At 40.2% G+C, this 57,671-nt stretch carries 53 protein-coding genes (2 of these 53 only partly in view); 23 read left to right on the top strand and 30 right to left on the bottom strand.

The features are described 5' to 3' along the window. Both prmC and ACQQ5U_RS01505 read right to left on the bottom strand, forming a co-directional pair. On the bottom strand, positions 1-387 hold the start of the coding sequence (gene prmC / locus ACQQ5U_RS01510) for a peptide chain release factor N(5)-glutamine methyltransferase (protein ID WP_437395154.1). The gene continues 531 nt to the left of window position 1, outside the view; the window shows 387 of its 918 coding nt (coding positions 1-387); it begins with the start codon at positions 385-387; its stop codon lies off the left edge, out of view. Further along, a complete protein-coding gene (locus ACQQ5U_RS01505; RefSeq protein ID WP_437395153.1) occupies positions 387-872 on the bottom strand; it encodes a GNAT family N-acetyltransferase in 486 nt (161 codons plus the stop codon). Before ACQQ5U_RS01505 ends, prmC begins: the two co-directional genes overlap by 1 nt. A 30-nt stretch (positions 873-902) precedes the next feature. On the opposite strand from ACQQ5U_RS01505, the gene ribD reads away from it, so the two are divergent. From ribD to ACQQ5U_RS01485, 4 genes are read left to right on the top strand one after another with little or no spacing between them, the layout of a single operon-like run. Next, positions 903-1,955: a bifunctional diaminohydroxyphosphoribosylaminopyrimidine deaminase/5-amino-6-(5-phosphoribosylamino)uracil reductase RibD gene (gene ribD, locus ACQQ5U_RS01500; protein WP_437395152.1), complete on the top strand. Its 1,053-nt coding sequence runs from the start codon at positions 903-905 to the stop codon at positions 1,953-1,955. Then, positions 1,948-2,550, top strand: coding sequence for an HAD family hydrolase (locus ACQQ5U_RS01495; RefSeq protein ID WP_437395151.1), 603 nt, complete (start codon positions 1,948-1,950; stop codon positions 2,548-2,550). The genes ribD and ACQQ5U_RS01495 overlap by 8 nt, the downstream gene beginning before the upstream one ends. Beyond that, positions 2,551-3,414 carry an EamA family transporter gene (locus ACQQ5U_RS01490; protein WP_437395150.1) on the top strand — a complete coding sequence of 288 codons (864 nt, stop codon included), beginning with the start codon at positions 2,551-2,553 and terminating at the stop codon, positions 3,412-3,414. Continuing rightward, the gene (locus ACQQ5U_RS01485) at positions 3,414-4,028 is read left to right on the top strand and encodes an IMPACT family protein (protein WP_437395149.1); all 615 of its coding nucleotides are present in this window, start codon (positions 3,414-3,416) and stop codon (positions 4,026-4,028) included. Before ACQQ5U_RS01490 ends, ACQQ5U_RS01485 begins: the two co-directional genes overlap by 1 nt. A 2-nt stretch (positions 4,029-4,030) precedes the next feature. On the opposite strand, the gene ACQQ5U_RS01480 is transcribed toward ACQQ5U_RS01485, so the two are convergent. Continuing rightward, entirely contained in the window at positions 4,031-4,423 is a 393-nt protein-coding gene (locus ACQQ5U_RS01480) for an acyl-CoA thioesterase (protein ID WP_437395148.1), read from the bottom strand. Positions 4,424-4,625: 202 nt separating this feature from the next. On the opposite strand from ACQQ5U_RS01480, the gene dnaA reads away from it, so the two are divergent. Genes dnaA through ACQQ5U_RS01465 form a run of 3 tightly spaced genes read left to right on the top strand, consistent with a single transcriptional unit; the run spans position 4,626 to position 7,254 of the window. Continuing rightward, entirely contained in the window at positions 4,626-6,050 is a 1,425-nt protein-coding gene (gene dnaA / locus ACQQ5U_RS01475) for a chromosomal replication initiator protein DnaA (protein WP_437395147.1), read from the top strand. Between the two features lie 18 nt (positions 6,051-6,068). Continuing rightward, positions 6,069-6,521, top strand: coding sequence for a low molecular weight protein-tyrosine-phosphatase (locus tag ACQQ5U_RS01470; RefSeq protein WP_437395146.1), 453 nt, complete (start codon positions 6,069-6,071; stop codon positions 6,519-6,521). Between the two features lie 4 nt (positions 6,522-6,525). Further along, positions 6,526-7,254, top strand: a complete 729-nt coding sequence (locus tag ACQQ5U_RS01465; protein ID WP_437395145.1) for an SAM-dependent methyltransferase — start codon at positions 6,526-6,528, stop codon at positions 7,252-7,254. Positions 7,255-7,300: 46 nt separating this feature from the next. On the opposite strand, the gene ACQQ5U_RS01460 is transcribed toward ACQQ5U_RS01465, so the two are convergent. The 4 genes from ACQQ5U_RS01460 to dapF form a co-directional block, all read right to left on the bottom strand. Then, on the bottom strand, positions 7,301-7,945 hold the full coding sequence (locus ACQQ5U_RS01460; protein WP_437395144.1) for a hypothetical protein: 645 nt from the start codon (positions 7,943-7,945) through the stop codon (positions 7,301-7,303). A gap of 159 nt (positions 7,946-8,104) precedes the next feature. After that, positions 8,105-9,148, bottom strand: a complete 1,044-nt coding sequence (gene mltG, locus ACQQ5U_RS01455; RefSeq protein ID WP_437395143.1) for an endolytic transglycosylase MltG — start codon at positions 9,146-9,148, stop codon at positions 8,105-8,107. Next, the gene (locus ACQQ5U_RS01450; RefSeq protein WP_437395142.1) at positions 9,138-9,671 is read right to left on the bottom strand and encodes a GNAT family N-acetyltransferase; all 534 of its coding nucleotides are present in this window, start codon (positions 9,669-9,671) and stop codon (positions 9,138-9,140) included. Before ACQQ5U_RS01450 ends, mltG begins: the two co-directional genes overlap by 11 nt. Next, complete coding sequence (gene dapF / locus ACQQ5U_RS01445; RefSeq protein WP_437395141.1) at positions 9,659-10,441, bottom strand: diaminopimelate epimerase; 783 nt, start codon at positions 10,439-10,441, stop codon at positions 9,659-9,661. The genes ACQQ5U_RS01450 and dapF overlap by 13 nt, the downstream gene beginning before the upstream one ends. Before the next feature lie 134 nt (positions 10,442-10,575). Here dapF and ACQQ5U_RS01440 point away from each other — a divergent pair, with 134 nt between their 5' ends. The 9 genes from ACQQ5U_RS01440 to ACQQ5U_RS01400 all read left to right on the top strand — a co-directional run bounded on the left by ACQQ5U_RS01440 (position 10,576) and on the right by ACQQ5U_RS01400 (position 22,834). Continuing rightward, a complete protein-coding gene (locus tag ACQQ5U_RS01440) occupies positions 10,576-11,973 on the top strand; it encodes a S1C family serine protease (RefSeq protein WP_437395140.1) in 1,398 nt (465 codons plus the stop codon). A 126-nt stretch (positions 11,974-12,099) separates the two neighbouring features. Continuing rightward, positions 12,100-13,548 (top strand): glyceraldehyde-3-phosphate dehydrogenase, encoded by a 1,449-nt coding sequence (locus ACQQ5U_RS01435; protein ID WP_437395139.1) that lies wholly within the window; start codon positions 12,100-12,102, stop codon positions 13,546-13,548. Between the two features lie 107 nt (positions 13,549-13,655). Continuing rightward, positions 13,656-14,261, top strand: a complete 606-nt coding sequence (locus ACQQ5U_RS01430; protein ID WP_437395138.1) for a tRNA (guanine-N1)-methyltransferase — start codon at positions 13,656-13,658, stop codon at positions 14,259-14,261. A gap of 99 nt (positions 14,262-14,360) precedes the next feature. Beyond that, positions 14,361-15,038, top strand: a complete 678-nt coding sequence (gene trmD, locus ACQQ5U_RS01425) for a tRNA (guanosine(37)-N1)-methyltransferase TrmD (protein WP_437395137.1) — start codon at positions 14,361-14,363, stop codon at positions 15,036-15,038. Positions 15,039-15,163: 125 nt separating this feature from the next. Then, positions 15,164-15,514 carry a 50S ribosomal protein L19 gene (gene rplS, locus ACQQ5U_RS01420; RefSeq protein ID WP_014031354.1) on the top strand — a complete coding sequence of 117 codons (351 nt, stop codon included), beginning with the start codon at positions 15,164-15,166 and terminating at the stop codon, positions 15,512-15,514. 621 nt (positions 15,515-16,135) lie between these two features. Then, positions 16,136-18,355 (top strand): NADP-dependent isocitrate dehydrogenase, encoded by a 2,220-nt coding sequence (locus tag ACQQ5U_RS01415; protein WP_437395136.1) that lies wholly within the window; start codon positions 16,136-16,138, stop codon positions 18,353-18,355. 150 nt (positions 18,356-18,505) lie between these two features. Further along, on the top strand, positions 18,506-20,905 hold the full coding sequence (locus tag ACQQ5U_RS01410) for a TonB-dependent receptor (RefSeq protein ID WP_437395135.1): 2,400 nt from the start codon (positions 18,506-18,508) through the stop codon (positions 20,903-20,905). Positions 20,906-20,909: 4 nt separating this feature from the next. Further along, positions 20,910-21,806 carry a DUF4249 family protein gene (locus ACQQ5U_RS01405; protein ID WP_437395134.1) on the top strand — a complete coding sequence of 299 codons (897 nt, stop codon included), beginning with the start codon at positions 20,910-20,912 and terminating at the stop codon, positions 21,804-21,806. A 143-nt stretch (positions 21,807-21,949) separates the two neighbouring features. Continuing rightward, entirely contained in the window at positions 21,950-22,834 is an 885-nt protein-coding gene (locus tag ACQQ5U_RS01400; protein ID WP_437395133.1) for a DUF4249 family protein, read from the top strand. A gap of 7 nt (positions 22,835-22,841) precedes the next feature. Here ACQQ5U_RS01400 and ACQQ5U_RS01395 read toward each other — a convergent pair whose 3' ends face one another. Continuing rightward, the gene (locus ACQQ5U_RS01395; protein ID WP_437395132.1) at positions 22,842-24,161 is read right to left on the bottom strand and encodes a GntP family permease; all 1,320 of its coding nucleotides are present in this window, start codon (positions 24,159-24,161) and stop codon (positions 22,842-22,844) included. 57 nt (positions 24,162-24,218) lie between these two features. On the opposite strand from ACQQ5U_RS01395, the gene ACQQ5U_RS01390 reads away from it, so the two are divergent. Continuing rightward, positions 24,219-24,455, top strand: a complete 237-nt coding sequence (locus ACQQ5U_RS01390) for a DUF6095 family protein (RefSeq protein WP_437395131.1) — start codon at positions 24,219-24,221, stop codon at positions 24,453-24,455. On the opposite strand, the gene ACQQ5U_RS01385 is transcribed toward ACQQ5U_RS01390, so the two are convergent. Beyond that, complete coding sequence (locus ACQQ5U_RS01385) at positions 24,452-25,171, bottom strand: DUF4294 domain-containing protein (RefSeq protein ID WP_437395130.1); 720 nt, start codon at positions 25,169-25,171, stop codon at positions 24,452-24,454. The two genes, ACQQ5U_RS01390 and ACQQ5U_RS01385, sit on opposite strands and share 4 nt — an antisense overlap. A gap of 102 nt (positions 25,172-25,273) precedes the next feature. Between ACQQ5U_RS01385 and ACQQ5U_RS01380 the strand changes: the two genes are divergently transcribed. Next, the gene (locus ACQQ5U_RS01380; RefSeq protein WP_437395129.1) at positions 25,274-26,362 is read left to right on the top strand and encodes a M42 family metallopeptidase; all 1,089 of its coding nucleotides are present in this window, start codon (positions 25,274-25,276) and stop codon (positions 26,360-26,362) included. Between the two features lie 85 nt (positions 26,363-26,447). Then, on the top strand, positions 26,448-26,996 hold the full coding sequence (locus tag ACQQ5U_RS01375) for an NUDIX hydrolase (RefSeq protein WP_437395128.1): 549 nt from the start codon (positions 26,448-26,450) through the stop codon (positions 26,994-26,996). On the opposite strand, the gene hisS is transcribed toward ACQQ5U_RS01375, so the two are convergent. Next, complete coding sequence (hisS, locus tag ACQQ5U_RS01370) at positions 26,980-28,368, bottom strand: histidine--tRNA ligase (protein WP_437395127.1); 1,389 nt, start codon at positions 28,366-28,368, stop codon at positions 26,980-26,982. The genes ACQQ5U_RS01375 and hisS overlap by 17 nt on opposite strands. A 344-nt stretch (positions 28,369-28,712) precedes the next feature. Between hisS and ACQQ5U_RS01365 the strand changes: the two genes are divergently transcribed. Further along, positions 28,713-29,276, top strand: a complete 564-nt coding sequence (locus ACQQ5U_RS01365; protein ID WP_437395126.1) for a hypothetical protein — start codon at positions 28,713-28,715, stop codon at positions 29,274-29,276. A 179-nt stretch (positions 29,277-29,455) separates the two neighbouring features. Here ACQQ5U_RS01365 and ACQQ5U_RS01360 read toward each other — a convergent pair whose 3' ends face one another. Further along, positions 29,456-29,929: a DUF6495 family protein gene (locus ACQQ5U_RS01360; RefSeq protein WP_437395125.1), complete on the bottom strand. Its 474-nt coding sequence runs from the start codon at positions 29,927-29,929 to the stop codon at positions 29,456-29,458. Positions 29,930-30,112: 183 nt separating this feature from the next. Between ACQQ5U_RS01360 and ACQQ5U_RS01355 the strand changes: the two genes are divergently transcribed. Continuing rightward, the gene (locus ACQQ5U_RS01355; protein ID WP_437395124.1) at positions 30,113-30,580 is read left to right on the top strand and encodes a DUF4168 domain-containing protein; all 468 of its coding nucleotides are present in this window, start codon (positions 30,113-30,115) and stop codon (positions 30,578-30,580) included. 73 nt (positions 30,581-30,653) lie between these two features. Here the strand turns inward: ACQQ5U_RS01355 and ACQQ5U_RS01350 are convergent, their stop codons facing one another. From ACQQ5U_RS01350 to rpsF, 14 genes are all read right to left on the bottom strand, one after another. Further along, positions 30,654-33,989: a T9SS type A sorting domain-containing protein gene (locus tag ACQQ5U_RS01350; protein ID WP_437395123.1), complete on the bottom strand. Its 3,336-nt coding sequence runs from the start codon at positions 33,987-33,989 to the stop codon at positions 30,654-30,656. A 4-nt stretch (positions 33,990-33,993) separates the two neighbouring features. After that, the gene (locus tag ACQQ5U_RS01345) at positions 33,994-36,081 is read right to left on the bottom strand and encodes a fibronectin type III domain-containing protein (RefSeq protein ID WP_437395122.1); all 2,088 of its coding nucleotides are present in this window, start codon (positions 36,079-36,081) and stop codon (positions 33,994-33,996) included. A gap of 5 nt (positions 36,082-36,086) precedes the next feature. Beyond that, positions 36,087-40,928 carry a hypothetical protein gene (locus ACQQ5U_RS01340; protein ID WP_437395121.1) on the bottom strand — a complete coding sequence of 1,614 codons (4,842 nt, stop codon included), beginning with the start codon at positions 40,926-40,928 and terminating at the stop codon, positions 36,087-36,089. Between the two features lie 456 nt (positions 40,929-41,384). After that, on the bottom strand, positions 41,385-41,777 hold the full coding sequence (locus ACQQ5U_RS01335) for a hypothetical protein (protein ID WP_437395120.1): 393 nt from the start codon (positions 41,775-41,777) through the stop codon (positions 41,385-41,387). Further along, on the bottom strand, positions 41,777-42,328 hold the full coding sequence (locus ACQQ5U_RS01330) for a hypothetical protein (protein ID WP_437395119.1): 552 nt from the start codon (positions 42,326-42,328) through the stop codon (positions 41,777-41,779). The genes ACQQ5U_RS01335 and ACQQ5U_RS01330 overlap by 1 nt, the downstream gene beginning before the upstream one ends. Positions 42,329-42,355: 27 nt before the next feature. Continuing rightward, on the bottom strand, positions 42,356-42,781 hold the full coding sequence (locus tag ACQQ5U_RS01325; RefSeq protein ID WP_437395118.1) for a hypothetical protein: 426 nt from the start codon (positions 42,779-42,781) through the stop codon (positions 42,356-42,358). After that, positions 42,778-43,170 (bottom strand): scabin-related ADP-ribosyltransferase, encoded by a 393-nt coding sequence (locus ACQQ5U_RS01320; protein ID WP_437395887.1) that lies wholly within the window; start codon positions 43,168-43,170, stop codon positions 42,778-42,780. Before ACQQ5U_RS01320 ends, ACQQ5U_RS01325 begins: the two co-directional genes overlap by 4 nt. Before the next feature lie 582 nt (positions 43,171-43,752). After that, positions 43,753-44,115, bottom strand: a complete 363-nt coding sequence (locus tag ACQQ5U_RS01315) for an Imm3 family immunity protein (protein WP_437395117.1) — start codon at positions 44,113-44,115, stop codon at positions 43,753-43,755. A 28-nt stretch (positions 44,116-44,143) separates the two neighbouring features. Continuing rightward, positions 44,144-44,374 (bottom strand): hypothetical protein, encoded by a 231-nt coding sequence (locus ACQQ5U_RS01310; RefSeq protein WP_437395116.1) that lies wholly within the window; start codon positions 44,372-44,374, stop codon positions 44,144-44,146. Beyond that, positions 44,362-48,048, bottom strand: coding sequence for a hypothetical protein (locus ACQQ5U_RS01305; RefSeq protein WP_437395115.1), 3,687 nt, complete (start codon positions 48,046-48,048; stop codon positions 44,362-44,364). Before ACQQ5U_RS01305 ends, ACQQ5U_RS01310 begins: the two co-directional genes overlap by 13 nt. 46 nt (positions 48,049-48,094) lie before the next feature. Beyond that, positions 48,095-50,068 carry a hypothetical protein gene (locus ACQQ5U_RS01300; protein WP_437395114.1) on the bottom strand — a complete coding sequence of 658 codons (1,974 nt, stop codon included), beginning with the start codon at positions 50,066-50,068 and terminating at the stop codon, positions 48,095-48,097. 200 nt (positions 50,069-50,268) lie between these two features. Beyond that, complete coding sequence (gene rplI, locus ACQQ5U_RS01295) at positions 50,269-50,721, bottom strand: 50S ribosomal protein L9 (RefSeq protein WP_437395113.1); 453 nt, start codon at positions 50,719-50,721, stop codon at positions 50,269-50,271. 13 nt (positions 50,722-50,734) lie between these two features. Beyond that, entirely contained in the window at positions 50,735-51,031 is a 297-nt protein-coding gene (gene rpsR / locus ACQQ5U_RS01290; protein WP_014031368.1) for a 30S ribosomal protein S18, read from the bottom strand. A 4-nt stretch (positions 51,032-51,035) separates the two neighbouring features. Then, on the bottom strand, positions 51,036-51,374 hold the full coding sequence (gene rpsF / locus ACQQ5U_RS01285) for a 30S ribosomal protein S6 (protein WP_014031369.1): 339 nt from the start codon (positions 51,372-51,374) through the stop codon (positions 51,036-51,038). A 237-nt stretch (positions 51,375-51,611) separates the two neighbouring features. Between rpsF and ACQQ5U_RS01280 the strand changes: the two genes are divergently transcribed. Next, positions 51,612-52,304, top strand: coding sequence for a LytR/AlgR family response regulator transcription factor (locus ACQQ5U_RS01280; RefSeq protein ID WP_100818563.1), 693 nt, complete (start codon positions 51,612-51,614; stop codon positions 52,302-52,304). Here the strand turns inward: ACQQ5U_RS01280 and priA are convergent, their stop codons facing one another. From priA to nadC, 4 genes are read right to left on the bottom strand one after another with little or no spacing between them, the layout of a single operon-like run. After that, a complete protein-coding gene (gene priA / locus ACQQ5U_RS01275) occupies positions 52,305-54,761 on the bottom strand; it encodes a replication restart helicase PriA (RefSeq protein WP_437395112.1) in 2,457 nt (818 codons plus the stop codon). Between the two features lie 3 nt (positions 54,762-54,764). After that, positions 54,765-55,214 (bottom strand): DUF2147 domain-containing protein, encoded by a 450-nt coding sequence (locus ACQQ5U_RS01270; protein ID WP_437395111.1) that lies wholly within the window; start codon positions 55,212-55,214, stop codon positions 54,765-54,767. Beyond that, a complete protein-coding gene (locus ACQQ5U_RS01265) occupies positions 55,189-56,169 on the bottom strand; it encodes a YihY/virulence factor BrkB family protein (protein ID WP_437395110.1) in 981 nt (326 codons plus the stop codon). The genes ACQQ5U_RS01270 and ACQQ5U_RS01265 overlap by 26 nt, the downstream gene beginning before the upstream one ends. After that, entirely contained in the window at positions 56,170-57,027 is an 858-nt protein-coding gene (gene nadC / locus ACQQ5U_RS01260; protein ID WP_437395109.1) for a carboxylating nicotinate-nucleotide diphosphorylase, read from the bottom strand. A gap of 92 nt (positions 57,028-57,119) precedes the next feature. On the opposite strand from nadC, the gene rlmH reads away from it, so the two are divergent. Continuing rightward, positions 57,120-57,593, top strand: a complete 474-nt coding sequence (gene rlmH, locus ACQQ5U_RS01255) for a 23S rRNA (pseudouridine(1915)-N(3))-methyltransferase RlmH (protein ID WP_437395108.1) — start codon at positions 57,120-57,122, stop codon at positions 57,591-57,593. On the opposite strand, the gene serA is transcribed toward rlmH, so the two are convergent. Next, a protein-coding gene (gene serA, locus ACQQ5U_RS01250; protein ID WP_437395107.1) for a phosphoglycerate dehydrogenase crosses the window boundary here: on the bottom strand, positions 57,594-57,671 show its end. It continues 1,815 nt past the right edge of the window; the window shows 78 of its 1,893 coding nt (coding positions 1,816-1,893); the start codon falls outside the window, past its right edge — the gene reads right to left on this strand; the stop codon is at positions 57,594-57,596.

Below are 57,671 nucleotides of genomic sequence, written 5' to 3'. Positions count from 1 at the left end.
CGTAGTCGAAATGACGCTTCGACTACGCTCAGCGTCCAACTTAAATTGGCCTTCCTTCTGAAAGTCATCCAAAATCCATTGGACCAACTCCTCGGTTTCGGGTCGTGGAATAAGAACATTTTCGTTTACCTGAAGCTCTAAATCCATAAAATGGGCCGTTCCCAAAATATATTGAAGGGGTTTTTCTGTCTTCAATTCGGTCAACGCTTCAAAAAGGGGCTGTTCTTCTTCTTGGGTCAAGGTAATTCCAGGCTGAATGGCAAGAATAAATCGCTCCAATTGCAGGTAGTGTTCAATGCAGGAGTAGAAAAAGGAATCTATTTCCTCTTTGGGATAGAGTTCACCCAATTCTCTGTGGAAAATATCCTTGATTTCTTTGAGGAGCATTACAACTTTTTAAGCATCCAAACCGGACAAGAATAGTGCCCTGTGTTACCCATTGGGGCATCTATATAATCAAAACCGTTCTTTTTGTACAATTTTTGAGCGGCTTCCATATAGGGCATGGTCTCCAGATAACATGCTTCAAAACCGAATTCCTTGGCTTTGTCCAAACATATTGCTATCATTTTGGCACCAAGACCCTTGCCCCTCGCCTCTTCCAAAAAGTACATTTTTTGAAGTTCACATACATTTCCATCGTAGTTGTCCAATTGTGCCACACCTGCACAACCAATAATCCGCCCTTGATGCTCCACTACAAAGTAAGTGGCCTTTGGCACATTGTAATTGGAGTACATATCGTCCAACGCCTTATCTGCATAGGCGGTTCCCACTTTGGGCACACCCATATCCTCAAAAACCTTGCGTATTACTTGGGCCACCTGTGCGTTGTCTTCGGGGGTTATTTCTCGAATCACCGTATCTCCCATATTGTATTTTTATTGTTCTATTTTTGCGGGGTGAATATACATCAAAAATACATCCTCCGATGCATAGAATTGGGCAAAAAAGGACTGGGAACCACTGCACCCAATCCTATGGTGGGATGTGTAATTGTGCATAACGGAAAAATTATCGGCGAAGGTTTTACCTCTCCTTATGGAGGTCCACATGCCGAAGTGAATGCGATAAATTCTGTGAAGGACAAGAGTTTACTTCAGGAATCATCATTATATGTTACGTTAGAGCCCTGCTCCCATTACGGAAAAACACCACCTTGCGCAGATTTGATTGCCAAACACAAACTCAAGGAGGTTTTTATCGGATTACAGGACCCCCACGATAAGGTTGCAGGCAAAGGCATCAAAAAATTGGAGGATGCGGGTTGCAAAGTCACGGTGGGTATTCTTGAAGATGAATGCAGGGAACACCACAAACGTTTTTTGACCTTTCAGGAAAAGAATCGCCCCTACATTATATTAAAATGGGCGGAGTCCGATGATGACTTTTTGGCGCCCGATGCATCTTTGCGAAAAGAGAGTCCTGAACCTTTCTGGATTACCAATGCCCATTCCAAACAGTTGGTGCACCAATGGCGAAGCCAAGAACAGGCCATTCTGGTAGGAACCCGAACTGTTTTGGAGGACAATCCCAAATTGACCACCCGGAATTGGGCGGGCAAAGACCCCATTCGTGTTGTTTTGGACAAGGATTTGAAAATTGATTCGGGCTTTCACGTTTTGGATACTTCTGTCCAAACCATTGTTTTGACACAGATGAACGACAAATCAAAATACGTTAAAGGTATCGAGTATACTGTGATTGATTTTTCAAAACCTTTAGCCTCGCAAATCTGTGATGCGATATACCAACACAACATTACAAGCTTGATTGTTGAAGGAGGGGCAAAAACGCTTCAAACTTTTATAGATGAAAACCTGTGGGACGAGGCTCGGATTTTTAAAGGTTCCGTTCGTTTTAAAAAAGGGGTGCCTGCCCCAAAATTAAAAGGAACCCTATCGCATCAGCAACAGATTTTAACCGACACCTTATCCTTATATATAAATGATTAAGAACATAATCCTAGATTTTGGCGATGTGCTCATCAATTTGGACAAGCCTGCTACGGCAAAGGCAATGGTGCAGCACGGGTTTACCGAAGTGACCCCAAATTTGGAGGGTCTGTTTCAAAATTATGAGAAAGGATTAATTTCCTCTTCGGATTTTTTGGATGAAGTTTCAACTCATTTTCCCAAAGCCAGTAGGGAATATTTAACGCAGGCCTGGAACTCTATTTTATTGGATTTTCCGGAAGAACGATTACAGTTTATTGAAAATCTTGCCAAGGAAAATCAATACAAAATGATTTTGTTGAGCAATACCAACGACCTGCATATAGAATATGTAAAGGAACAAATGGGAATAAATCGGTTCAATCGATTCAAAAACGCTTTTGACAAGTTTTATCTGAGCTATGAAATTGGGATGCGCAAACCGGATTCGGAAATTTTTGATTTCGTATTGCAAGAAAACAATCTTGCAGCCGACGAAACTTTTTTTGTGGATGATGTGAAAGAAAATACCGATTCTGCAGTAAAATTGGGCATTAAAGTCTGGAACCTTCAGGTAGGCAAAGAAGACATCGCCCAACTAAAATCAAAATTGTAAATGATATATCTTGCCCTTAGTGTTCTTAGTTCCACGTTGATTTTTGTGGTCTTTAAACTATTTGACGTTTATAAAATTCAGACACTATATGCCATCATCACCAATTATGTGGTTGCCTGCATAGTTGGCTTTTTTATATATGATGGTCCTGTCGGGGTCAATGATTTAACCAACAAACCTTGGTTTGTGGGGCCTATCCTATTGGGTATTCTATTTATTGTGATTTTTAACCTAATGGCCAAAACTGCACAAGTCTCTGGAGTTTCTGTCGCCTCTGTAGCTACCAAAATGTCGTTGGCCATTCCTGTGGTGATGGGTGTGGTACTTTATGGCGAACATTTGAGTCCGCTTCAGATTATTGGAATTCTATTGGCTTTGGTTGCTGTTTACTTGGCCTCAAATAAAGAGAAGAGTATCAGAATCAATAGAAAGGCTTTAATACTTCCTTTATTGGTGTTTTTAGGCTCCGGTGTTATCGATACCAGTATTCAGTATTTTGAGGAAATCCATTTGAGCGATCAGGAAATTCCCGTATTCTCCTCCATGACCTTTGGTTTTGCCGCTTTGACCGGCTTCATTTTTATCGGAATGAAAGCGGTGAAAACTCCGTTAAAAATCAACCTAAAAAATATATTGGGTGGAATCGTCCTTGGTGTACCCAACTATTTCTCCATTTATTTTTTGATTCGCGCCCTACGTTCGGACATTTTGAGCAGTGCTGCCATTTTTACTTTAAATAATGTCGCCATTGTAATGTTCTCCACTATTTTCGGAATCTTACTATTTAAGGAAAAGTTGAGTCTTAAAAACTGGGGAGGTGTTGCTTTGTCCATTTTGAGCATAATATTGGTAGCTTTGTTCTGATGGAGAAAAAAGAAGATGTTTACAAGACCGTCAACAAACCTTCGCCCGAGATTTTATTTAAAGACCGAAAAAGCAAATTCTACGCGGCGGTCTACCCTATTACTTCGGAAGATGATGTAAAACCTATTGTAGAGGAACTTCGAAAAAAGTACCATACAGCCAACCATGTTTGCTACGCTTGGCAACTCGGAGTCGAAAACCCAACATACAGGGCCAATGATGATGGGGAACCCAATAATTCAGCTGGAATGCCCATTTACGGTCAAATCCAATCCTTTGATGTTACCAATGTGCTCATTACCGTAACTCGAATCTTCGGCGGCACAAAACTTGGGGTCGGTGGCTTGATTCAGGCATACAAAACCGCCGCTCAAATGGCCCTGGAAAATGCCCAGATTGTAAAGAAAACCATCAAGGCGCAGTTTCGATTACAATTTGGGTACCCAGAAATGGATATTGTAATGCGGGTTATTAAACAGAAAAACCTGAACATTGTTTCCCAAAAAATGGAATTGGATTGTGCGCTTGTTATTTCGGTTCGATTAAGTGAATCGGAGGAAGTGTTCCAACTTTTCGATGAAATGCAACACGTAAAAATTGTACAATTGGATTAATTCTACAATTTTTCCAAAATATAATCAGGACATTTTATAGGTCTGCCTGTTTTTTTATCCATAAAAGCCAAAACGGTATTTGCTGTGGCCAATAATTCCCCCGACTCATTTAACAAGCTGTAGTCAAATTCAATTTTGACCATGGGTCTGGATTTTAATTTGGTCCGCACAGTAAGTAAATCATCATATAGTGCAGATTTTTTATAATCAATATGTAAAGAAATTACGGGCAGCATTATTCCATTATCCTCCATACTCTTGTAAGTGATTCCCATCGACCTTAACCACTCTACCCGACCCAATTCAAAATATTGAGCATAATTACCGTGGTAAACAACACCCATTTGGTCGGTTTCTGCATATCGAACCCGAAAAGAATATGAATTTAGACCCATTTTTAACTGAAAAATTATATATTTTGAGACTTGCTTTAAGAGAGAGTAACATGCGAAAAAAAAACAAAACTTTCAATGACAAAATCATTTTTTTTTTAAAAGATTTGTTCACATATTTGTCGCATCCAATAAGCATCTTATAACCCTTTAGATGTTTACTCTTAAATATTAAAGCTAACCATTAAAACAAGGAAAAACTTCTATGAGTGCTACTGCTAATTCCGTATGGAACAACTGTTTGGCTTTTATCCAAGATAACATCCAACCGCAGGCATTCAAAACCTGGTTTGAACCAATCAAACCTATAAAACTAACTGATAAGGCGCTCAGTATACAAGTACCCAGTAAGTTTTTCTACGAATGGCTCGAAGAACATTATGTAAAGCTTTTAAAAGTTGCCATGACCCGTGAGTTGGGCAGCAATGCAAAGCTAATCTACGTTATAAAAATGGAAAACAAGTACGGTAACAAGGAACCTTTTACGGAACAAATCCCAAGTTCCAACCGTACCGCTGTGGGACCTCAGGAATTGGATGTGCCGATAACCTCTAAAAGTCCCGAACTAAAAAATCCATTTGTGATTCCCGGTATTCGAAACATAAAAATCGAATCCCAGTTAAATCCAAACTATAACTTTGAAAATTTCTTGGAAGGTGATTCCAACCGATTGGCAAGGTCGGCAGGTATGGCCGTAGCCAACAAACCAGGAGGTACATCATTCAACCCTTTACTGGTTTTTGGTGGAGTTGGTTTAGGAAAAACTCACTTGGCCCATGCCATTGGAGTCGAAATTAAGGACAAGTATCCGGAAAAAACAGTTCTTTATATTTCTGCGGAGAAATTTACCCAACAATATATTGAGTCGGTAAAAAAGAATACCCGAAACGATTTTATCCATTTTTATCAATTAATTGATGTACTTATTATTGATGATGTACAATTCCTATCAGGTAAATCTGGAACACAAGATGTATTCTTTCATATATTCAATCACTTGCACCAAAACGGCAAGCAAGTAATTTTGACATCGGACAAGGCTCCTGTTGACATGCAGGACATTGAACAACGTCTGCTGTCACGTTTTAAATGGGGGCTATCGGCCGAATTGCAAAACCCAGATTACGAGACTCGTGTATCTATCTTGAAGAACAAGTTGTACCGCGACGGGGTTGAGATGCCAGAAGATATTATAGATCACGTAGCCAAACATATTAAAACCAATATTCGAGAATTGGAGGGCGCCATCATTTCATTGATTGCACAATCCTCTTTCAATAAACGCGAAGTTACTTTGGAGTTGGCCCAACAAGTGGTAGAAAAGTTTGTAAAAAACACCAAGCGAGAAGTATCCATCGATTACATTCAAAAAGTGGTTTCCGATTACTTCGAGATGGACGTGGCCACGCTTCAATCCAAAACAAGAAAACGCCACATTGTACAAGCAAGACAATTGGCCATGTTCTTTGCGAAAAAATTCACAAAGGCATCCTTGGCAAGTATTGGGTCTCAAATTGGAAAACGGGACCATGCTACCGTGCTTCATGCCTGTAAAACAGTGGATAACCTTGCTGAAACTGATAAACAGTTTAGAAAGTATATTGAGGATTTGAGCAAGAAGTTCTCCTAACACTTCACAAACCCATTTATGAAAACCAAAGTTTTGATGATCTGCCTGGGAAACATTTGCAGATCACCATTGGCCGAAGGCATTTTGCAATCCAAAGTTGATTCGGATTCCGTTTTTGTAGATTCAGCAGGTACAGCCGGATACCATATTGGCAATCCGCCCGACAAACGCTCCATTGCTGTGGCTCGAAAATATGGCCTGAACATTAGCAATCAAAAGTGTAGAAAGTTTTCAAAACAAGATTTTTCTAAGTTTGACCATATTTATGTAATGGATCGCAGCAATTTTTCAGATGTAGCCAATCTTGCGGAAAACAAGGAAGAAGCCAGCAAAGTTAAATTGTTGTTGAGTGAGGTTGAATTGGGCATCCTAGAAGTGCCCGACCCCTATTATGGTGGCAATGATGGTTTCGAAAATGTGTATCAAATGATTGACAGTGCTTGTGAGGCAATTGCGAAAAAGCTAAATTAAGGCCATGGAAGAGGAAAAACCAGGTTTAGTGGTAGGCAAAATATACCTGATTCCCACAACTTTGGGAGACAATGCTCCTTTGGAGGTGTTGCCTATTTCGGTAAAGGGAACCATAGAGCGAATCGACCATTACATTGTAGAAAATGAGAAGACGGCCAGACGCTTTATTAAACGAGTGAGCCCCAGCAAATCCCAACCCGAACTCCATTTACAGCCCTTGAACAAATACACCAACCTAGAAGAAATACCTTCTTTTTTAGACCCTTGCATTCATGGATTTGATATTGGTGTGTTGTCTGAGGCAGGCTGCCCTGGAATTGCAGACCCTGGCGCCGATGTTGTCCGTGTTGCCCATGAAAAAAGAATTCAAGTGGTTCCGCTAGTAGGTCCCTCTTCTATTTTGATGGCCATGATGAGCAGTGGCATGAACGGTCAGAATTTTGCATTTAACGGGTATTTACCCATAGACAATGCTGAACGCAAAAAAATGATAAAAGATCTGGAGCGACTATCCCGAGATAAAGGACAATCCCAGATTTTTATGGAAACACCATATCGGAATAACAAGTTGGTAAAAGAGCTTTTAAGAACGCTACAAAAGTCCACCCGACTCTGCATCGCATGTGATATTACCTTACCCACCGAGTTTATCTCAACCAAAAGTGTTCACGAGTGGGGCGAAATTGGAATAGATTTGGACAAAAGACCAACAATATATATTATTCATGCATAAAAAAAGCTCCGAAAATCGGAGCTTTTTTTTTACAATCTTCTACCAATTATACTTTGGCATTTTTCTTCTGTTCGATGTTGGAAATATCGTATCCCGAAAATTTGCTCATATAGTATGAGATACTACTCCCATAAGCGTCCGTTACATCGTTTTGTCCATACGATCGTAGATACTTCTTTACGTTTCCAGCCCCGGCTAAATGGGCCGCAGCCAGAATACCGGATTCTGTCACCTTGACACCACCAATAGTTTTTCCGTTGAAGCGCTTTATATCTCTTCTCAAGATCCATTTGTTACGGGCAATATTGGCTTCAAAAGCCTTTTCCTGAAGTTTTGGATTTTCCAAAAAATCATCCATATCGTAAACTCCCATAAGGTGCAAGGTACTACTACCAAACTGGTATTTACCCAAATAACCCAATGTGTTTACTCTATGATATTTACCCTGGGACTCTTTAAAAGCGAGTGCTTCCTTAAAGCCATTAAAAGCTTTACCCAGAAAAGGAGGTGTTACCTCGTCCTCGTCAAGAAGTGCGATGGAATCTTGCGGTGCAAAGAATTCCAAATTGGCTGTTACCTTCAATGATTCAGGAATTTCAACATCCCCTTTTTTCATTACGGTGTAAGAACCAAAACTTGTCAAAACTACAATCATGGCAAGATGCAGTATAAAACCTATCCATCTTTTCATAATGTTCATATTTGTGATCTCAATACATATACGTATCAAAAATCAAATTGGCCGGCAAATATAGGTGGAGATAAGTTAATGGGTACCCTAAAGCTCTTAAAGATTTCTTAAATCAGCCTTAAAATCCGTTAAAGTGATGGAAATCAACGGTAAATAGTTTTATCTAAGGACTTTTTGTTGGTTCAACCAACGGGTGTATTGCACTTTATTTCGGTTATGTTGCGCTAAAGACTTCGCAAAAATGTGGTATCCAAAGTTGGAAACGTCGGCTACGAAATATAAATAATCGTGCTTTTCAGGGTTCAAAACAGCATCTATGGAAGTAATATCCGGCATGGTAATCGGACCTGGAGGAACTCCCGCATTTTTATAGGTATTGTATGGGGAATCCATTTCTAAATCACGGAAAAGAACTCTTTTTATAATAGTATCGTAATTACCTGTTTCCTTTTTAATGGCATAAATAACGGTAGGGTCGGCTTGTAGCAACATACCCCTCCTAATTCTATTAAGGTAGACTCCAGCTACTCTTGGACGTTCATCTACTTTGGCAGTTTCCTTTTGAACAATAGCTGCCAACGAGATAACTTCGTTTGGCGCAAGTCCAAGGTTTTCGGCTTTTTGGATGCGTTCATCGTTCCAGAAACGGTCGTATTCCTTCCGCATCCTATCCCTAAAGCTCTCCGCATCGGTATTCCAGAAGAACTCATAGGTATTGGGAATGTACATGGCCAGCTTAGTGTCATCATTAAACTTGGTTTCTTCCAAAAAACTAGGTTCATTAAAGGTTTGAAGCAGGGATAGACTGTCCGCTTCAATCTGCTCGGAAATCCTTCCTGCCAGCAGGGCCAAAGATTCTTGATTATTAAATGAAACCTGAACAGGAATATTGGCACTTCGCAGGGTATTGATGATCTCGTTGTTGTTCATTCCCTTTTTTAAGACGTATTTTCCGGCTTTAATATTAGCAATGTATCCTTTGCGTTTGGCAACCGCCTCAAAAGTGGATAGATTTTTCAATAGTGGTTCCAAAGAAGTTGTAACATCAGAAAAGGTAGCATCCGATTCTATATATACAAATGCTTCATCATTATTGAACTGTGTATTGGAGCTAAAAATCGCACTGTAAATTTGATAAGCGATAAAACCGCAAATCGCAAGCCCAAGAATGGCCGTTGCCCAAAGTACTTTCTTAAGATTCATTTGAGTTGATCTTTTGATACATTATTTCATTCTTGAACCCTTTACTGGTTCTGATCCATTCTTTTTTGATTCCAATTTTCTTAAATCCCATTTTTTGGAACAAATGAATACTCGCTTCATTATCTTCCAAAATATTGGCGTACAACTGATGCAGGTCCAAGGTGGAAAAAGCATAATCACATAAGAGTGACAAAGCTTCTGCTCCGGAGCCTTTGTTTCTATCCCCAGGTTCAACAATCACAACTCCGATGCCCGCCCTGCGGTGTTTGGGATCAAAATCGAACAAATCTATCAAACCTATACAATCATGCTGAAGATTACTGATACAAAGCCGCAACTGTTTTACATCATATATATCCCTATGGGCATTATCCAAATACAATCGCAATACTTTTTTAGAGTAGGGTTTCAACGTACCACTTATTTCCCAAACCGAAGTGTCGTTTTCCAATTTGTACAGAAAATCCAAATCGGTGGGCTCCAAAGCACGCAGGTATATTTGTTCTCCCTTTAGATTGAGCATTCTATTGTTCCTTTAAATACCTGTACAGCAGGACCTTTTAAAAAGATATTGCTGTATTTTCCATCTTTTTTCTCAAAAGAAATGGTCAAATCACCCCCAATAGTATGAATATGTACTTCGTTAGCGAATGTTTTGCCTGACTCGTGCATGGCCAATGCCACTGCAGTAACACCGGTTCCACAAGAAAAGGTCTCCCCTTCCACTCCTCTTTCGTATGTACGGACATCAAAAGTGTTATCATTGGTCTGCTCCACAAAATTGATATTGCTTCCAGACTCGCCATAAATTCCGTAGCGGAGTTTCTTTCCTTCTTTTTGTACATCAAACTTTTCCAGTTCCTTCACCAACTGAACATGATGCGGAGAACCCGTATCCAAAAAGCTATGATTTTGCTTTTCGTGAATTTTGTCCACATCGATCATCTTCAAGTTAACGATATCCTCTTCAACCGTGGCATAATGCAAACCATCAACCGCATTAAATGTGGTCTCTTTTTCCACAATACCCAAATAATGGGCAAAAGCGACCAAACAACGACCTCCATTACCGCACATGCTGCTTTCCGCTCCATCCGCATTATAGTATACCATCCTGAAATCCGACATATTGTCATTCTCAAGCAGTATTAATCCATCCGCTCCTATGCCAAATCTTCTATCGCAAAGTTCAGCAACTAGCTTGGTATTATTTTTGGGAAATATGTCCTGACGATTGTCAATAATTACAAAATCGTTTCCCGTTCCTTGATATTTAAAAAACTGTAGTTCCATGATTATCTACAAAGGAACAAATATATGGGAATCTTTAAGGTTTTTTTTGGAGTTAAAACAGCGTTAAACCCACATGCTCAAAAATTGAAATATTTTAATTTTGATATGGCTTAATGTTAAATAATTATTGAATTATGAAGAAAATAGCGAGTTTATTCCTAGTGTCACTATTTGCAGGCGCAATTACGTTGGGATCCTACAAATTATTTTTTGAGAAAGAAAGCTACAAATTGTTCGCCCCAGAACAAGAAACACCTTTTATTACGACCAGTAATTTGGATACTTCGGCACGAGGCGCTGGAATCAATGAAGTTGATTTCACGCTTGCAGCTGAAAAAACGGTGAATTCTGTGGTGCACGTAAAAAATATGACCATCAGTAAAGGACCATCCAGCATTGCTGAATTCTTTTATGGTTATGAACGCCAACAAACTCCACAAGTGGGAACTGGATCTGGAGTTATTATTTCTCCTGATGGATATATTGTGACCAACAACCACGTTATTGCCAACTCTAGTCAATTGGAAGTAACCCTGAATAATAACAAAACGTATGAAGCGGAAGTAATTGGTACCGATCCTGATTCCGATATTGCCCTTTTGAAGATTGATGCAGAGGATGGCTTGCCTTATTTAGCTTTTGGGGATTCTGACAATGCCAAAATTGGAGAGTGGGTATTAGCAGTTGGAAATCCTTTTAATTTAACATCAACGGTAACCGCAGGTATTGTAAGTGCTAAAGCAAGGTCGCTCTCCCCAAGAAGGGCGCAATCCTTTATCCAAACAGATGCTGCCGTAAACCCGGGGAACAGTGGAGGTGCTTTGGTCAATACAAATGGTGACCTTATTGGTATCAACACGGCTATTACATCGCAAACTGGCTCTTATGTGGGCTATGCTTTCGCAGTACCGAGTAATATTGCCAAAAAAGTGGTTGAAGATATCATGGAATTTGGCAATGTCCAAAAAGGACAATTGGGTATAAGAGGTGGAGATCTTAACCCAGCGGCTGCCACAGAAATGGGGATAGATGATCTGGAAGGTGTTTACATTTCCAGCGTTGAAGAAGAATCTGGAGCTTACGATGCTGGTTTAATGGAAGGTGATATTATAAAACAAATAGATAACATTCAAGTGAGCAAGTTCTCTGAACTTTCTGGATACCTTTCATCCAAAAGACCTGGAGACAAAGTAGAGGTTACATTGAACAGAGACGGAGAAAGTCTTGTGAAATATGTGGTCTTGAAAAAGCGACTCAGCATCGAATTGCCCGGCACCGGATTTACTGTGAAAAATTTATCCAAGGCCGACAAAGAGAAATTTGGGGTGTCAAAAGGGGTGAAAATCACCAATGTTCCCGAGTCCTATACTAGATATGGCTTAACAAACAAAGTAATCATTGAATTGGATGGCGACCCCATCAACGATATTGATGACGCCAAAGAACGTTTCAGTCAATTATCCAGATATGGAAGAACCAGTTTTACCATGATCAATGAAGATGGTGAAAAGGAACATATGATACTTCAGTAAGTGCTGAAAAAACACTTAAAAAGCGTCTTTAAAGAGACGCTTTTTTATTGCCAATAAGTTTTACGAAAACGTTTGAAATATATAATTTAGCCGCAAAAATTAACTATACAATCGCAACCATAACCCATGAGTAACATTTCATCTTACGAAAAAGAGCTTGCCTTTCAGGCAGACAGGCGAAAAGCAACCACAGAATTCATAAAAATCATCAGTGACCTTTGGTACGACAAAGCCATTGAAGTGGTACTGTTCAAGAACCAAATAATCGATAAAAATGTAAGCGATATCATTAACCTGCACGAGTACGCTGGCGAATTTGTGCAAAAACCCATGTCCATTTTCGATTCCGTTGAGATTTTGAGGGCAATAAACGATCTTAACCTCCCTCCCGCAAAACTGGACATAGGCAAATTGACCTACGAGTATCACAACAACCAAAATGCCCATCTTAATGTTAAGGCCTTTGTTATTGATAAACTAAAGGATGCCCAATCATCTAAACCCATAAAACCAAAAGATGTAGTGCTTTACGGTTTTGGCCGTATTGGTCGTTTGGTGGCACGTGAACTTATGGCAAAAACAGGTCGTGGCAGTCAGCTACGATTGCGGGCAATTGTAATCCGTGGTGAATTGAACCGAGAAGTCCTCGAAAAAAGAGCTGCACTCCTGAAAACTGATTCCGTACATGGGCCTTTTACAGGAACTGTGGATGTGGATGAATCAAAAAATGCCCTGGTAATCAATGGAACCACGGTAAAGTTCATCAGTGCAAACCAACCGGAGGATATCGATTATACCAAACACGGTATTCACAACGCCTTGATTATTGATAACACAGGTGCTTTTAGAGACAATATTGCACTTTCTAGACATTTAAAATCCAAAGGAGCAAGCAAAGTATTATTGACTGCTCCAGGAAAAGAAGTGCCGAACATTGTTCATGGGGTTAATCATACAGACTTTGACCCGGATAAAACCAACATTTATTCCGCGGCTTCGTGCACTACCAATGCCATTACTCCTATTTTAAAGGTAATCGAAGATTCCTTAGGAATTAAAAAAGGTCATTTGGAAACTATACATGCTTATACCAATGATCAAAATTTGGTGGACAACATGCACAAAAAGTACCGTCGAGGACGTGCCGCAGCACTTAATATGGTAATTACCGAAACAGGGGCCGGTTCTGCGGTTGCCAAGGCACTCCCATCTTTAAAGGGAAAATTGACCTCAAATGCGATTCGGGTGCCCGTGCCCAACGGGTCTTTGGCCATCCTTAATTTAGAAGTGAAGAACAAGACATCAAAAGAAAGCATTGACACCATAATTAAAAAATATGCGTTGGAAGGTGATTTGGTGGAGCAAATAAAATATGCTTTGAGCAATGAGCTGGTTTCTTCGGATATTGTCGGTGCCACTGCCCCATCAATTTACGATAGTAAGGCAACCATAGTCGCTCCTGGCGGCAAAAACGTGGTGCTCTACATTTGGTACGATAATGAGTACGGATATTCCCATCAAGTTGTCCGATTGGCGAAATATATCGCGAAAGTTAGGCGTTATACTTATTATTAGTGGATGGCAATTTGTTCAAAGACCCCATTTCTTTTTTTGAAATTGGGTATATTGATGTAATTTCGTCCCGCCCTTAATCTAAATTTAATACGAGAACATTATTGAACATGAAGCATTTACGCATTTTATTCGCCTTAGCCTTACTTGCCCCAACCTTCTTGATCCATGCTCAAGAAGATGAGTCCGCCAACGAAGTGGACAATACCCTTAGGGGACAATTTGAAGAATTGGAGAGAAAGTCAGGGAACTATCGTGCCAATGGTATACGTTATGAGGTAATCAAGTTATCGGATTTGTATGAAACCAAAAACAACATCTTTGATTCCCTTGATACAGCCAATAAAAATATCAAGGACCTTACTTCGACGATTTCTGCCAACAATGCAGAAATAGAAGATCTTAATAACAAGTTACAGGAAACCACCAATAACCTAAACGCTGTTACGGAGGAAAAGGACAGTATTTCATTTTTCGGAGCATTGATCAGTAAAGGGACGTACAATTTTATCTTGTGGTCCATCATATTTGGGTTATTGTTGTTATTACTATTCTTTATCTACCGATTTAGAAACAGTAATTTCTTGACTCAACAAGCCAAATCCGCCCTTGCCGATTTGGAAGAGGAATATCAAAACCACAGGCGACGTGCTCTGGAGCGCGAGCAGAAGATTAGTCGTCAACTTCAGGACGAGCTGAACAAACAGAAAAAATAAGTATGAAGGCTTCCCAAAAGGAAGCCTTTCTTTTTTATGTCTTAGTTATTGACAGCTTTCATTACTTTTGCTGCGAATTAATTTCAAGCAACAATGTCCATGCGGATTGACATTATAACGGTACTCCCCGAACTTTTAAAAAGTCCTTTTGAAGCCTCGATACTCAAACGGGCCATCGAAAAGGGTTTGGTAGAAGTACATCTACATAATTTAAGGGACTATTCCATTGGAAATTACAAACAGATCGATGATTATCAATTTGGAGGTGGTGCCGGCATGGTGATGATGATAGAACCCATTGATAAATGTATCTCCCAACTCAAATCGGAAAGGGAGTACGATGAAGTAATCTACATGACCCCAGATGGTAGCACACTGAATCAGGGAATGGCCAATGAGATTTCCATGAAAAAGAATATCATTGTGCTATGTGGCCATTATAAGGGTGTGGACCAACGAGTAAGGGATATGTTCGTTACTCGTGAGATTTCCATTGGGGATTATGTGCTGTCAGGAGGTGAATTGGCAGCAGCCATATTATGCGATGCTGTGATTCGATTGTTGCCAGGTGTATTAAATGATGAGACTTCTGCCCTAACCGATACGTTCCAGGATAATTTATTGGCCCCGCCAGTGTATACCCGTCCTTCAGAATATAAAGGAATGGAGGTGCCAAAAATCTTGCTTAGCGGTAATTTTCCGGAAATTGAAAAATGGCGGGAACAAAAAGCTTTGGAGCGCACACAAGAAAGAAGGCCAGACCTTTTGGATAGATAAGGCAGAACAAAACTTAAAAAAACCACTTGCTATTTCTAAATATTGCATTACTTTTGCAATCTCAAAATCAACCTCTGACGAAATCCGTGTAAGTTGGTCTTGAAAAAACATTTAAAAAAACACAGATGGAATCCTTAATAAAATTTGTTGAAGACGAATTTGTTCCAAAAAAAGAATTTCCAAAATTTTCAGCTGGTGATACCATCACTGTTTATTACGAAATTAAGGAAGGCGAAAAAACCCGTACCCAGTTCTTTAAAGGTGTAGTGATACAACGTAGAGGAAGCGGTGCAACTGAAACTTTTACTATTCGCAAAATGTCAGGTACTGTAGGTGTGGAAAGAATTTTCCCAGTAAACATGCCAGCGTTGCAAAGAGTTGAAGTAAACAAAAAAGGTAAAGTACGTAGATCTAGAATCTTTTACTTTAGAGGTCTTACCGGTAAAAAGGCCCGAATTAAAGAAGTTAAGGGATAATCATTATCCCATACAACAGGAAAAAGCACCCAATATGGGTGCTTTTTTTATGAACAATTGTTAATAACCTCGGTTCATATCATGTTGATTCTTAATGTCTTAAAAAGTTGTAAAATTTAATTTTTCAGTATACTTTAGTCGAAGATATGATAGTGATACCATCACGGTTATATCGATTTAAAGTTGACGTTCTTTAAAACTGTGGATTCCCTTTTAATTGGTAACACTACTGATCACAAAAGGAATTTCAATTTGGGAAAAGCTTAGGCAAAACCTAAAGAGAAATAATAAATTTTATGTGCGAATGAAAGAGCAATTTTTCATTTTGATAAAGTTTAGGAATACAACAGTACACTTTGCAGAATGTAGTTTAGTTGAAAAATTAAGAACATAGCAGAGCAAACGTCGAAGGGACATAAGGCGCAATCGAATAGGTTGCAGTTTTGGTAAAACAGAGCAAGTCTTGAGTCCTATCTGAAAGCCATATCCTTCGTTAAATCGAGGATATGGCTTTTGTTTTTTAACAAATTCTCATTAAAAACCCACACTTTTAGCAACTTCCATTCGTGCTTCACCGTCCATAAATCGTATATTTGCAACCGCTCAAACAAATACATATAAATGGCTAAACTTTATTATACCAAAACAGATGAGGCTCCTGCCTTAGCAACCTTATCCTTCTTACCCATTGTTAAATCATTTACCGAAACCGCCAATATTACAGTAGAGACCAAGGACATTTCTTTGGCCGGTAGAATTGCAGCCGTATTTCCCGAATTGTTGACCGAAGAGCAGCAAGTGCCGGACGATTTGTCCATTTTGGGCGAATTGGCAAAAAATCCCGAGGCGAACATTATAAAACTTCCAAATATCAGTGCTTCCATTCCACAGTTAAAAGAAGCCATTCAGGAATTACAGAAAAAAGGGTATAACCTTCCCGACTATCCAGATGAGCCAAAAACAGACGAAGAAAAAGTCATAAAGGCCAAATACGATAAAATAAAAGGAAGTGCAGTAAACCCAGTACTACGAGAAGGAAACTCTGACAGACGTGCTCCAAAAGCCGTTAAAAATTACGCCAAAGCACATCCACATACCATGGGCGAATGGTCTTCGGACTCCAAAACCCACGTAGCTACCATGTCCCATGGAGATTTTAAGGCCAACGAACAATCTATTACCATGCCCAATGCGGAGGAGATTCGAATTGAGTTAGTAGGCGCAGATGGAAGCACAACCGTGTTAAAAGACAAACTTTCCCTTTTAAAAGGAGAGGTAATCGATGCTACGGTGATGAGCAAAAAAGCTTTAGTTGATTTCTTGACCAAGGAAATAGCGGATGCCAGAGAGAACAATATTCTGCTCTCATTGCACTTTAAGGCCACCATGATGAAGGTTTCCGACCCTATCATTTTTGGGCATGCATTGGAAGTTTATTTCTCAGAGTTGTTCAAAAACTACGGAGATACTTTTGAAAAATTGGGAATCAACCCAAACAATGGTCTTGAAACATTATTGGACAAAATCGGGGAACTGCCCGAAGATCAGCATAAAGAAATTGAAGGAGCCATAAAAGCAAGTATCGAAAATGGACCTGATTTGGCCATGGTAAATTCCGATAAAGGAATTACCAACCTTCATGTACCAAGTGATGTGATTATTGATGCCTCCATGCCTGCCATGATCAGAAATTCTGGTAAAATGTGGGACAAAAATGGTGAACTTCAGGATACCAAAGCTGTTATTCCGGATAGTAGTTATGCTGGCGTGTACCAAGCTACCATCGATTTTTGCAAGGAACATGGTGCTTTCGACCCTAAAACCATGGGAACAGTTCCCAATGTAGGTTTAATGGCCCAAAAGGCCGAAGAATATGGTTCTCACGACAAAACCTTCGAAATTGAGAAAACAGGAACAGTAAAAGTTGTTGACGCTTCTGGAAACACCTTGATAGAACACCCTGTGGAAGAAGGCGATATATGGAGAATGTGCCAAGTAAAGGATGCTCCCGTTCAGGATTGGGTAAAATTGGCCGTATCCCGTGCCAGGGCTACAGGTATCCCTGCTGTTTTCTGGTTGGATGAAGAAAGAGCGCATGATGTTGAATTAATCAAAAAAGTAAATCTTTACCTAAAAAATCACAATACCGACGGATTGGATATTAGAATCCTTTCCCCAACGGAAGCTACAAAGTTCACTTTAAAGCGAATGAAGGAAGGAAAAGATACGATTTCTGTATCAGGTAACGTGCTGAGAGACTACTTGACCGACCTCTTCCCTATTTTAGAGGTTGGAACCAGTGCAAAAATGCTTTCCATTGTTCCATTGATGAACGGTGGCGGATTATTCGAGACTGGTGCTGGAGGTTCTGCCCCAAAACATGTTGAGCAATTTTTGGAAGAAGGTCACTTAAGATGGGATTCCCTAGGTGAATTTTTAGCGCTTGCGGTTTCCTTGGAATTCTTTGGAGAAAAGAACAACAACAAAAAAGCATTGGTACTAGCCGATGCTTTGGACAAAGCCACCGAGGAGTTTTTGAACAACGATAGATCCCCATCCAGAAAAGTTAACGAACTGGATACAAGAGGCAGCCACTTCTACCTATCGCTTTACTGGGCCGAACAATTGGCAAAGCAAGACAAGGACGAAGAGTTGAAATCAATTTTTGGTAAAGTGCACAAAGAACTTTCTTCAAATGAGGAGAAAATTGCACAAGAATTAATTGATGCCCAAGGTTCACCTGTTGATATTGGGGGGTACTATCTTCCAAATCCAGAGATGGCATCCAAAGCTATGCGACCAAGTGAAACCTTTAATGAGATTTTGAATTCTATAGGATAAATCAAAACAGATTACTACTAGTTTATGAAAGGCAGTCCCAAAAAAGACTGCCTTTTGTTTTTTTAGATTCAATTGTTAAAATTCAATCTAGCATCCGCTTTTCATTTTTTCCGTTGTCCATAAATGCGTATTTTTAAAAAAACCAATCTAATGTCCAGACATTATCTCGCAATGCTGCTTGCCCTGTTTGGGCATTTTTTCGTGCTTCATGCCCAGCAAAAGTTTACTCTGAGCGGTACGGTCTCAGAGGCTATAAGTAATGAATCTCTAATTGGCGTTACCATTGCCATATCGGAGCTTAAAACAGGGACCTCTACAAACGAATATGGATTTTATTCCATCACCCTACCCGAAGGTCAATATCAAGTGGTTGTGACCTATTTAGGTTTTCAAGAAGTTGTAAGAACAATCAACCTTAACAAAAATCTTAAGCAAGATTTTAATCTAACTGAGAAGGCAGAAGAGCTCGAAGAAGTGGTTGTAACAGAAGAAGTGGAACGATTGGATATTCGAAAACCTCAAATGAGTGTAACCTCTCTTGCTGCAAAAACAATCAAACAAATTCCCGTGGTTCTTGGTGAAGCGGATGTTATAAAATCTCTTATTCTGTTACCCGGAGTTACTAGTGCCGGAGAGGCATCCTCTGGATTCAATGTAAGAGGGGGGGCTGCAGACCAGAATCTAATTCTATTGGATGAGGCCACCGTATTCAATTCCTCGCACCTATTTGGTTTCTTTTCGGTATTTAACCCCGATGCCATAAAGGATGTCAAACTATTTAAAGGCGGTATTCCAGCAAGATATGGCGGAAGAGTATCCTCTGTACTTGAAATCTTTCAGAAAGAAGGTAACAGTAAAGAACTAAAGGTAAGTGGAGGAATTGGTGCCGTTGCCAGCAGGTTACTTGTTGAAGGACCTATCCAAAAAGATAGAACCGCATTCTTGATAGGCGGCAGAGCTTCCTACGCCCATTTATTTCTGGAACTGGCCGGCGAGGACAATAAAGCCTATTTCTATGATTTAAACGCCAAAATCAACCACAAAATCAATGAAAACAATAGTATTTTTCTATCCGGCTATTTTGGAAGAGACCTCTTTAATGTTAGCGATAGATTTGTGAATGTTTATGGCAATGCGGTAGGAAACTTTAGATGGAACCATCTATTTTCGGACAAACTTTTCTCCAACCTTTCCCTAATCTATTCAGACTATTATTATGGTTTAGAACTCGATTTTGTAGGATTTGAGTGGAATTCAGGAATACAAAACTTTAACCTTAAATACGATTTAAAACATTACCTAAACGATAAGTTTCAGTTGAATTACGGGATAAACAGCATCTACTATGTGTTCAATCCCGGTAAAATAGTTCCCAACAGTCCCGATTCTGGTATTTTAGAGGAACAACTTACCAAAAAATATGCTAACGAAAATGCCGCTTATGTTGACGTTGAACACCAGATATCCGAAAACCTAAGTATTGAATACGGTCTAAGGATGAGTCAATTTAATCGTTTCGGACAAGATGAACTCTATGTTTACGAAAACAATAACCCAGTTGAATTTGACCCGTTTACCTTGGTCTATCGCGAAGCTGAACCCATAGACTCCATCAACTCTAGTAGAAGTGAGACCCTCAAATCCTTTGTTAATTTAGAACCTAGGATTTCGGTGTCTTATAATTTCAAAGAGAATAATTCCATCAAAGCAAGTTACACCCGATTGGCGCAATACCTACACTTGCTATCCAATACAAGCTCCCCTACTCCTTTGGACGTATGGACACCTAGCGGACCTTTTGTTGAACCACAATTATTAGATCAGTTTGCCTTAGGGTATTTTAGAAACGTAAAAGATGGGGCATATACCATAGAAACCGAAACCTTTTACAAAGACATTCAAAATAGAATAGATTATATCGACGGGGCCAACCTGATTGCCAATAATGCCATTGAACAGGTTATATTGAATGGTCAAGCAAGGGCATATGGATTGGAATTTTTGATAAGAAAAAATACGGGTCGCCTTAAAGGTTGGCTGGCGTACACCCTATCAAAATCGGAACAAAGAACACCCGGAAGGGATTTAAATATTGATTCTGGACGATCAAACCTGGAAACCGGTATTAATCTGGGGGATTGGTACAGCACGCCTTACGATAAAACCCACGACCTGTCCTTGTATGGTAGTTTTGATCTTAATGACAAATGGAATTTCAATGCAAACTTCATCTATCAAACCGGGCAACCTACCAATTACCCTATTGGACAGTTTGAATTCGAAGGTGTCAATGTTCCCTATTATGGATTACGAAACAAAGAACGGTTACCAGATTACCATCGATTGGATATCTCTGCTATATTGACTCCCAAAAGAAATCGTCGGAAAAAGATACAATCCGAATGGGTCTTTAGCATTTACAATGTTTATAGCCGTAAAAATGCAGCATCTATTAATTTCAGGGAAAATGAGGATAACGGAAGAAACGAAGCAATTCGCACCTCCATATTTGGCATCATCCCATCCGTAACCTACAACTTTAAGTTTTAGTGGCATGAAAAAACTACTGATTTCCATATTGACCTTTACCGCAATTACTTCTTGTGAAGATGTGGTTGACGTGAATCTACCCGAAGTAGAAACTAGATTAGTTGTGGACGGGCTCTTACGGGTAGATAAAAGCGAGGAGTTTGTGGGCGTTAGGATTACCATGCGAGAAACAAGCGTGTTTTTTGATGAAAACCAGCCTACTCAAGTCGAAAATGCCGTGATTAATTATGGTGTACTTAATGATAATGGATTGTTCGACACTCTGTACTTCTCACACCTTATTGAGGAAGAGCCAGGTACCGGAGTATATGTTCCAGATCCAAATTTTTCATCGGACCAACGAATACGGACTTCTGTAGTGGAACCTGGTGTCGTTTTTGTTTTACAAGTCACCCATAATGCAAAACGATACCTCGCACAAACCGAATATGTACCTACAGTACCGATAGATAATCTAGAACAAGGAGATAATACCTTTATAAACGAAGACGAAACGGAAGTAATAGTAACTTTTACGGATGATGGGGAGAAGGATGATTTTTATGTATTTGATTTTATGAACAGTGAATTTTTAACAGTGGAAGATACATTCTTTCAAGGCCAGCAATTCAGTTTCTCATACTTCTATGATAGTAAGTTGACCCCTGGTGAAGATGTAACCGTAAGCATTCTGGGAGCCAGTGAGGCTTTTTATAACTATATGGACTTAGTCTTGGAGCAGACACAAAATAATGGTGGTATTTTCCAAACACCGGTAGCAACGGTTCGAGGCAATGTTTTTGATGTTACAGATCTTGATAATATTACTGTTTTAGATAATGTTGAGAGTCCGAACGATTATGCATTAGGCTACTTTGCCGTAGTTCAGGAGTTTTCTAAAACTTTAACCATTACTGATTAGTTTTGGGAAAAACAACTTGCAAAATCAGTGCAGTACTCTGAATCAATTCATATGGCATTGTAATCAAACTAAATTGACACAACGTTTCCCATGGAATGGATATTTTAATTTTCTGGGGAAAGACGTTTATTCAAACTAGAACAATGAAGAAGGGAATTTCCATATTATTTGGGACTTTACTATTTTTTTCCTGTGAGGATGCAATCGATATCGACTTACCAGAGGTAGAAACAAGACTAGTCGTGGATGGACTCGTACGTGTTGACAAAAGTCAGGAGTTTGTTGACGTAAAAATCAAGTTGAAGGAATCCAGCATTTTTTTTGAGGAAAACCAGCCTACACAAGCAGAAAGTGTATTGATTTACTATGGAAAACCGACAGGCGGTGGCCTTTTTGAAAATCTAGCCTTTTCCTACCTTGTTGAAAAAGAAGTAGGCACGGGGATATATGTGCCAAACTTAGCACAGGATAGCATAAGAACCGCTTATGTGGAACCTGGAGTCGTTTTTATACTGCAAATCACCCACAAAGAGAAAAGATATTATGCCCAAACCGAATACGCCCCTACTGTTCCCATAGACAATTTAGAACAAGGTGATGATACACTTTTTGATGATGAGGAAACTGAGATTATTGTCACCTTCACCGATAATCCGGATCAAGATAATTTCTACGTATTTGATTTTATGAACAGTGAATTTCAAACCGTGGAGGATGAATTCTTCCAAGGTCAACAATTTGAATTCTCCTATTTCTATGATCAAAAGTTAAGTGCGGGCCAAGATGTCACAGTGAGTATTTTGGGGGCGACCGAGGAATTCTACAATTATATTGATCTGGTTTTAGAACAGACGGAAAACAATAATGGAGTCTTCCAAACTCCAGTAGCCACAGTACGAGGCAATGTTTTTGATATAACAGGTTTGGACAATATCGACTTATTTGACAATGTGGAACGCCCCAATGATTATGCTTTGGGTTATTTTGCCATGGTTCAAGAATACAGCCGGACCATTATTATTGAATAGTTAATTACTAAATAATTGCATAGAGTAATAAAACCATCAAGATTCCTACCGTTCCTTGTATCAACGTGCCCAAAGTGTGTCCCCTCAAGGCTGTTTTTACATTCATGTTTGAAAATTGGGAAACCACCCAAAAATAACTATCATTAATATGGGAAACTGTCATCGCACCTGCTCCAATAGCGAGAACTGCCAATGCTTTATCAGTTATGGAAATCAAACCAAAAGTTTCCAATAAAGGTGCAATAATGGCCGAAGTGGTAATAATAGCAACTGTTGAAGAACCTTGAGCCGTTTTAAGCACGGCCGAAATTACAAAAGCAATCAAAAGGCCACCAATCCCCGTGCTGGATTCCAAGTTGATGATGGAGGCTATATCCATGGTTCTTAAAATGGCACCAAACGCACCACCAGCACCGGTTATCAAAACAATGGAACCGGCTTGTCTAAATGCTTCAGGCACCCATCCTTCCTTGTCTTTGGCAGGAATTTTTCTTCCCAAGGCAAAAGCAAAGAAAACACCAATCAAAAGTGCAATTACCGGGCTTCCCAAAAAATCCACAATACTGAACAGCCAACCTTCTCCAAAAGGATGTGTGGGGTAATTAACAACAGAATTCATTGCTATCAGAACAATGGGCACAAGCAGCGGCAAAAAAGCCTGATAAGGTTTTACCATGGATTTAACCACTTCTTTTTCTTTCTGTACATCAGCAGTTTCATCCTCTTTAAGGGATTTGCCTATAAACCGTGCCCAAAAATAACCTGAAATAGAAACAGGAATAGCAACCAAAAGTCCCAATATCAATACCAATCCCAAATCAGCCTCCAAAATAGCCGCAGCGGCCAAAGGCCCGGGAGTCGGTGGTACAAATACATGGGCGGAATACAGTCCTGTAGCCAATGCAATGGCGAAAACCAAAGTTGGTATGCCTGTTTTTTTACTAATGGCCTTGTTCAATGATGAAAGTATAATATATCCCGAATCACAATAAACCGGAATGGAAATTACAAACCCAGCTAAATTAATTGCCAACGGTGAGCGCTTTAGACCAATTACTTTTAAAATACTATTGGCCAAAACTTGTGTACTGCCCGTTTTTTCAAGATAAATGCCAATAACGGTACCGAATGCAATTACCAATCCAATGCCCGATAGTGTTTTTCCAAAGCCTTCGGCCATGGTCGCCATAATATCTTGTGGCGTAATTCCCAATAAAAAACCAGAGGCTACAGCAGCGATTGTTAGTGAGAAAATGGGGTGCATCTTAAATTTTACGGTAGCAATAATAATGAAGAGGACGACGACCCCAAGAACTAGTATTTCCATGGTTAATTTTTAGTGCAATATCCCCTAAATATAAGCTAATATTCCTACTTTGGTCCTATGAGGCGAACTAACAAAGAACTTCTGGCAAAAGGAATAAAATCTTTTGGATTTACTGTGCTTGCCATGTTTATGGGACCATTTTTGATTTACGAAGCCTTTAAAAACGAGGGACACCCCTTTTACTGGCCCGTATTGATTTTGGGCTTTATCTGCGCTGTTTTGGCCATTTATTTAGGATTTAGATCGGTAAGTATTGTAATGGAAGCTGTTTTTGGAAAGAAAAACAAAAATTAATCTTTAGGCTGAGGAGAGTTGCTTTTCCATTTGTTGGAAAGTTGGGCATAATCGTAATCCAAGACCGATTTTTGTCGCTCCAACCTGCTGGCCGCAAAAGCACGTTGCAAAATATCCTCAATCAAGTAATCTTCATGGATTTCCACAGGACGAAACTCCTCCTTTAAACTGATTTTGAACAAACTCGCGGTAGTATTGTACCAAAATGCACGCCAACCACTACGCAGGTCCTTTACCAAATCAAATGCCGTAGTACCAGTTTGTCGGTGTATCAATTTGACCAAAATCTGTCCCTCGGTACGGGTAAGTTTTTTCAACTCTTCGGAGAATTCACCTTCAATATATTTTTGCACCTTTCGGGTATAGCGTTTTTGATGTCGTCGCTTTTTGATATGTTGAAGACTATCATTCAGTTCCACCAATCGTTCTGCTGCTAACTTGGCATAAGGATACACCTTCAAGGTTTTTCGCCGTAAAATGTAGTAACGTAATTTATCGTTACGGTTCGCGAACTCCAATTTCCCAAAAATATAAACCTCATCCAGCTCTATGGAACTCATCAAAATAGAATCGCCCTCAAACCGAACATAATAATCCTCAATGGAATCGTTGGAAATAGAATCCCTATGGCTTACAATGGAATCCTTTTTTGGTTCCTGAGCAAACCCTAGGGCAGTAATTGCCAGAAAAACAACAAGAAAACAGTTACGCAGCATAACATTTCTTTCTCAATAGTCTTGCCAAAAGTAAGTATAAAGGTATGATTTGGCTATTAAATAAAAGTGAATATTCTTATGTTTGTGTACTAAATTAAATTCATGTCAAAAGAGAAAATCATCAACAAAAAATCCCTTGAGTTTCTAGAGAAATACTTGAATAACCCATCTCCTACAGGTTATGAATGGGAAGGGCAGAAAATTTGGATGGACTATGTGAAACCTCATGTAGACGAATTTATTACGGATACCTATGGTACTGCCGTAGGGGTCATCAATCCAAAAGCAAAATACAAGGTTGTAATCGAAGGGCATTCCGATGAAATTTCTTGGTACGTTAATTATATTACGGATGAAGGTTTGCTTTATGTTATCCGAAACGGAGGAAGTGACCACCAGATCGCACCATCAAAATGGGTGGACATCCACACCAAAAAAGGCATTGTAAAGGGTGTATTTGGATGGCCTGCTATCCACACTAGGAACAAAGCCAAAGAAGAACCACCGAAATTGGACAACATCTTTATTGATATAGGTGCCAAGGACAAGAAGGAAGTGGAAAAAATGGGCGTACACGTAGGTTGCGTGATCACTTACCCTGACCAATTCCAAATTTTGAACAAAGACAAGTTTGTTTGCAGGGCTTTGGATAACCGTATGGGTGGTTTTATGATCGCTGAAGTGGCCCGTTTGCTCAAAGAGAACAAAAAAGAGCTGCCTTTTGGATTGTACATTACCAATTCCGTTCAAGAAGAAATTGGACTGCGCGGTGCTGAAATGATCACTCAGACCATTAAACCAAACGTAGCGATTGTAACGGATGTTTGTCACGATACTACTACCCCAATGATCAATAAAAAGACAGAGGGTGAAACCAAAATTGGTGATGGCCCTGTCATTTCTTATGCCCCAGCGGTACAGAATAAACTGCGCGAGCGTATTTTGGAAACTGCGGAATCCCATAAAATTCCATTCCAACGCAACGCATCGTCCCGATACACAGGTACGGATACCGATGCTTTCGCTTACAGTAATGGTGGCGTAGCCTCTGCTTTGATTTCGTTGCCTTTGCGTTATATGCATACAACGGTAGAAACAGTTCACAAGGATGATGTGGAAAACGTTATCCGTTTGATTTACGAAACCTTGTTGAACATCAAAGAGGGAGAAACTTTCAGTTATTTTGATTAACTGAGTTAAATTCATCCTCTTCGGATATTAAAATTATGTCACCCCGAAACATCTTCGGGGTGACTTTTTTTTATCTTTATGTAATATGGATGAGCATGTTGATATATTGGATGGGAATGGCGAACCTACAGGGGAATCCTGTTTAAAGTCTGAAGCGCACCGCAAAGGTCTGCTCCATCCAACCGTTCATATTTGGTTCTATACCCCAGAGGGTCGAGTATTGATTCAGCAGCGTGGCAAAAACAAAGCCACTCATCCCCTACTTTGGGATGTTTCTGTAGCTGGACATGTTGCTGCAGGGGAAAAAATAGTTACTGCTGCCATTAGAGAAGTTGAAGAAGAAATTGGCCTTACCATATCGGAAATCGATTTGGAATCTTTAGGGACTTTTAAGACCGTTCATAAAATTGCGGAAGATTTTATAGACGCTGAACTGCATCACATTTTTCTGTGCCAACTAAGCGTGACTTTGAATCAACTTACCAAACAAGAGAGTGAAGTTGAGGATTTAGCCTTGGTACCCCTTTTCAAATTTGCAGAGGAAACATGGGGTTTGGCCAGCATGGGCAAATACGTACCGCACGGACCTACATATTACAAAACCATTATTAAGGCGATCAAAAGTCGGACTTAACTTTTTCCACAAATTCTTCAAGTGAATCCAACGGATAATCTTTTTGGTCGCCCGTCTTCATATTTTTAGCTACAAATTTGCCATCGGTCAACTCTTGGTCTCCCAGGAGAATCACATAAGGCACTCCCCTTTTATCGGCATATTTAAACTGTTTCTGTACTTTGGTATCCGTAGGATATAAATCGGCCCTTAGACCTTGTTTGCGAAGTCCAGAAACCAATTTTAAGGCTGCCATTCCTTCTCGCTTTCCAAAATTGAGGCAAAGTACGTCCAACGAAGAATCCAAGCTATCCGGGAACAGATTCAATTCTTCCAAAACCAAGTAAATACGGTCCAATCCGAAGGAAATACCCACACCGCTCACATCTTTGAGTCCAAAAATGCCTGTAAGGTCATCATAACGGCCTCCGCCACCAATGGAACCCATTTGTACGCCTTCCGGTGCTGCAACTTCAAAAATAGCGCCTGTATAATAATTAAGGCCTCGGGCAAGGGTTACATCCAACTGCAAGTTGGCCGATTGCAAACCGACCATATCCACGGTGGAAATAATCTCTTCCAGTTCGGAAACCCCCAACATTCCCACTTCGGAATCAGCAAGAATGGTTTTTAGTTTTTCCAACTGCTCGGAAGCAGTACCCGTCATATCAAATAAAGGTTGGGCTTTGGCAATGGCTCCTTCGGAAATGCCTTTTTCCATCATTTCGGTCTTGACCTTCTCCTCTCCTATCTTGTCCAATTTGTCAAGAGCGACGGTAAAATCGACCAATAAATCTTTAGCGCCAATGACTTCAGCGATTCCAGAAAGTATTTTACGGTTATTGATTTTGATGATTGCTCCTTTCAGGCCCAAATCGGCAAAAACAGCATCATACAACTGTACGAATTCCACTTCTTGAAGCAAAGAGTCCGCGCCTACCACATCGGCATCACATTGATAAAACTCACGAAAACGCCCTTTTTGTGGACGGTCGGCACGCCATACAGGCTGAATTTGGTATCGCTTGAAAGGAAAATCTATTTCGTTCTGGTGCATTACCACATAACGGGCAAAGGGTACGGTAAGGTCGTAACGCAGGGCTTTTTCGGAAATCTTGGGCGTCAAAGAAGCTGAATCCTTAGAACTATAGGTTACATCATCCACTTTGGAAATAAAATCACCCGAATTCAATATTTTAAAAATCAAGCGGTCCCCTTCATCCCCATATTTTCCCATCAAAGTCTCTGAATTCTCAAAAGACGGAGTCTCTATCGGCTGGAAACCATAGGTTTCGAAATGCTTTTTTATGGTTTGGATGATATAGTTGCGCTTGGCCACCTCTGCAGGTGAAAAATCGCGGGTTCCTTTAGGTATGGATGGTTTCTTTGCCATGTAATGTAAAATTCTCGTGCAAATATAAGGTTTTGGTCGATGCATGTAAGATAGTAATGCAAAAGATGAACAGAGGGTGAATGGAAAAAGATTAAGGGCTTTATCCATCGTTCCGTTCTTCGCAAATGACAATGAATCTAGACCCTTGATTTTTGCATATCAGACCTGAAGGAAAACTACCAAAAAATCTTAAAACCTACCATATTAATATCGCAACACTTTTATATAGCTCAGAAAATTATACCAAAAAACTCATACGTCAATTCAAATGGGGTATCCGTCAATTACGCCTACCATTAATGTCGTAATTATCTTTTGTTTGTGGAAACTTTAAAACATTTTACATGAAAATTTTAAAATTAATTTTAGGTTTGGCATTAACCACTTCCTTTTTTGTTGCTTGTTCTGGAGAAGATGGAGAGCAAGGTATTCAGGGTGAACAAGGCATCCAGGGCGAACAAGGGCCACAAGGTGAGATAGGACAGGACGGTAATGCAAATGTATCTAAGCTAATAATTGATGTCAGCTTTATTGATGTTCCTGCGAATGTTTTTAAATTTCCGGTGGACGAACTTACAAATGAAGTTTTATCCACTCATACACTAATCTTCTTCTTAGAAGATGTAGACAAAAATTTATATTTAGCTATTCCCGGTAGAGATTTTTCTCACGATAGACAATATGACATTTCTGTATCTACTGGAGAGGTCAATTTGAGTATGTCCGATTATGATGGAGGAATTCCTTCGGGTTGGATAGTGGGGCTATATGAAAATCTACATATTACTATGATAAAAATAAACCCAGATGCAACAGCAGGTAAAAACTCAGTTGCCCACAATTTAAAAACCGCTGGGGTGGATATTAATAACTATTTTGAAGTGATGGAATATTACGGTTTAGAATGACATCAAGACTTGACCAATCCAAATAAATACGGAATTATCAAAAAACTCGGTAATTCCGTATTTCTATTTTAAACGTTACGATATCCCGCTAAAAATGAAATATTAACTTATTTTGTTCAATACTTCAAGCTACACGGTTACAAATAAAAACCTTGGTTTAGGATTTCTTGAATGCGTGATCAGTGTTTCATAATCTGCTCAAACCATTGGTACAATTCTCCTTTGGTGATTACACCGCCTTGCTTGATGATTTCAAATTTATCTACGTTCTTATCCTCCCCGTATGCCTTGGATGCGGTAAGATATTCCACAAAATCGGATTGAAAATTGCGTTTGAACCAACCAAAGCCTACTTCTGTCCTTAAATCTATTTCTGGATTCATGATCTTAACGGAAAGGAGCTTCATCTCTTTATCCGTCAAATGGAACAGATGCATGTGGCGCTCGGAAATGTTCTCCAAATACTCCACTTTACTCAACACGCCTTCCCATATCAAATCACTAAAAACATCTATCTCCTCTTCGGCAACTTCCGGTTTTTCCTTTTTTAATGTTTCCCACTCCTCCGCAGTAATGGATTGGGTCGCCAAAAAGTTGATAAATTCCGGGTGGAGCTCTTCCAATTGCTCCTTGGTCAATCTTCTATATTTCATGCTGCAAAAATATAAAAGGTAAGTCAGAACCACCCCGTTTTTGGAACAAGAAAACCGTCCAAACCTTGAATTTACTACGATTCTTTAAGTTTAGATTAACACCTATACTAGTTGTGATTTTTGGCAAGCCCTTTTATTTATTGTAGTTTCGGAAACTAACATTATTAATAAAACACGTACAGAATGAGATTCTTAAGATCATTTAAAACTTTAGTGGTATGCATTGCGACCATTGGTGCGAGTTCTTTTACTCAAATGAACGCACAAGAGCAAATAGAGGTCACCGATGCAGAACTAAATAAAATTGCCTCGGCATTCCAAGGTATCCAAAAAGTGAACATGGAAGCACAGCAACAAGTTATAAAAAAGGTTGAGGAAAGTGGCTTTGACGCCAATAGATTCAACGAATTATATCAAGCCTCTGCATCTCCAGAAAAAGCTATTGACGCCAGCGACGAGGAAAAAGAACGCTTCGGAAAAGTAATGAACGAAATACAACAGATGCAAGCTGGTTTTACTGAAAAAATTGAAGAGATTATCAGTAACGAAGGTATGAGCATAGAACGCTACCAAACTATAGCGATGGCCTTGCAAAGCGATACGGAACTTCAAGGTCGTTTAAGGACTATGCTGGCAGAACAGCCACAATAGAAAAAATCCTATATTGAAAAAAAAAGCCCGAGCAAATTGCTCGGGCTTTTTTATTGATATATTAACTGATACGTTAGTTAAGAATTATCTTTTGAATGGAATTTCCAAACTTTGTTTCTAAAACTATAACATATAAACCTGAAGGCAACCCTGTTATATTCATTGGAATTTCGTATTCATCTTTATCAAACGCCTGCTCTTGACGAATTAGAGTGTTATTGGCCAATCCGAATATTTTTAAACTTATATTACTCAATCCTCCCAACTTAATATTTGCATTTAATCTTCCATTTGTCGGGTTTGGGTAAATTATAAAATGTTCAATTGTTTCTTCAATATTCTCCTTAGGTCCTCCTTCTGTTATATTCTCCCCCTCTAAAACAAGAATCTTCTTTGTTTCTGTTGATAAACAATCCCCCCTATATGCTAATAGACCAACCTCATATTCGCCTGGTTGGTTAAAGACCATCTCCAATTCATCGTTATTTTTATCCAATACTATTGCTTCATCCGGAACTACCCACTCCAATTCATCCGGAATAGGATAACTAAGGTCTACCGCCAATACTGTTTCACCAGTTATAACCTGACTTGACATTGCAAATTCAGCATTGGTCTGGTCTGGCTGGCCCAAAACTACCGAAGTTCGATACTCACATTCATTGTCATCCAACACCACAATTTCGTAAGTACCCGACTCCAATCCGTCAAATATCGGTTCTTCTTGATAGTCCACACCTGTATTTATGGAGTACCTATAAGGCACCACTCCTCCTGATGCGCTGATTTGAATATTTCCTTCATCACCAAGAAAGCATTCGGTAATATTTGGAATTGCTGTTACAATCAATTCTTCAACCGGCTCATCGATCATAATAACTTCGGTCACTTCCGGAACGATGGAATTATCGGAAACCGATAATACATATGTGCCCGCGGAAAGCGCTATGATTGTTTTTTGGTTGGGCGCTGAAAAACTCACATCCCCTTGCTTTTCCCATATGTAGGTAAAGGGGGCAATCCCTGTTACATTTGCCGTAATCGACCCAGTAAAACCTCCTTTACAGTTTACATTGACCGTATTTATCCCAACTATGGCAAGAGGATCGGGTTCGCTTATTTCTATTGGTGTCCCCAAAGTAGCTTGACATCCTAACTCATCGATGATAACCACTTGATAAACGCCTGCTTCCAACCCTACCAAATCGGTATCTGTAGATTCCGCCGTAGGTTCGTAGGGTTGGTTGTCTTTTGTCCAATGAAACGTAAATGGAGGGGAACCATTGTCCAAAGAGACTTCTAAACTTCCATCATTTTCCCCGTTGAGGGAAACATTGGTTTGGGCAATCTTTTCAACCGTAAAAAAGGCTTCGGGTTCCTCAATGACCATAGGTTCGTTTTCATTGGTAACTTGGCACTCCCCATCCGAAACAAAATAGATATACTCGCCAGCTTCCAAATCACTTCTCGCAGGGCCATCTTCCTGAGTATCCAACCAACTGACCGTGTAAGGTCCACCCGTTCCTCCTGAAATATCAAGTTCAATGCTTCCCGTGGCCTCATCTTTACATACCACATTGCTTGTATTGACCTCAACGGTAAGCAAAGGATTCACATAATTAAACACATACACTTCCTGCACCTGGCTGTCACCATTATCGGTAACCGTCACGGAATACTCTCCTTGTCCTACATTGATGGATGGTGTGGTCTCTCCGGTGGACCAAAGATATTCGTACCCGCCATTGGTGCCACCACTTGGGTTTGCCTCAAGAATTCCCACGTCCCCATCACAGGTTATTTGCAAAGTTTCCGTGATTTCAACGAATAAAGGTTCCAGTTCCACAATCTGGATTGATGGTTCCTCAGTAAGACACCCTGTATCCGCATCTTCAATAGTCAACACGTAGCTTCCCGATTCCAACTGATCCAAATTGTATGGATCTTGTGGTTGAAATGCATCACCATCTTTTTCCCAATGCAGGATGTAATTTCCGCTGCCCCCAATAATACTGTTAATGATAATTGATCCCGTGGGCAAATAATTCTGGGGAATGCCTGGTTGGAACACTTGATGTGCATCCAGTTGAGGGCTTGTGTTCTCGAAATCAACCACAAATTCTTGGGACTCATAATTACAGTCTTGGCTATCGGTCAAGGTTACGGTATAAGTACCCTCTGGCAGGTTCAACAAATGGGTGTCAGTAGAACCTTGGGGCAAGACGAAATCGTTTCCGTCTCTTTTCCAATTAAATGTATAGGGCGGAGAGCCTCCCGAGGGCGTTATGGTGATTTCGCCATCGTTACCGCCTTGGCAGGTGACATCTATAATCTCATTTAACTCAATGTTGAAAGCATCAGGTTCGCCAATGGTTACCTGCTTTTCTCCACCTTCGATTGTGTCATCACCTACTTTTACAATCCAATGCATAGTATACACCCCTGCTTCGAGGGATTTTTCTTCATCCTCATTTTTATAGAACAAAGTATTTCCCTGAAAATCAGAATCATATAAGAGAGGTGAATCGTGCAAAGCGTCATTATTCTGCATAAATATCAACTTCATAGTTTCCTCTTCGGTCAATGCGCGGTCAAAAACTGCTGTTATTCCCCCATCCTTACCACCTGGACATTTAACATCTTCCCCTACCAAATTGTTTTGGACATCGGGGTCTAAAACTGGGACACAAGGGAAAAGATTTATGTTCAAAACATCTGGAGAGGAAACTGTGCCTTCTTCATTATAGTATACCTTAAATTTTACTATGCTTTTATCTGAAATTCCATCTATCTCGGAAGGGCTGAACATATAAGGGTTGGCATGTTTACCATAAGGTAAAAGCACTTGTTCCGGGCCATTGTCCACAAAAATGGTTAAAGAATAATATGCTGAACAGACATTGTTGATACCACCTGTAATTTGAATAGGTTGAGACTCACAATATCCCATCTCCTGTATATTATTAATATCAGCCAAATGCACAATTTTATAGACATTAAAATGTTCTACATCAATATCAGGCAGTGCAGCATTATTCGCCCAGAAAGTAAGACACCCTAACGAATTACTCATATAATGCATAGTCCAAATATTACAATTTGGGTCTTGTCCGCCACCACCGTTTGAATACTTCCTTACGTTTATAAAATCATTAGGAGTGTCTAGAACTTCATCTATATAGTAAGGAATAAAACTTTGATCATTAGATTTAAATAAAATTTGATGATTGGGTTGTCCCAGTTGTTGTTCGTTAATGATTTCTTCAGCTAGATACAGCCAATAACTATCAGGCGAACACTGGCCATTTCCTTCTCCAATGAATTCAATTTTAAATTTATTCTGCGCATAAATTACAGATGGTGCTAAAGCAAAAACCAATAGTAGAAACCAAATAATATTCTTCTTCATTGTTCTAGTATTTTATGTCAAGTTCTTCCCACTGACTTGTGCTGCCATCAGTAAAAACCGCTTTTATACCATATCCATAATTGGAATTTGGGATGAGTTTCGTATCTACGAATTGACCAGTGGAAGGCTTAAAGGTTTTGTATATGCTGTAATTGCTTTCGTTTTCCTTTTTGTACAGATGTATTTCCAGTACCTTGGGTTGATTATATCTCCAGGTCAAGGTGATGTTTTTGCTTTCCCGGTCCACTTGGGCGTAAAATCCCTTAATTTTTGGTTTTAAAAGGACTTGAGGTGTGGCAACACTTACCACAGGCGATGGTTTACTTTCCAGTCCGGCAGTGTTCATCGCCGTAATGGTGTAGCTGTATGTGGTATTCGGTTCGGTCTTGACATCCTTAAATGCTGTGATGGACACATCCTCAGTTTCATAAACGTTTTCCCATAAACCATTATCCGACCTAGGGTCTTTTCTATAAATAATTTGTTTTACCAGTTTATCCGAAGAACTTCTTGTCCACTTTAAAAGAATGGTATCATCCAAGAGTTCATATTCCGTAAAAACAGGGCTGGTCGGCGGTACCCGGCTGGGGCGCTGCAGTACCAAAGTATCCGAAGGTTGGGATTCATTGTAACGAAGGTCAGATGCGATGATTCGATAATATACCTTGCTTGCAAAGTTTTTTATATTGATGGAATCCTGAAAGTTGGTTTCAGACATCTCCTTTCTGGTCAACCGGGTGAATTCTTGGTTGTCGCGGTCAGCTCGAAGTACTGTGTACCCTTTCAAATCCATTTCCGTGTTGGGGTCCCAAGATAATCGTACCACACCAAGCGTATCCACTTTGCCCTGAAGTCCGACAGGCTTGTCGGGAGGTATGGAATCCACAGGCTGAATCATGGCGGGCGAAGAATCTTGATGATCTCCGGCTATGCCGTGTGCCCTGACCTTAAAATAATTGATGGTTTCCAGTCCATTGTATTGAAAGCTTCTTGTTTGCTTGTCCAGCGCTGTGGCCACTTCTTTGTAGGGTCCTATGGCCTTGGGTGCCCGAAGCACATCAAAACCGGTTAGTTTCCAAGCTTCATCCTTGGGAAAACCCCATTGCAGGGCAACTTCTTTTTCTGAAAGAATATTATTGGTCGTAAATTGCGGTATCGCCAACAGCTCTTTAAAAGCGATGACGGATGTTGTGTCGGAATGTGGTCCTGTTTCATTGAACAAAGTTCGTCCTTTGACACGGTACCAATATTTTTTGCCATATACTGGAATACTATCCGTAAAAGAAATACCCGAAGATTTGGTAATGGCCAGTTTAGTGATGGGGGCATCGTTTACTTTGGAAAAGATTTTTCCATCTTCGGATTTTTCCAAATCGTAAGCAGTGTAAAAATCAAGCAATCCATCATATTCCCAAATCAACACAAAAGCATTGTTGTAGTAGTAACCTGCAAAATCATAAGGTTTGGGCAAACTTTGTTCAATGGTCGGTGCGATTAAAATACCGGATTCATCGATTTTTAAGATTTCCTGTGGAGTTGCTGGTTTTATGTTGTACAAATATCTTTCCCCTTGCTTTACCTCCTCATCAACATAACCTAATCCTGCATATTGTGCAGCTACAAAATCCTGATCTACGGCAAACATGGAAAACCCGAATCGCTGCTCCAACTCACTGCTTTGATTGACCACCTTCATAAAAAGGTTTTCACTTTCATCATTAACAGAAAAACTCTCGCCATAAATTGCTTGAGCTGCCACCGCGGCCATATCATTGGTTTTGATGAGGGGCTCCCATTCAAGTAAGGGTTTGGGCTTGATGGGGTCAGTGGTCAACAATACCCTTTCTGGTGTTTCCAGAGGGCTGCCCTCCCTAAAAATGGTGACTCTTTCCACACGGTACCCATATTCGTTACCATATTTCCACGCCCATTTATCATCCACTCCCCAACGTAGGTAAATAGCGTCCTTTTTGGCAAACCCCTTTACGACCAACTTTGGTGATTGTATGGAATCTAAGGTTTCGTCCTGGGACCAACCAAAGAAAACGAAGAGGATAAAAACCACTAATCCGAAAGCTTTTTTGAAATCCATCTTTTTTATAGAGAGTTTTTGTAGATCACAGTTTTGGAATTTCCTGAATTTTTGTCAGGCAAAACGTAGCTAAAGCGTACTCGATATTTCTCCTGTCTTATGAAAGGAAACCTCCCCCACATAATGTGTTCATATTTTTGAAGTTTGGCTTGATTGTTAAGGTCATCAACCAAGTAGCGATTGGACACTTGATATTGCAAATCTTTAAAATCGGAATAGTACGTAATGGGCAAATGCCAACGGTAAGGGAAATAAGTCTTCAAAAAGTTGTTTTCCCCATCAGTTTGCAAATAGTTAATATAATTGGAGCTTAGTTGAATCGATTTAATCGGTGGGATACCTAAAACCGACTCGTTCCTTTGCACCCGTAAATCACCATCCAAAGGATATTCATCATATACCAAAGGATAAATATCCTGTTTGTAATATTCATCATTCAGTAACGCCCTTGCTTTAATCAAAGGTTTGTTCTGGGTATAAATGGTTCCAACTAGTTCCTCAATACTAAATGGTTCAAATTTGTCCATAATCAAGGACATTCGCGCTACATTTGATATTGCTCCCGAATCTTGATACCCATCCAAATATGTTATTGTGTTATTTACCTTTAAGGCATTCATTTTTTGGCTGAAAGTATCATGACGACTTGTAGAGAACGAAAAGTCCAGTCTAGAAATAAAAGCACCACTTTGAGCACTTCCAACGATGGTATTTGTGGAAATTTCCAAATCCTCTGAGACTTGGCTGAATTCTTCTTTGGTCATCACCAAGTTTTCTTCAACATCACTCGGGTTAAGGGTAATCAAGGCATAGATATAGGTGGTTTCATTGTCCAGGTTAGGGATAGAAAAATTCAATCGTTTTTGGGAAGCTATATATTGAAAATCTGCTTTGATTTTGTTGCCTGCCTTATCCAAAAAGTATAACTCATCCTTATATCCATTCCCAAATAAATAAGCCTGACCAGAATTGAGTTGAATGTAACCGGAAGTGCTTTCGCGCGGCAGCATATATTTTTGATCCACGACAGGATACATATATTCTATATTCCGATAAGGTATGTAGCGTGGTGCATCTCCCGTCACAAATCTGACTTCCTTCTCCTCATAAACGGGTTGCCCATTATCCGTTACAGAAACCCAAATGCCGCCCAATCTTTTCTCAAAAGATACTTTGACCATAACATGGATTTCTTGTTCGGGAGGTAAAATCTCAAAGGACTTAAAAATGGCCATGTCCTTGGTGTCATTGAACGCTAATTCCCCATCAATTGGGTTTCCCTCCGAGACAACCCTAAGTTCCTTTAAATTTATACGGTAGCGTTGTCTTCCCGTGTCATCTTCAATTTCCATAACTCCTCCGACGGGGGCATTGAACGCTACTTGAATTGCCTCAAAGACGTCTACATCTTCATTTCCGTTCCTTGGGGAAATATCAGAAATCATTACTATATCCTGTAATCCAGATTTACCTACGATCTCGCACTCTTCCCCTATGGTCACTTTTAATCTGGTTCGAATCCTTACCACGCCCAAAACCCTCACATCTACACCAGCATATCCCTTGATAAACCAAGGATTTGGTAATTGGGCCTGCGCCAAAACGGCCAATCCTGCTTTTAAAATCGGCACCCGTTTTCGCATACCGAATAGTTTAACCTGTGCGCCTATTTCTCCTTGGAGGTAAGCATACAATTGTCCAGTGGCATACCATCCATCCATACCCAACGGTCCAGGTTCTCCCAAACAATGGGCATCACCAAAGTCACGCATCATTAAATCAAAACCCACTCCGGCCCAAACACTGGCATACACAATGCCCCAATCAATGTCTTTGCCCACTGAGAAGGACGCGCCGAATGCATAGCCTGCCCCTTGTGCCAGTTCTTGATTAAAGTTTCGGCCAAATAGAAGTTCATCCCCTTTAAGGTCCAGAATCTCAATAACATTTTGTGGTGGTAAAGCGGGGTCGGGAAGAATGGTTCCCGTCATAAAGTACAGATCCACTTTAGCAGTAAGTGGACCTATGGGTATTCCCTTTAACCCAAACCTTTTACGCGGGGTTCCCACATAAATATACCAGTCTTCCGGAGCGTTGTAGAACTCCAAATACCCCAACCTGTTCTTTTCCCCTGCCCCTTTAATGGGTCCTGCATTCAAGAAAACATCGAACATACCCCAGTAGGTCCTGTTCTCAAAATCAAAATCTATGGCGACCTGTGCCGCAAAAAGTTCTTCCCCCGTAAGGATTTCTGGGAATACATGGTCCGCAAAGTATTGAATGCCTTCGCGGTCTATGGATAGCTCATGGAAATTGGACAAGGATTGTTCCTTATCCGCAACATTTTGCTGCATATCATCAACCGAACCAAAAGGATCTCGTGAACTTCCACCGCCTTGTATCAAAGCAGCTGCCCCATAGAATCCCAATCTGCTTACCCCTCCACCGTTGGAGGCTGAGTTAAAACTCATTTCTATAGCGACCAACCCAGTAAAAGCGGCACCTTTTTTCACCTCAAATGCTGCCAAGGCCTTAAATCCAAGACCAATATTTTCATCTGGGGCATAATATATTCCCGACATGGAGCCTGCAGCATCATTCAGCCCAGATTTTCGCATATGATGATAAACCCCACCACCAATATCATAAATCGTAAAATTTGGGTTGTCGGAGTCTGTTGGTCTTCCATGGGCATCTACATACCAATAGCGGTACTCCCCAGTATTCCCAAACAAGCCCCAGGCCCCTATTTCAATGCCCAGACTTTCGGAATATAAATCCAATTCACCCGTAAATCCTTTTCCATAAACCGCATTTTCCTTGAAGAACACTAGGCGTCCTTTGAACTCAAATCCTTTGCGGGTCACATCAACCTCCACTTCGCTGACTTCAGTGGAGTCATATTTCCATTTTAAATAATCCCCATCTTCTAGCCTGCCAAAAATATGTACCCGCACGTCACCACGGATTCCAGATTCATCCAAATTGATGTAACTGTTCATAGAAAGCTTGGCTTCATCATCTCCGACCGTGGTCATGGAAATATCATATACACCGAACTCAAATCCTGCCATTTCAGGTGCAGCAATGGAGTCCAAATAACCCGCGTAGCCGATGGACAGATACGGTCTTTCTTTGGTTTGAATATGGAAATCTTGAAATTTAAGTCCTGAAAAAGTCAATAAATCGTCATCTGAATGGGACAACTCAGCATTTTGCTCTTGATCAAATGCCATTACCCCGGAGAGGTTGGCCTCTGGATAGAATTTTTTGTCCTCGACTTCCAAATTGATGTAGGACTCTTTAAAAATTACAGCTTTGGACCTGAAAATATTAAAAGGTACGTCTTCCTGCACCTCAACCTTTACAAAGTAATCCTGATTGGAAGAAATGATCCCGGAATACCCCAATTGCCCCCCGGAACTTTCGGAATCACTTATGGGCAACACTATTCTCCCCTTAAATCCTGCCCTCATAAAACGATTGACCTTTAGGTCAACCCCCAAAGAATCCAATGAGAACTGCCATTTGTTGGCACTTCCTTCATCAATTCCTATAATATTGGTGGCAAAAAAATCGCCGGACACCCCAAAATTGTCCAACAATAAGTTGTGGGCGCCAATAGTAACCCGTTCTTCTGAATTTCTTTTATTGAATTCCGGAGGCAAATACACGCTTACCTCTTTTGCGTAAAAACCTCGCCACAAATTTTCATTGCCTGGCACCAAGAGGTTTTGCGCAGTATACAATTCCGGAAAATCCATACCGCTGGCATTGGCGGTATCGCTCAAGTCCAAAACTGTGTTCTGCATTTTAAAACCCCAGTTGGGCAAAGCCCGCAACTCAAAAGGGGGTAAATCCAGTTGAATGAGCAAATCGTTAATGTTGGTGGTCCTGAAGGAGAAACCTGCCCCTACATAGCTGTCGTTGCCCACCACATTTTCTCCGCTGCCCGGCTCTGTTTTGTCCGGGTGTTCGATCTCTCCATTCTCGGTAAGAGGAATAGCCACAGTTTTGGCAATACGGACATCGGCACTAATGGAAATTTCGCTGACCTTCCCTTCGCAATCAATACTGATGTAGGTTTGATCATTGGCTTCTCCATTGGGGTCAAACCCTCCCAAAAAGGTAAGCATCCACTGCCCTCCGCCCCGACCAACTGGAACATTGGTCAAAAGATTGAGTCTTGCCTCCTCATAGATGCCACCACTTTTGGATATGCGTACGTTGGTGGCACTGAACATCAATTCCGTGTTCAACTCGCCAAGTTCCACTTTGGCAAAGAGGTCAACTTCGGTATAGGTGGGGTGGTATTCCATTCGGAAAATGCCCAAAGTAATATAGGAATTGGATTTGTTGGGTGTATTTTGGGAATTGGGGGTAATATTTTGTTTAAGCCCTACGGGCAACTCCACCGCTTGTTGCCCCCCGATTATTTGAATAAAACGCTGCTCGTTCTCAATGATCTGAAACACCTCGTTGGCCTTGTCCAGCACTTTTTGGGTATCTTCATCGATACTGAACTGCTGGGCCACATATTCCGGCGAAAACTCGGCCACGCCATCCAACAGACCATAATGCATATCCATTGTGGTAGATTCCAATTCCGGAAAACTTCGGAACTTAGCGGGAGTTATTTCCTTTTGGGATTTCTGTTGCTGCCAACGTGCAAGTAAAGGTGCTACATTGGTTTGTTCAGGTGCTGTGGCATCCTTGAGGATATGTATAGGCAATGTACCTGCATCGGAATGCAATTTACCTTTGGTAATGGAATCGTTGGAAATGGGCGTTGCCCATAAAGTGGCACAACACCATAGCAGTGTTAAAGCAAGTAGGTTGGTTTTCATATAGTTGTTTGTTTCCGCCACATTTTAAAAAATGTGTGGATAAAGGGTAAGTAAGGCAATACAAGATGATATTAGCAATATGAATTTATGGATGCCCTATTTGAATTGATGGATACACCAAACGAAGCAACGGAATATTGAAAATAACTCTTTTTTGGGTGTCTTTGAGCACTTGTTCGAGGAACGCTTTTTTAAAAAAGTGTTCGGTGTGCGAGTAAATATTTGTGTTTTGGAGAATGAACCTTTGTTAGAATTATGCACGAGCGTGACGCTAGCATATCCATCGCTTAATATTTATATAGCAATTGGCACTATCTCTTACTCATATTCGGCACCAGCCAAGAGGCTCGCGCTAGCGGGGATAAGGCCCAACCGACCCAACCTCTTCCCCTTTTCTTACAATGGTTAAATCACCAATGGCCTCTTCCCCAAATTGATAGATATATTTTTAAATTCTCAAGAACCTTCGGGCTCCATTATCTTAATTTCAGAATACTCTTGTAGCCTTTGTTTCATTAAGTAGTATAAATAAAAATCGAGCCTTACTTTACTGGTCAAGAGTTTGTTTTCATACATATATCTTCCAAATTCTCCCCATTGTTGGATATGCAGTGTAAACCAATTACCTTTTTCAAAGCCACTGTAACCATCAAGAATCACAAGTAATCCCATAATTGGTTGCTCAATGAAAATGGCTGGGATTTCTTCATGAATTGATTTTTCTTTACCTCCAAACTTGACCCCTGCAAATATTTTTTCAGATAATATTTCCCCTAATTCCTCTAAGGACAAAGTTGATTGTAAAGAAATATATCCTAAAAAATTTGGAGTAGTATTTTTTTTATTCATTATTGAAATATTTTAGATCCGTTAGATTTAACAACTGTGTTAAATTCAATTTCAGTATATACTCTGAACGCCAAAGGTTTGTCATCTTGGAAACGATACCCATTTATTTTTTTCAAAGAAGCTTCCAAATCTTCACCAATACTTTTTATGGCAGCATCAACTTCTTTAGCATTTCTAAACCTTACATTAGCTGGAAACTTAGCTGCCAATTCATCACTAACAATAAAGGCATCTACATCCCAATCCGTTGGGTCAAATGGACCTCCAGTTGAGTATTTTGTACCAGTAGCCAAAGAACCTCGATATCCAATTTTTGAGTTAGGATAAAGATTCTTTAGTTTTTGCATTTGGCGTTTTAATAAACCATCAACTATTTTAACAGCTTCTTCCCAAGAACTTACCAATACTTTTCTAACATTGGTAACGCCAAACCCAATATCATCTCCACTTTTAAGGACATTGAGTTCTCCAATAGTTTCCTCACCAAAGTTATCGATATATCTGGTTTCTTGAAGGGTTTCCAAAACAGTTCCCTCCTCCAACCATTTCAATTCCTTGTAAACCCTTTCTTGGGAAAGTTAAGACTGTTGAGCAAGGTATTTTTTATATTCAATTTTCCATTTTTTCATAAAGTCTTTTTGCTCCTTGATAGTTCCGATACCATGGGGTTCACATATATCAAAAATATTTAGTACAGGTTTCTCAGCATCAAAATCATAAGTCAACTGATACGTCGAAATTCCATTTGAACTATCTCTCAAAAAGCCAGAAGCCTGTACATCTTTTCTAGAGCCATTAAGACATATGAGGCAACCTTTTTCCTCTAAATGAATTTGTAACTTACGATAACAATCTAATAAATCAATCCCACTTACTATTACCTGTATCATTAAATTAGTTCTGAGATTTATCTTTGTTGGGTTTACACTATATTGAAGCAAAGCTTTCCCAAACTTTTTACGAGTTTCTATATCCACTAAATATGTCTCTACCTCCTTAATCATGGAATGTAATTTGGATTATTAATTAAATCTCCTACTATATTACCAACTTCATCAACTTCGAATGCTCCTTTTATTTGAGTAGAAGGAATTACGTGCTCAATTACAACTTCTAACTCATCAGCATAAACATTAACATCTCCCAGTGCAGAATAAAAATTATTCACATCTGTCATAGCACCTTTCTTATCGATAATATAAACATAACCTGCTTTATCCTTAAGAAACTTTGAAGTTGCTACCGATGGCTGTTTTGTAGTGCCTATGAAGATACTTGGTGCATTTGTTTCTACATATTCAAATAAATCTGTACCTGTGCCCTTTGCTATAAAACCATTTTGAAATATGTCATTAAAACTTCTTGTGTCTCCTCTATAAAGCTTGGAAGTAATGTCATCTACATAGGCTAGAACAGCTTCATCAATATTTTGAAAATAACACTGCCTCCAATTGCCAATCTAAACCCAACATCACCCCCATTCTTCAGAACGGTTACATCACCAACGACCTCTTCCCCAAAGTTATCGATATATTTGGTTTCTTTAAGGGTCTCTACAACGGCCCTAATTGGGCAAGTATTTTGCGATTAAAAGGTTTGATTTGGAAATTTTTCAACAAACTCTACAACAGATTCCAAGTCATAACCATTTAAATTATTTTTAATTAATCCTAAAGCTTCTTTTCCTTCGAAACGTATATAATCGATTTTCCATTCGTTTAAATGTTCAAGGTATACTAAGTCTATCAAAATAGAATTCCCAGGTTAAATGAGAAGACTATATCCTAAACAATGCTGGTCTATCTTCTTAAGTGCAGGTTTATAGCGATGGGTAAATCCTGCTTTCTTTAACTTTTCTTTTTCCATTATCAATATGTTACTAAGCCTTCAATTGAAGTGAAAATTCCATTTTCATTTTTGACACCTTTTATATACTGTATCTTATCAAACCCGTTTTCCAAAGCCATTTTCAAGACTAGTCAAAGGATTTAATTTCTATTGTATTGAGTTTTTCAAATAATTTTGATAATTCTTTCTTCAAATTCTTAACCTCTTCCTTATTCAATTCTTTTTGTAATAATCCATCGGATACAATCTTTGATTGTTTTTTCAAAAACTCAGTCTCTTGATAGTATGCAAAACCAAGATTTTCTATCCTTAACCTTATTGTATTCATAGTTGTTATTAGATTCTCAACTTTATTTTCTTCTTCCGGATAAAAGTAAAAATCTTCAAACACCCTAGATACTGCTTGATTCGGCTCCTCATTTTGAATTATTAAGCTAGAATACGATTCATTTATCGCTGTAATTAATTCTTTGTATTCCCAGTTTTTCATTTTAAAAAGTGTTGTCGATTAAAGCCCTTCAATCAAACGTAATTTTTGTTCCAATACTTTTCAAACTATCCTCTTTTATAAACTCAACTATTTGTCTTTTTTCTTCATCATCTAATTCTTTTATATTTTCCAAAACAGTTAAGTCTGCGTAAAACATAGGTGGATTAAATACTAATTCTCCGGAAATCCTGATTAATCTCTCCTTATATTTTACTTTTAATTCTCCCCGAGAAGTTATTGAGTATGCTATCTTTTCCATAATAAAATTTCAATTTTCGTTTCAGGGTCAATCGTATAAATCTTTGTCACATTAGGATTCTGCTTAAGTCTTGGCAACTCAACCGTTTCCCATATATTGCCTGGCCTTAAATTTCTGCCCAATACAGCTCTTACTTCTCCCGAAACTTGATTTGCATACAAGGCAGAAACATCTTCCCATAATTGTACAACAGATGGTTTATTGCTGTTCCATTCTGGCATTACAATTTTATATTTTTCTAATATTCCTTCCAAAGTAGTTCCTCCCTTGCTTTGTGCTATTTCTAATGCCTCATCCATTACCCCAACACCATATGAAGTTCTGCCTGACCAAAAAAATGCTTTATTAACATCGGTTTTTAAAAGTAATTTTATTTCGTCAGCATTCGAAAGTATTTTACCTGTAGCTTGGACAATTTTACTATCTCTGACTTTTAGCTGGGGAGTATTTAAATTCGATGCATCTAACCTTCTTATGAATTTTTGTTCGTTTCTGGTGTAAAATTGATATCCAAGAGGAGCTTCTACTAGTTCATCAATATTCTTTCCTATAAATGTAATCCAATCTCCCGTTTTTGTGATACCAAACCCAACATCATCCCCTTTTCTTAGAAGGGTTAAATCACCAACTACCTCTTCCCCAAAGTTATCTATATATTTGGTTTCTTTAAGGGTCTCCAAAACAGTGCCCTCATCCAACCATTTCAGTTCACTGTAGGCCCCGTTGGCATCTACCTTTGCAACAGTGTTTCCAAGGTCATCCCCTAAGTGGAGTACCATTTCACTGCCTGTTCTCGTGGTTTTCATCCCCGATCGTGCAGCTAGTTTATACACCCCGAAGGCATCTTGCAACGGGTCGGCCAGTCTGGTAATATTGGCCACTTTTCCTACTTTGGTAAGCTCCCCAAAAGAAACAAACATTGTGGCCAGGGCCACCACATCCTTTCCAAACTGGTAGGCCACCATTTCCGCACCGTTGGCATTTAAATTATAATTATTGACCAATCCCGCAACCAGCGTTTGGAGAATGCCCGTCTCCAAGATTTGGTCTATTTCTGCTTTCAACTTTGCTTGGTTCTCCTCGGAAGCGGATATTTTTATGAGTAGCGATGCCAACCCGGGCAAAGCATTTGCTTCCTGTATCAATCCATTGTACAGACCACATATGAAAGCATTATGTACGGCATCTCTGCCCAATAATGCAGAATAGCCATTTGCAGATGGGTCAAAATATCTACTAGGCAACTCAAAGTTTTCTATACCCCGTATGCCCCAATCCAAAAGTTTAATGGCTATCAGGGCAGCCACATTACCATCATAAGCTTCTGCTTCGGCCACTAGGGCATACCCTGCCATATTGCGCTTTAACTCATCAAAAAGAACAGATTTTTTTATCGAAGTGGGAGCGGATTCCAGTATTATATTTACAATCTCTTCCTTAGTTATGTTTTTGCTGAGCAAGTCCCTGTTAACATCCGCTCCCAAAATCACCTTCACCAAAACTTTGGAAGTATTTTTTTGCATCAAAATGATGACCTCATCACTTTTTGGCACTATAGATTCTATAGCTGCCAATATCTCTGATTGCGAATTATAAGTGTAGATCTTGACTTTATATTTCCCTGCAATCAAAAGGCTTGACAAAAAACCTTCAAATTGTTCACTGAATATGCCCTCATAGTCGAATACATTTTGTTCAGAAGATGGACTTACATCTGATGAGAGCTTTTGTTCCTTGTATACTCCTTCCAATGATTGCGTTATTTCAAAATCAAATGAACTACTTGAAGGATAATTCTCCGCAATCGCAGCAATCTCCTTGATTCGGTCCCTACGTTCAGCATCAGCGGTGGAAATGTCAGCGATTTCTTGTGGGGTCAATACATTGTTTGCCACTATGCTGCCCTCCTGTTTCAGCTCTTGCAGTTCATCCTGTAACTCCTGCGGTAGATTTTCCTTGTTGGGTATTTGGTCTATTTGTTGGTCTATGGTCACCTCCAGATCGTTGATCTGTGAGATAAAACCTTGTTGTTCTTCAAAGCTTTCAGCTTCTGCCAGTTGGTTCAACAATTCTTCTTTTTGGGAAAAGAGCTCTTCCAATAAATCCCCAACAGCCTTACCCAATTCCCCTACCGTCTGCACCACCTCGCCCGTGTTCACGATATTTCGCATCGTGGGGTCGAACGCGGTGATCACAGTACCTTGGGCAAGCTGCCTGTCCGTGTTCACCAATATATTGGTAAAATGCACGGCCAATTTTATGTTGCTCAAATACGGTAAACGGGTGTACCCCCTGCCCGTAAAGTAGCCGTTGCCCCCGTGTACCTCGGTGGCCACCACTTGAAAATCGCCCGCGGTAAAGCTCTCGCCCACTCTCAGTTGGGGTAAGGGGTCTTGGTTGGTAATGCCCACGTCGGGGGACACCCCACATTGGTACAGGTCTTCTTCCTCTGTCTCCAAATTGGTGGTAAACTGCCGTAAGGGACTCCAATCGCTCTCGGCCACCGCACAGTTCTTTTTTAACTGGTATTCGTAGGTGGTGCCGGCCTGCAAGTCCCAGAGCGTGGTCCAGTTGGCCGTGGTCTGGTTGTAGAACCATGCATTGCCGTTGCCCCGGGCACGGTATCGTACCCTAAACTGGGGCACACTGGTACTGTTGTCCTCCCAAAAAATGTTGGCTTGGTTGGCGCCCCTTACTTCATGGTATATGCCATTGGGCACATAGCAGCCCTCTATATGTGTGAACGAAAATATTTGGCTGTACCCTTGGTTGAGGAACCCGCCAACCTCTCCCGCCCCCGGTTTGGGACGTGCCTGTACCCGCCACGCATAGGTCCTGTTGGGCAACAGCATAGGGTCGCCGGGGCCGTACACGTAGGTGGTGGCGCTTGTGGTCGTGGTAAATAAGGGGGTGGAGCCCAAAAAAGCTGCCTGTGGGTCCATTGCATTGTCCCAAATCTCCACCAAACTGAGCTCATATTCCACTTGGCTTATGTTGATATGCCGTGGGGTCCATTGGAACATGATATTTTGGGGGCTCCGCTCCACGATATCGCTGCCATTTTCGGGCAATACCAAGATGGGCGGACTGTTCATGAATACATTTATGGTGGTACAGGCGTTGTTGGAGAGCCGTTTGCCCGTGAGGACATCGAACACCTGAAAACAGACTTGGTAAACGCCATCGGGGATGGGACTGCCGTACACATTGGGAGGTATCCCCGTAAGGTTGCCGAACTCAAAATACGGGGCGAGCAGGGTGTGGTCCAACACGGTGGGAATACCGCCTTCCAAGAAGAGCGGAGTGGCCCCGATCACATTTTCGTTGCTCTGGAAACCGATACCGTTCCCATTGAACGTTACCTGCAAACGTACCTGCCTATCAGAAATTTGGAAATCGTTGAGCACGAGCTGTACCCGCAATGGACCGTTCAATGCACTTGCGTTGGCAAAGTCGGAAAAATTGGTCGGGGCGGGCGGTGTGGCCTGTGCAATCACCTGCACGGGAAAGGACTGGGCGGTGGACAATTGACAGCAGAACAGTAAGCAGCATAGCAGTGGGCAGTGTCTCAGTAGGCAGTTAAGCAGTTGGACACCTAGTAATGAGCAATAAGCCCGTATGCAGTGCCCAGCAGATTGTTTTTTGGTGCTTTTTTCAGTGAACAATGTTCTCATAAGTAGGTATTTTAATCGGCAGGCTTGGGGCGGGCACTGCTTGTGTTTATTTTTTCATCTGGTTCTGTTCTTCAAATCGATGGAGCTCTTCCAAAAAGGCGATGGCCACATCCTTCAATCGGTCTGTATTGTTATCCTTTTCAAAGTCCATCAACATTTGGTTGAGTTCATCTCGTTTTTCTTGCGGCATTGGGTCGTATCGGGATTGCTGCAACACATTTTGCAGTTGTTGTTTAATTTCCGAAGGTGTTCCACTGTACACCACATCCCTGTAGCGGAAAGTCGACAAATTATTTTGTGGTGTATTTTGACTGAACGAAGACGGTGGACGGTCGGCATTGTTCTTTTTCCCTCGCCCAAAGGTGTAGGTATAGCCAAAAGTGGTCGTAAAATCCGTGGTACTGGTCTGTACTGTATTTCGGAAGAGGGAAAGTATGTTCAACGTAAAATTGTGCCCTTCCTTCCAAGCATAATTGCCGCCCAATCGAAGGTTGTAAAATTGATTTTGCTGTTCCCCATTGGCAAAAGAAGTATTGTAGGAAGCTGAAAAATTGCTCCGCAACTTCTTGTCAAAAAACTGTTTGGCAACGCCCAAGGTCGGGCCCAGCGTAAGCCCCCTGTCCATTTCCCCAGTTTTGGTGTAGGAGGTGTTGGCCGCCACGGTTATGGTCAATGATCGCTGCGGATAACCCAGTGCATAGGACGCCGAACCATTGTAAAATTGGGAGCCAGAGTTTTCCACTTCAGTTCCGTCCTGATCCTCACTCGAATCTTGATATACCATATTGATGTTGACCCAGTCATTTCGGGTTTCGGTCTGTTTTATTAAATAGTTGATGCCCAAATTGGCGTTTTTGGAGATTTGCCGATAATTCAAGGTGTCCACATTGTCCAGCTCGCTTACCTGATTGATGTAGTCGAATTGGTCCCTGATGTTGGTATAGGATTGGAAATTGGAAAAGGAACCATTGATGCCCAATTTTTCCGTTGGGGTATAGTTCAGGTTGATGGCACTTACCAACCGTTTCATGGACGAGGCTTTGGAGTCGTCCAGATTGTCCCGTTGCAAACCCGCATTCACGCCAATATTGAGTTTATTGTCAAAAATGGTCTGGGAGGCATTTACGGTAATGTTTTCCAGATCGTTGTTGAAATAATAGGCGCCAAACGTCCTGTAATTTGGGGCTACCCGTTCGTAGGAACCGCCCAAGGCGCCATTGCCCACACTGTAATCAATGGAAGCATTGAATGCACTGGTGTAATTGGTGGTGATGTTTTCGTTCAAAAAGAATGACAACAAACCCTTGTCCTCCCTTGCATCCGTTACCCTAACATCTTCGGTAATCCCAGAGATGGCATATTCCATTCGAATATTGATTTTTTCCTTTACCCGAACATCGGTTGAAAGAGAAACCACTGCATTGTCCTTGGGCGTTAGTCCCAATTCGGTAGGAAAAGGTTCTTGAAGAGAGTTTTCATCATCGAACCCTTTGAAAAAAATCAATCCTAGATTCAATTTATCGAAAGCATAGGACGTCTTAAGCCCGAAACCTCTTCTTAAATAAGCCGTTTGCTGATTGGGTTCATCCACATCGTACTCCACCGCCCTCAAAAACCTGCCGTACATGGCACTGACTTTAAACGGCCCCGGAGGAGCAAGGTCGATTCCAACTCCGGTAAACTGATGGCCACTGAGCGTGTAATGGGAAAAAGACATGGCCGCATCGCCGATATGGGCAGTAATCCATTTATAAGACGGGCTTATACTTAATCGGTTAAGCTTGAAAGGGCTCGAAAAATTGAAATTTTGGTTGGTGTAGGCAAAAGAGAGCGGAATGTTATAAGTCTCTGCTATATTGAAATTCAAGTTTCCATTAAGGAAATAGGTGAATGCTTGGCGGTTAGCGGTACCCTCATAAAGTACACCGTTGCCTGATAAGCTACCGCTGTAATCAAAGAGTTTTGCTTTGCCTACTTGGTCAAGGTCGATACTTTGCGAAAGACCGAGAAAACCACACATAATAAAAGGAAATAAAAACCTGTACAATTTGGGTTGGTTAATCCCCCAATGATACTATTTAGCATTATCCTATATCCTACTATTTGACGTATGCCCCTCATGAATTAATGATTGCCCCATTTCAATTGATAGGCAAATTGATGGAAAACAAAAAAGCCCGAGCAAATTGCTCGGGCCTTTTTTATTATATAGTTTGAAGTTTATTTTGCTTCTGCAACAACTTCAAATGGGAATTCAACAATAACTTCCCTGTGTAATCTGATCACTGCTTCGTAAGGACCCACTCTTTTGATAGCTCCACCTTTGATATTGATGAATTTTCTATCGATTTGGTGTCCTTCTTTGTCCAAAGCACTCGCAAGGTCAATATTGGTTACAGATCCAAACAATTTGTCACCTGCACCAACTTTAGCGGCAATACGGATTTCCAATTGCTTTAATCCATCGGCAACCTTGGTAGCCTCATCAATAACCTTTTTCTCCTTGTGAGCTCTTTGCTTAAGGTTCTCCGCCAAAACTTTTTTGGCAGAAGGCGTAGCCAAATCGGCCAAACCTTGTGGGATAAGGAAGTTTCTGCCGTAACCGTTTTTTACGGAAACGATATCATCCTTAAATCCCAAATCCTGTACATCTTCTTTTAGAATAAGTTCCATTCTCTGGTGTTTTTTATTTCAACATATCGCCTACATACGGCATTAACGCTAGGTGACGGGCACGTTTTACGGCCTGCGCCACTTTTCTTTGGTATTTCAAGGAAGTACCTGTAAGTCTTCTTGGAAGCAATTTACCTTGCTCGTTCACCAACTTCATCAAAAAATCCGGGTCTTTGTAATCAATGTACTTGATTCCAGATTTTTTGAACCTACAATACTTCTTTTGCTTGCTGGTCTCAATGTTAAGCGGGGTCAAATATCTGATTTCCCCGTCTTTTTTCGATTTTGCTTGTTGTTCAATAGATGCCATACCCTTATGCCTTTGCTTTTAGTTTGTTTCTTCTTTTTTCCGCCCAAGCAATTGCATGCTTGTCCAATTTAACGGTCAAAAAACGCATAATGCGCTCATCTCTTCTAAATTCCAGCTCGTAAGGGCCAATGGCCTCACCTGGAGCTTGGAATTCGAACAAGTGGTAAAATCCACTTTTCTTGTGCTGAATGGGATAGGCCAATTTTTTAAGTCCCCAATCTTCTTTGGAGACCATTTTGGCACCATTCTTAATCAAGAAATCTTCAAATTTCTTGACTGTTTCCTCTATCTGTGTTTCAGACAGAACGGGATTCAAAATGAAAACAGTTTCGTAATGGTTCATTATAATATATTTTTTAAAGGAGCGCAAAATTAACAATAATTCTCACACCCTGCAAGAAAAGTAGAAAATCTTCGTTTAAGTACAATAGTTATCAACAATCAAAAACCCAATAAACCTAAATAACACATATGGCAATTTACACAACAAAATACACCATGTTTACATCTTTTGTTGCTCTTAAACGGGTTTTTTATGTAATTTGCCGATGATTTAAAACCCTACAAATCACCCCATTCTATGAAATTAAAAAGTATAATTGTAGACGATTCTTCGATGCAGCGCATGGCCGTTGCAAAGTTGGTCAACAATCATCCGCACTTAGCTTTGGTTGCTGAGTACAGCAATGCGATTGAAGCCAAAAACGGCCTGAAAAACCACGAAATCGACCTTATCTTTTTAGATGTCGAAATGCCAATCATTAGTGGTTTTGACCTTCTAGAGGCCCTAGAGAACCCACCACAGGTTATTTTGATTACAGGAAAACCTGATTATGCACTTAAAGCGTTTGACTACGATGTAACCGATTACCTTCATAAACCCATCACCTTGGCCCGTTTTGAGGCTTCTGTAAAAAGAGCTGTTGCCAAATACGAGCAAATGAACAGGGTTGATGAGGATGAAGAGCACATCTTTGTAAAGAGTAACCTTAAAAAACGTAAGGTTATCCTAAACGACATTAAATGGATCGAGGCATTGGGAGATTACATTAAATTGGTAACAGATGAAGCCAATATCGTAATTCTTTCCACCATGAAGTCTTTCGAAAAGCAATTGCCTGCCGAAAAATTTCTACGTATCCATAAATCTTATATTGTGAATCTGGAGAAGATTGAGAAATTCAACAGTAAAAATGTTGAAGTAGGGGGCAGACAGATTCCATTAAGTAGAAACAAAAAGACCGAACTAGCCGAAGCGCTGGCCAACGTATAACTATATGTGGTCCACATTGTAGACCAGTCGAACACTTTTATACTTGGAAATAGCATTAAAAGAATTTTCAATTCTTTTAATGCTATTTTTTGTTTGTGCCAAGGCTTGTTTCCTTGGAACCTTAATCATTATATTTTTTAGGTAATCCCGTCGGATTCTTGCCACTGGCGGATATTCAGGACCAAGAATCTGTGTGCCCAATACATTTCGCAACGAACTCGCCAACCATTCCGATGCTTCATTCAATTTATTGAAATCCTTATCCTTTAAGGTTATTTTGATAAGCCTCACCAAAGGTGGGTATTTAAACTGCTCCCTTTCATAGAATTGCTCCTCGAACATCTTATCATAATTATTCGTAGTGACTTGCTGCAAAATTTGATGGTACGGATTGTACGTCTGAATAAGTACCTTTCCTCTTTTTTGGGTACGTCCTGCCCTACCCGCAACTTGGGTCAACATTTGAAAACTCCTTTCATGGGCACGGAAATCGGGAAAATTGAGCATGGAATCCGCATTCATGATGCCCACCAAACTCACGTTTCTAAAATCGAGCCCTTTGGTCACCATTTGGGTGCCCACCAGAATATCCATTTCTTGGTTTTCAAAAGATGAAATGATTTTCTCGTAAGCATACTTGCCTCTTGTGGTATCCAAATCCATTCGTCCTACCGAAACATCGGGAAACAATTGTCCCAGTTCTTGCTGAATTTGTTCCGTACCAAAACCTTTATTATCCAAAGTATGACTACCGCAGGCCAAACAAGCTTGTTGCAAAGCCATATGATAACCACAATAATGGCAACGAAGTTGGTTCCTATGTTGGTGATAGGTTAAACTCACATCGCAATTGGGACATTGGGCCACGTGCCCGCAAGTAGTACATTCCACCACAGGAGCAAAACCCCTTCTGTTTTGAAACAGAATAATTTGTTCCCCCTCTTCCAACGCTTCAGTAATGCCCTTAATGAGTATTTCTGAAAAGTGTCCTTTCATCCGTCGTTTACGGGTAGCCTCTTTTATGTCCACCAAATTAATTTCTGGCATTAACACATCACCAAACCGGTGGGCAATGGCCGCGTAGCCATACTTTTTTGTCCTGGCATTGTACATGCTTTCAATACTCGGGGTTGCCGAACCCAAAACGATCTTTGCTTTATGAAGTGATGCCAAGACCACTGCGGTATCCCTTGCATGATACCTTGGAGCAGGATCAAATTGTTTAAAGGAGCTTTCGTGCTCCTCATCCACCACCACCAAGCCCAAATTGGTAAAAGGAAGAAAGAGAGAAGAACGGGCACCGATCACAATTTGTGCTTTTTCTGTATTCTTCAACACATTGTTCCACACCTCTACCCTCTCATGGATACTATATTTTGAATGATAAACGGAAACTTGATGTCCAAAATAACGTCGCAACCTATTGATCAATTGGGATGTCAATGCAATTTCCGGGAGCAGATACAACACTTGTTTTCCTTCATCCAGGCACTTTTGAATCAATTTTACGTAAACTTCCGTTTTTCCAGAAGAGGTAACCCCGTGCAACAATACTGGTTTCCCTTCATCAAAACCATGGTTGATATCATCCAATGCCTTTTCCTGATATTCATTCAGGGCAATGTGTTTGAATTCATCTGAGCGCTCATCAAACTGAACCCTGTCTTTCCGAATATGGTACTCTTCCAGAATATTTTTGTCGATGAGTGCCTTGATTACCGCTCGGGAACCACCACTTTCCTTTTCCAATTCCGAAATGGGTATTGGTTTAGTGCTTTTGGCCTTCAACTGAAATAAGGACAGTACTACTTGACTTTGCTTGGGTGCTCGCGTAAGCTCATTCAACAATTCTGCCAGCTGTTCTTCATCATCATACTGTTCCGAAAGCTTCACGTAGCGGATCAATTTGGGCTTGTACTGCTCGTACAATTCTTCTTTTTGAAGTACCACACCTTTGTGGACCAAGGTGTTTATCAGTTTCAATACATTTTTTTTGTCCACAATATCACTAACCTCCGATATTTTTAATGCGGTTTGATGCTGAAGTGCCTCAAAAACCAAAAACTCATCATCGGTGAGTTCTTTTTCATCCACCTCAGCATTTTTATTGGGTAAAATGAGCGTTTCGCTTTCTAGCATAAATGCGCTGGGCAACGCACTTCTGATAACTTCCCCTAAGGTGCACATATAATATTTGCCCACCCATTCCCAATGCTTTAGTTGCACTCGGGTCACCACCGGGTGTTCATCAAGAATCTGATAAATTTCTTTGGGTTCGTAAGCCTCGGGCGCATTTTGATGGATACGGTAGGCCAAGGCCGTATAAATCTTGGATTTTCCAAAAGGAACTGCTACACGCATTCCTTCCTTAATAAAATCTGCTTCTGCTTGCGAGATTTTATAGGTGAAGAGTTTTTCCAAAGGAATGGGAAGAACAACTTCCAAAAAATATTCCATACGCTAATCCTCTAGTACCCTGTGCCAAGTTTGGGTCCTGTACAAAAATGCCAAATAGCCCCTTACTTTCAATCGGTTTTCATTGTCCTCATCCAACCAGACCCTACCTTTAAAAGTCATTGCCTGCTCTGGGTCAAAAAGTCTATCTCCTTTGTATATGCCCCTGCTGTTTTCTTCAAAACCCTCCATGATCTTCATCCCGAGAATGGGCTTATCTTTTAGTTCTCCCTTGCACTTAGTGCATAAAGCCCCTTTTTTTCCTTTCTCTAAAATTTCAACAACCTTAGCGTGCATTAAACCATCTTCCTTATAAATATTAATTATGGCTTTAGTTATACCGTTACGATCATCAATAGTTTTCCACTTGCCGAAAACGGTTTGTGACCATGTTATCTGACAGAAAAGAAAACATATCAAGTAAATCCAATTATTTCGTGTTTTGCTGTTTATCATGTCTTCTTTTTAAGGAATTTAGTGTAGCGTTCAATTCAAAACCTAATAATAATATATTGGAATTTAACCATATAAATACCATTAAAATCAATAATCCTCCCAAAGCTCCGTAAAGTTCGTTGTAGCGAGCAAATTTCTCAACATAAATTCCGAAAAGATATGAGGTTAATAAAAACAATAGCGTGGTCATTAGTGCCCCGGCAGAAAAAAACCTGGCTTTTCTTCCTTCTGCCGTGCCAAAATAGTAAAGTATAGCTGTAGTAAAATAAGAGAGGGACAAAAAGAAGAGCACTTTTGCAATTTGGATACCTAATGCATCTCCCTTTTCAATATCATAGCCCAAGGTCTTACCCAAATATTCACTGGCATATTCCACAATGTAAAATTCGAAATACACAAAGGCAACAGCTCCCAAAATCAATAAAACAGAGAGGATAAGACCAACCATTAATGCGTAGGCATACTGTCGGAAGAAGTTTCGGGTAAGCTCAACATGGTAGGAATATTCGAATCCGCCGAAAATGGCATTTACACCGTTGGCCACCAAAAAAATGGACAAAATAAATGCAGAGGACAGTAAACCTCCTTGCTTCTGATTTTTGATCTGTTGATAGATATCACCGAAATACTCACTGGTTGCCGAAGGCAAAAAGGATTCTAAAAAGCTTAAAAACTGTGCGTCAAAATTTTCGTTTCCCACACTTACGTAGGGAATAATAAAGGGAATCAAGGTCACTAAAAAAATGAGCAAAGGGAACAATGCCAAAAAAACACTGAAGGCAATGGAACTGGCCCGTGTGGAAAGTGCTCCCTTTACAATCCCTACCAAATACATTTCAATCAAATCATAGAAAGAGAGTCCTTCAAAAGCTTTTAGCTTTATCTTTTTTAGCAATCGGTAGAACCAATTGATAACAGGTATTTTTTCTAATTTCTCCTCTATGGCTGCGGACATTTAAACGGCTTTTAAACTTAAATCCATGTTATAAACGGAATGTGTCAGTGCTCCCGAGGATATATAATCCACACCACATTCGGCATATTTTCTAATAGTGTCTTCAGTAATTCCACCAGAAGATTCGGTAAGACATTTATTTCCTATTCTTTTTACTGCTTCTCGGGTATCATCATAATCAAAATTATCCAAAAGGATGCGATACACACCTTCAGATTTCAATATTTCATCCACCTCATCCAAATCTCTGGCTTCAACAATAATTTTAAGATTCTTTCCCTTTTCTTTAAGATAGTCCTGTGTTTTCTGGATGGCTTTGGTGATTCCGCCTGCAAAATCAATATGATTGTCTTTTAGCATGATCATATCATATAAGGCAAACCTATGGTTTTCTCCTCCACCAATCTTAACCGCCCATTTTTCCAGAGCTCTAATCCCAGGGGTGGTCTTCCGTGTATCCAATATTTTGGTGTTCGTACCATCCAAAATTGATACGAAACTCTTGGTTTTAGTGGCTATGGCACTCATACGTTGCATGGCATTAAGCACCAAGCGCTCCGCTTTTAATATGCTTTGAGAACTTCCTTCTACATAAAAGGCGATGTCGCCATATTTGACTTGTTCACCATCTTCAATCAAGATTTCCATCTCCAATTTGGGGTCGACATAGTTGAACACCTTTTTTGCGAAATCGACTCCGGCAAGCGCACCCTCGTCTTTTACAAGAAGTTTTGCCTTTCCTTGCGCTGATGAAGGAATGCAGGCCAAGGAGCTATGGTCTCCATCACCAACATCCTCCCTTACAGCGTTGGCAATGATCAAATCCAGTTCATTTTGAAATTGTTCTTCTGAAATCATCCAGTTGGGCTTTTAACGAAAATAGTAAAAACATTGTTCCATGTCGACGTGACAGGCATGCTTAATTTAAACGGAAACGTTTATTTTTGGGCATGCAGATTACTTTGATAGCCATTGGAAAAACAGACAAGTCTGAACTTGAAGAACTTATAGCCGTTTATGAGAAGCGACTCAAGCATTATATCAAGTTTCAAATGGATGTTATTCCTGATATAAAAAATAGAAAAAATCTTTCCGAGGCCCAACAAAAGGAGAAAGAGGGTGAACTCATCTTAGCACAGCTTCAACCAACAGATACCCTTATTTTACTTGATGAAAAAGGAAAACAATACTCATCTATGGATTTTGCCCAGTTCCTGCAGAAAAAGATGAACAGTGGCATCAAAAACCTTGTGCTAGCCATTGGCGGCCCCTATGGTTTTAGTGATGCTGTATATACTAAAAGCTCTGGAAAGATAAGTTTATCCAAAATGACATTTTCCCACCAAATGGTGCGACTATTTATTGTGGAACAGATATATAGAGGGTTCACCATTCTCAGGAACGAACCCTATCATCATCAATGATTAATAAAGGACCCTAAACTTAATGGTATTCTCAATTTTCTTGAGGGCCTTGATTACATCTTTGTTGTATTCCTTATC

The organism is Flagellimonas lutimaris (genome assembly GCF_051494225.1).
GTDB classification, from domain to species: domain Bacteria; phylum Bacteroidota; class Bacteroidia; order Flavobacteriales; family Flavobacteriaceae; genus Flagellimonas; species Flagellimonas lutimaris_A.
This window is presented reverse-complemented; position numbering and strand designations above follow the sequence as displayed.

Coding starts and splice junctions, on each gene's coding strand:
- ACQQ5U_RS01490 (WP_437395150.1), top strand. CDS start 2,551: ATGATATATCTTGCCCTTAGTGTTCTTAGTTCCACGTTGATTTTTGTG.
- ACQQ5U_RS01460 (WP_437395144.1), bottom strand. CDS start 7,945: ATGAAAAGATGGATAGGTTTTATACTGCATCTTGCCATGATTGTAGTT.
- ACQQ5U_RS01410 (WP_437395135.1), top strand. CDS start 18,506: ATGTCCAGACATTATCTCGCAATGCTGCTTGCCCTGTTTGGGCATTTT.
- trmD (WP_437395137.1), top strand. CDS start 14,361: ATGCGGATTGACATTATAACGGTACTCCCCGAACTTTTAAAAAGTCCT.
- ACQQ5U_RS01405 (WP_437395134.1), top strand. CDS start 20,910: ATGAAAAAACTACTGATTTCCATATTGACCTTTACCGCAATTACTTCT.
- rplS (WP_014031354.1), top strand. CDS start 15,164: ATGGAATCCTTAATAAAATTTGTTGAAGACGAATTTGTTCCAAAAAAA.
- ACQQ5U_RS01400 (WP_437395133.1), top strand. CDS start 21,950: ATGAAGAAGGGAATTTCCATATTATTTGGGACTTTACTATTTTTTTCC.
- ACQQ5U_RS01480 (WP_437395148.1), bottom strand. CDS start 4,423: ATGGGTCTAAATTCATATTCTTTTCGGGTTCGATATGCAGAAACCGAC.
- ACQQ5U_RS01450 (WP_437395142.1), bottom strand. CDS start 9,671: ATGCTCAATCTAAAGGGAGAACAAATATACCTGCGTGCTTTGGAGCCC.
- ACQQ5U_RS01465 (WP_437395145.1), top strand. CDS start 6,526: ATGGAAGAGGAAAAACCAGGTTTAGTGGTAGGCAAAATATACCTGATT.
- ACQQ5U_RS01355 (WP_437395124.1), top strand. CDS start 30,113: ATGAGATTCTTAAGATCATTTAAAACTTTAGTGGTATGCATTGCGACC.
- rlmH (WP_437395108.1), top strand. CDS start 57,120: ATGCAGATTACTTTGATAGCCATTGGAAAAACAGACAAGTCTGAACTT.
- mltG (WP_437395143.1), bottom strand. CDS start 9,148: ATGAATCTTAAGAAAGTACTTTGGGCAACGGCCATTCTTGGGCTTGCG.
- ACQQ5U_RS01505 (WP_437395153.1), bottom strand. CDS start 872: ATGGGAGATACGGTGATTCGAGAAATAACCCCCGAAGACAACGCACAG.
- ACQQ5U_RS01365 (WP_437395126.1), top strand. CDS start 28,713: ATGAAAATTTTAAAATTAATTTTAGGTTTGGCATTAACCACTTCCTTT.
- dnaA (WP_437395147.1), top strand. CDS start 4,626: ATGAGTGCTACTGCTAATTCCGTATGGAACAACTGTTTGGCTTTTATC.
- hisS (WP_437395127.1), bottom strand. CDS start 28,368: ATGGCAAAGAAACCATCCATACCTAAAGGAACCCGCGATTTTTCACCT.
- ACQQ5U_RS01310 (WP_437395116.1), bottom strand. CDS start 44,374: ATGGAAAAGATAGCATACTCAATAACTTCTCGGGGAGAATTAAAAGTA.
- ACQQ5U_RS01470 (WP_437395146.1), top strand. CDS start 6,069: ATGAAAACCAAAGTTTTGATGATCTGCCTGGGAAACATTTGCAGATCA.
- ACQQ5U_RS01315 (WP_437395117.1), bottom strand. CDS start 44,115: ATGAAAAACTGGGAATACAAAGAATTAATTACAGCGATAAATGAATCG.
- nadC (WP_437395109.1), bottom strand. CDS start 57,027: ATGATTTCAGAAGAACAATTTCAAAATGAACTGGATTTGATCATTGCC.
- ACQQ5U_RS01305 (WP_437395115.1), bottom strand. CDS start 48,048: ATGAGAACATTGTTCACTGAAAAAAGCACCAAAAAACAATCTGCTGGG.
- ACQQ5U_RS01430 (WP_437395138.1), top strand. CDS start 13,656: ATGAAGCATTTACGCATTTTATTCGCCTTAGCCTTACTTGCCCCAACC.
- ACQQ5U_RS01395 (WP_437395132.1), bottom strand. CDS start 24,161: ATGGAAATACTAGTTCTTGGGGTCGTCGTCCTCTTCATTATTATTGCT.
- ACQQ5U_RS01350 (WP_437395123.1), bottom strand. CDS start 33,989: ATGAAGAAGAATATTATTTGGTTTCTACTATTGGTTTTTGCTTTAGCA.
- ACQQ5U_RS01340 (WP_437395121.1), bottom strand. CDS start 40,928: ATGAAAACCAACCTACTTGCTTTAACACTGCTATGGTGTTGTGCCACT.
- ACQQ5U_RS01300 (WP_437395114.1), bottom strand. CDS start 50,068: ATGTGTGGTTTTCTCGGTCTTTCGCAAAGTATCGACCTTGACCAAGTA.
- ACQQ5U_RS01360 (WP_437395125.1), bottom strand. CDS start 29,929: ATGAAATATAGAAGATTGACCAAGGAGCAATTGGAAGAGCTCCACCCG.
- ACQQ5U_RS01325 (WP_437395118.1), bottom strand. CDS start 42,781: ATGATTAAGGAGGTAGAGACATATTTAGTGGATATAGAAACTCGTAAA.
- priA (WP_437395112.1), bottom strand. CDS start 54,761: ATGGAATATTTTTTGGAAGTTGTTCTTCCCATTCCTTTGGAAAAACTC.
- rpsR (WP_014031368.1), bottom strand. CDS start 51,031: ATGGCATCTATTGAACAACAAGCAAAATCGAAAAAAGACGGGGAAATC.
- ACQQ5U_RS01415 (WP_437395136.1), top strand. CDS start 16,136: ATGGCTAAACTTTATTATACCAAAACAGATGAGGCTCCTGCCTTAGCA.
- ACQQ5U_RS01335 (WP_437395120.1), bottom strand. CDS start 41,777: ATGAATAAAAAAAATACTACTCCAAATTTTTTAGGATATATTTCTTTA.
- ACQQ5U_RS01375 (WP_437395128.1), top strand. CDS start 26,448: ATGGATGAGCATGTTGATATATTGGATGGGAATGGCGAACCTACAGGG.
- ACQQ5U_RS01265 (WP_437395110.1), bottom strand. CDS start 56,169: ATGTCCGCAGCCATAGAGGAGAAATTAGAAAAAATACCTGTTATCAAT.
- rplI (WP_437395113.1), bottom strand. CDS start 50,721: ATGGAACTTATTCTAAAAGAAGATGTACAGGATTTGGGATTTAAGGAT.
- ACQQ5U_RS01380 (WP_437395129.1), top strand. CDS start 25,274: ATGTCAAAAGAGAAAATCATCAACAAAAAATCCCTTGAGTTTCTAGAG.
- rpsF (WP_014031369.1), bottom strand. CDS start 51,374: ATGAACCATTACGAAACTGTTTTCATTTTGAATCCCGTTCTGTCTGAA.
- ACQQ5U_RS01270 (WP_437395111.1), bottom strand. CDS start 55,214: ATGATAAACAGCAAAACACGAAATAATTGGATTTACTTGATATGTTTT.
- ACQQ5U_RS01495 (WP_437395151.1), top strand. CDS start 1,948: ATGATTAAGAACATAATCCTAGATTTTGGCGATGTGCTCATCAATTTG.
- ACQQ5U_RS01435 (WP_437395139.1), top strand. CDS start 12,100: ATGAGTAACATTTCATCTTACGAAAAAGAGCTTGCCTTTCAGGCAGAC.
- ACQQ5U_RS01440 (WP_437395140.1), top strand. CDS start 10,576: ATGAAGAAAATAGCGAGTTTATTCCTAGTGTCACTATTTGCAGGCGCA.
- ACQQ5U_RS01390 (WP_437395131.1), top strand. CDS start 24,219: ATGAGGCGAACTAACAAAGAACTTCTGGCAAAAGGAATAAAATCTTTT.
- dapF (WP_437395141.1), bottom strand. CDS start 10,441: ATGGAACTACAGTTTTTTAAATATCAAGGAACGGGAAACGATTTTGTA.
- ACQQ5U_RS01280 (WP_100818563.1), top strand. CDS start 51,612: ATGAAATTAAAAAGTATAATTGTAGACGATTCTTCGATGCAGCGCATG.
- ACQQ5U_RS01345 (WP_437395122.1), bottom strand. CDS start 36,081: ATGGATTTCAAAAAAGCTTTCGGATTAGTGGTTTTTATCCTCTTCGTT.
- ACQQ5U_RS01385 (WP_437395130.1), bottom strand. CDS start 25,171: ATGCTGCGTAACTGTTTTCTTGTTGTTTTTCTGGCAATTACTGCCCTA.
- ACQQ5U_RS01485 (WP_437395149.1), top strand. CDS start 3,414: ATGGAGAAAAAAGAAGATGTTTACAAGACCGTCAACAAACCTTCGCCC.